Raw genomic sequence first — 56,155 nt, forward strand, 5'->3', positions numbered from 1 at the left:
TGTACAATCACCATATCCCGCAGAAAGCGCTGCATCATCAATCGCCGATCACGGCGATGAAGGAATGGCAGGCCAAGCGGCCTGAGTTATTTACCAAACGGGTGGTTAATCACACGGGACCCGACAAGTGACTGATAAACTTCGCCATAGGCCATTGGCGTGGCATTGCCCCCCATTTCGTCGATCATCTGGACATAAAGGTCGTTGTTCATGACACGTACCTTGAGGCCCTCGACGTCGTCGGGCGTCTCCACCGGGTGGTCAGTGTTGTAGAGGCTGCGTGCCCCGGAACCGAACCAGGACAGAACGATCAGGTTTTTCTCGGCGAGCGCATCGGCGAAGCGCTCGCCGATCTCGCCATCCATGACGCGGTACATGTCGTCCGGACTTCTGAAAATGAAAGGCAGTGACAGGACGTTGGCGGCGGGTACGATTGGCCCCATCGGCCCCATGTTGAAATTGGCGAAATCGAGGGCGCCGCTGCGGGTCTGCTCGATCGCGTCAGGCTGATCGCCCAGCACCGCGTTATGGTATACCTTGGGCTCAACACGCCCCTCTGTCTTTTCAGCGACTTCCTTGGCAAAACTTTCCAGGGCCTTGCCATTTGGATAACTCGGCGGGTGGATGTTCCATCCCCGCCAGCTTTCCGCTTGCGCTGTCGTCGAAATGGAAACACTCAGCAACATACCGAGCATCGCTGCCGCTTTTACACAGCTTGCCATCTTGAGTCTTTTATTGGTCTGCATGACGTGGCTCCTTATGGTTCTATTTCATTTTGTTAAACTGACCATACTCAGTAATTGACGCCCTCCTGGCTTCTCGACACGTAAAAGATCAAAAACCAATGCCTTCTCATAGCGGGCATTACGTAAGCATTATGGTTATAAATCCAGACGTGCCGTTTACGATAATTCGCCGTCTTCAAACTCTCTTCCACATCGAATGCGGTTCAACGCATTTATGTCCTTCATCAAGGATGCACGAGCGTCTGTGTGTTAAACCGGCCACTTGCCCGTTGGGCTAAATAGCCGGCTGTCTCATGACAGCATCAGCTTAGACCCTAGCCTGAATGTTGTCATACATCATACCTGTTATGACGTATAGACATTAGGCTAAGATAACGAAACGCAACGTGAGGGCCGGGTTGCACGGCCGGCCGGCAGCCACAACGCACCGGCGCGTGCTGCAAGCAGCACGCGCCGGTCGGTAACTAGTTTTTAGACGTATCGTGTCCGCCGGTGGTGAGAATGAAGATCGTCGCGTTTAGTCGTAGATACTCTGACTGCGGAGATAATCGTCATAACTGCCGCTGAAATCGACGATATCGTCATCCTTCAGCTCGATGATACGGGTCGCCAAGGAACCGACGAACTCACGGTCATGGCTGACGAAGATCAAGGTGCCGGGATAGTTTTCCAACGCCAGGTTGAGCGCTTCAATCGACTCCATGTCAAGGTGGTTGGTGGGCTCATCCATCACCAGCACGTTAGGCTTCTGCAGCGCCAGCTTACCGAACAGCATCCTCCCCTGTTCGCCTCCGGAGATCACCTTGACCGACTTGCCGATGTCATCGTTGGAGAACAGCATGCGGCCCAGCGCACCGCGTACGGTCTGCTCACCTTCCGTGGTCCACTGCCGCATCCATTCGAAAAGCGTCTCACCGCCTTCGAAATCATCAGCGTGATCCTGGGCGAAGTACCCCACTTCCGCCGCATCGGTCCATTTCACCTCGCCCGCATCCGGCGCCATCGTGCCGACCAGGCAGTTGAGCAATGTCGTCTTGCCAATTCCGTTGGGCCCGATGATAGCGACTCTCTCGCCAGCTTCGACCTGCAAGTCGAAACGTTCGAACAGCACGTTGTCACCCCAGGCCTTGGAGAGCTTCTCCGCGTTCAATGCATGCCGGTGTATCTTTTTGGTCTGCTCGAAGCGAATGAATGGGCTGACTCGCGATGACGGCTTGACCTCATCGAGCTGGATCTTGTCGATCTTGCGCTGGCGTGACGTGGCCTGCTTGGCCTTGGAGGCGTTGGCCGAGAAGCGGCTGACGAACTGCTGCAACTCAGCGATCTCCGCCTTCTTCTTGGCGTTATCGGCATGCAAGCGCTCTCGCGCTTGGGTGGCAGCAGTCATGTACTCATCATAGTTGCCCGGGAAAAGCGTCAGCTCGCCGTAGTCGAGGTCCGCCATATGCGTGCAGACACGATTCAGAAAGTGACGATCATGAGAGATGATGAGCATGGTCGAGCTGCGTGAACGCAGAATCTCCTCCAGCCACCGGATGGTGTTGATATCCAGGTGGTTGGTCGGCTCATCGAGCAGCAACACGTCGGGATCACTGAACAGCGCCTGAGCCAGCAATACGCGCAGCTTCCACCCCGGTGCCACCACGCTCATCGGCTGGGTGTGCTGCACCAGAGGGATGCCGAGGCCGAGCAGCAACTCTCCCGCGCGGGCCTCTGCTGTATAACCATCGAGCTCAGCGTAACGCACCTCAAGGTCGGCGACCTTCATGCCATCTTCCTCGGACATTTCAGTCTGCGAATAGATACGCTCGCGCTCGGCGGCAACCTCCCACAGCTCCGTGTTCCCCATGATCACGGTGTCGATTACACGCTCGCTCTCGAACGCGAACTGATCCTGACTCAGCTTGCCGAGCCGCGTGGTGGCGTCCTTCATTACCTGGCCACTGGTAGGCTCCAGGTCGCCCCCCAGGATCTTCATGAAGGTAGACTTGCCGCAACCATTGGCGCCGATCAGGCCATAGCGGTTGCCCTCTCCGAACTTGACGGAGACATTTTCGAATAGCGGCTTGGCGCCGAATTGCATGGTGATGTTGGCGGTAGAGAGCAAAATCGAGGTTCTCGCGGGAAACGGCGTGAATGAGGCGACGGCGGACCTGGCAGTGCGAGCCCGGCCTGCGTCGAAGCGGCATTGTACGCGCTGGCAACGACCAGCGTCAGCGCCATCCTCCAAGAACACACTCAATCCCCGCGCAAGCGCGCGTACGAGCCCTGCTCCTTGTTCGTGCAAAGATCAGCACAATTCAAGTCAGGCGTATCGGGAAACATCAGCGCACTAGAGCGGGACGCTTGGGATCGAACTCCCATCCCGGGATCAGGTATTGCATCGCCATGGCGTCATTGCGCTGCGTCACGTCGAGACGCTTGTATGTCTCGTGCGCCTCCATGAGCTTATCGTCGTCCAGCTCGATGCCTAGACCCGGGGTCTTCGGCACGGTCAGCTTGCCGTCCCGAATCTGGAACGGCTCCCTGGTGATGCGCTGACCGTCCTGCCAGATCCAGTGGGTGTCGATGGCGGTGATCTCGCCCGGGCAGGCCGCGGCCACGTGGGTCATCATCGCCAGCGAAATGTCGAAGTGGTTGTTGCTGTGCGAGCCCCAGGTCATGCCCCACTCGTGGCACAGCTCACCCACCGCCACGGCGCCCTGCATGGTCCAGAAGTGGCAGTCCGCCAGGGGAATGTCCACCGAGTTGAGCTGCACGGCGTACTGCAGCTGCTTGTAATCGGTGGCGATCATGTTGGTGGCGGTAGGCAGCCCGGTGCGCTTCTTGAATTCCGCCATGGTCTCGCGACCGGAGAAACCGCCCTCCTGACCGCAAGGGTCCTCGGCATAGCTCAGCAGGTGCTTGATCGGCTCCAGCACACGCACGGCCTCGTCCAGCTTCCATGCGCCGTTGGGGTCCAGGGTCAGGCGCGCCTCGGGGAAGGCCTCGTGCAGCGCACGGATGCAATCGGCCTCTTCCTCGCCACGCAGCACGCCGCCCTTGAGCTTGAAGTCCTTGAAGCCATAGCGATCATAGGCGGCCCGGGCCAGGTTGGCGACGGCCTCGGGCGTCATGGCCTCGCGGTAGCGCACCTCGTCCCAGGCATCGACCGGGTCGGCCACGCGAGGATACGGCAGGTCGGTCTTGTCCGGGTCGCCGAGCAGGAACAGGTAGCCCAGGGCCTCGACCTCGTCGCGCTGGCGGCCGTACTGGCCCAGCAGGTCGGCCACCGGCATGCCCAGCGCCTGACCGAAGAGATCGAACAGCGCCGACTCGATGGCGGTGATGACGTGCACGGCCACGCGCAGATCGAAGGTCTGGCGCCCCCGCTCCTCCGGGCCGCCCTGAGCCAGCAGCCCTCGGGCCCGACTGAGCACCTGCTTGACCTCGTTGACCCGCGCGCCTTCCACCAGGCTGCGGCACTTCTCCAGGCCGTTCAGGATGCCTTCGCTGGAGGGAATCTCGCCGACGCCGCGGTTGCCGGACTCATCCTCCAGCACCAGTACGCAGCGGATGAACCAGGGCGCATGACCGCCGCTCAGGTTGAGCAGGAAACCGTCTTCGCCGGCGACCGGCACGACGTTCATCTTGGTGATCTTGGGAAACATGGCATTGCCTCTTGTAACGGTCGAAAGAACGAAGAAGGGTCAGGTCACCGGCGCCGGGTTGAAGAGCACCAGGTCGTTGTAAAGGCCGAGCCGGTCGGCGGCGACCCGCTGGCGGCCACTGGCCACCTCGAGGATCAGCTGGAAGAGCTCCCAGCCCATCTCCTTGATGGACGCCTCGCCGGTGGCGATGCGTCCCGCGTCGAGGTCGATCAGATCATGCCAGCGCTTTCCCAGGGTGGAGTTGCTGGAGACCTTGATGACCGGCGTCATCGGCAGGTTGTAGGGCGTGCCGCGGCCGGTGGTGAAGACCTGCAGGTTCATGCCGGCGGCGGCCTGCAGGGTGCCGCAGATGAAGTCGCTGGCCGGAGTGGCGGCGAAGGTCAGGCCACGCTTGCGCAGTCGCTCACCCGGGCCGATGACATCAACGATCGGCGAGTTGCCGGACTTGATCACCGAGCCCAGCGCTTTTTCGACGATGTTGGAGAGACCGCCCTTCTTGTTGCCGGGGGAGGTATTGGCGCTGCGATCCGCCTGGCCCTGAGAGAGATAGTCGTCGTACCAGGCCATCTGGTCGATCAGCGCCTGGCCGACCGAGCGATCTACAGCCCGCGGCGTCAGCAGGTGGATGGCATCGCGCACCTCGGTGACCTCGGAGAACATCACGCTGCCGCCGGCGCGCACGATCAGGTCGGTGGCAAAGCCCACCGCCGGATTGGCGGTGAGCCCGGAGAAAGCATCACTGCCGCCGCATTGCATGCCCACCACCAGATCGGCCACCGGACAGGTCTCGCGGCGTCGGCGGTCGAGACGCTCGAGGTGGCGCTCGGCCATGGCCATGATGCCGTCGATCATCTCGCCGAAGCCCTCGAAGGACTCATCCTGCAGGCTCAGCACGTTGGCCTCGGGATCGGCCGCCTTGGTGTTCTCGAAGATCCTCACCGGGCGATCCTCGACCAGGGTCGAGGGCTGCAACTTCTCGCAACCCAGCCCGATGATCATCACCTCGTCACCGAAGTTGGGATTCCGGGCCAGGTTCCTGAGCGTGCGAATGGGCACCACCGCGGCCGGCGCATTGATCGCCACGCCGCAACCATAGCTGTGGTTGAGCCCTACCACATCGTCGACGTTAGGGAAGCGCGGCAGCAGCTCGCGCTTGATGCGCTGGACCACGTGATCGACGGTACCCGCCACGCACTGCACGCTGGTGGTGATGCCGAGCACGTTCTTGGTGCCGACGCTGCCATCGGCGTTGCGGAAGCCCTCGAAGGTATAGCCCTCCAGCGATTCGGCCGGTGGCGCCGGGCGAGTCGCCAGCGGGAGATCCTCCAGCGCAGGCGGCATAGGCATGTGCAGGTTGGTCTCGTTGACGTGACCGCCCTGTGGGATGGCCGTGACGGCCGTGCCGATGACTTCGCCGTAGCGGATCACCTGGTCGCCCTCGGCCAGCGCCACCAATGCCACCTTGTGCCCCTGAGGAATCCTCGCCTGCAGCTCGATGCCATCATCGAGGCGCTCGCCGGCGGCCAGGCCGCCCTGGCCGACGACCACGGCGACGTTGTCACGCGGGTGGATGCGAATCACCCGAGGAGCCGATGTCGAGTGCGTCATGACCAAGCCTCGCGGTTGTGCGAATGACGGGAGTTCATGAGGAAGCCTCCAGGCGACGCTTGGCCCGGCTCTTCAGGCTCATCGTCACCGAGAAGGCTACCGAGGCGGCGATCAGCCCCCAGAGCACCACGGCGATGGGGCTCTTGGTGAAGAAGATCGAGTAGGTGCCGAAGGACTCCAGGCTCTTCACGAAGTAGACCTCCGCCTGTCCGCCGAGGATGAAGCCGATGATCAGCGGCGCGACCTCGAGCCCCACCTTCTGGATCAGGTAGCCCAGCACGCCGAAGATCAGCAGCGTCCAGACGTCGAACATGATGCCGTAATTGATCGCGTAGGCGCCGACCACGCACATCATCACGATGATCGGATAGAGGATGTATTTGGGTACCAGCACCACCTTGGCGATGTGCTTGATGGCGTAGAACATCAGGAAGAACATCACGACGTTCGCGAACACCAGGGCGATCATCATCAAGTACCAGGTATCGGCATTTTCTGGAATGAACAGCGGGCCGACCTGGATGCCCTGCAGGGTGAAGGCACCGATCAGGATCGCGGTGGTGGAATCGCCGGGGATGCCGAGCGACAGCAGCGGGATCAACGCGCCGCCGGTCAGGGCGTTGTTGGCAGACTCCGAGGCCATCAGCCCCTGGGGCGCGCCCTTGCCCATCTCGCTGGAATCACGGGACAGGTTCTTCTCCTGGGTGTAGGCCAATACCGAGGCAGCGCTCCCACCGACGCCCGGCAACATGCCGACGAAGGTGCCGATGAAGGACGAGCGCACCAGGTTGGTCAGCCGGCCCTTGAAGATGCCGAAGGAGAAGCCGCCGCCCTTGCCGAACTCGATGTTCTTGCCGGCCAGGCCGCTCTTCACGCCTTCTTCGGCCTCGAGCAGTATGGTAGCGATGCCGAAGATACCGATCAGTACAGGCAGCAGGGAGAACCCCTCGAACAGGTAGGGCTCGAGGAAATCGAACATCAGACGAGTGTGGCCGTTGCCGCCGTCCGAGATACTGTAGGTGCCGATCAGGCTCAGCCAGATACCCAGCACGCCGCTGAAGATGCCCACCAGCATGTTGCGGGACATGGAGGCGATGACGGTCAACGCCAGCAGGATGATCAGGAACTTCTCTACATAGGAAAACTTGATCGAGAATTCGGCCAGAACCGGCGCGAACAGGAACAGCACGATGGCGCTGATGAGGCCACCGATCAGCGACGCCACCACGCAGACCCTCAAGGCGCGTTCGCCCTCGCCCTTCTGAGCCATGGGGAAGCCGTCGAAGGTGGTGGTGATCGAGGATGGCGTACCGGGAATGTTGAGCAACACCGCCGGCACCATGCCGCCGGAGATGCCTCCCACGTAGAGGCCCAGCAGCAGCGCCAGGCCATGATTGAGGCCGAGCGCGTAGGTCAGCGGCAGACACACCGCCACGGCCATGGTAGCGGTCATCCCGGGGATGGCCCCGAAGATGATCCCGACCAGGGCCCCCAGGGCCGCCAGCAGGAAGAAGGTGATATCGAGTAACGACAGGATATCGAGCATGGAAACGTCTCCGCTACGGCAAGGTGATCTGGAACAGCTTGGCGAGAATGAACCACGCCAGGCTCGGCGCCACGAGCGCGTTGATGGCGGCCGTGATGACCTTGCGCTTGGTCCTGGTGTGCATGTACATCAGCGACATCAGGAAAAGGAAGGCCATCGACACGAACAGGAAGCCGTAGCCCGTGTAAGGAAAGAAGTTGCCGACCACCGACATCAGGTAGAAGTAGGCGACGATCAGTGCCAGGGTTCCGAAGAAACGGAACTTGTCCATGGACTCGCCCAGAATCGGCAACGTCCGCTCCCCTCGCCTGACAGCGACGAGAAAGGGCGCCACGTTGAACACCAGAATCAGGGCGAAGAGGCCGCCCATCAGCCAGTGAATGATATGGGGAAAGAACAGATGGGAGGTCTCGAAATCGATCGAGACGCTCAACAGGGATGACAGTCCTGATTCCATGGCGGCTCCGGTGAAGGCTCTCGCAAGGAGCCCTTTCGATCATTATGGGGACAAGCAATAGCCGCGAGCGCCGGCGGGTCTCCCCGCCAGCGATACCGCCTTACTGGATGTTGGTAATGATGTCCTCGTAGACGGACATCTTGCTTTCCAGGTAGTCGGCGGCTTCATCGGACGGCTTGAAGTTGGGAATGAAGAAAGCGTTCTTCTGAGTCTCCTGGATCTCGCCCTCGGCATAGATCTCGGCGAGCGCCTGGTCGATCTGGTTGACGATGGCCTGGTCCATGTCCTTGTTGTAGAGGAAGAAGAACTCTTTATCGAAGGTGAAGTTGTCATCGCCCATGGTGACATTCACGTTAGGCTCGACGTACTGCAGCAACTGCTCGCGAGTGGTCTGCCCCAGCCCGTCTTCCGGCGCCTGCTCGATGGTGCTGTTGCGTGCCGTGAGCCACAGGAAGCGCATGGCCTTCTGATCGTCTTCCGGCAGGCGGGTGTATTGCTCGTTGGCCTGCACGGTGCCGTTGATCAGGTCGGCCTGGTCGTCGAAGAGTTGCTGATTCTTGTCGGCCTGGGAACCCGTGTTGACGGCCACCAGGTTCTCCTCCATCCCCGGATGCTCGATGGCGATGGCATTCTTCAGGGCACTGAAGCCGATCTCCGACACGCCGCCCGGCTGGATGGCCACGCGTACCTCCTCGCCGTTGCCGACCGCCTCGATCACGTCGTCCAGGGTCTGATAGGGCGAGTCCTTGGGCACCAGATAGGCGTTACCGGGGTTGATGGCGACGGTCGGCCCGATGGTGTACTTCTCGAAGATGTTCTCATACCCCTCCACGCCATACAGGTACCCGAGGTAGGACTGATCGTGGAAGATCATCAGGGTGTTGCCGCGCGGATCGCGATCCAGGAAGCGGAAGGCCGAGCTCGCCCCCACGGCGTCCACCTTCATGTTGATATCGAGGTGCTCGGCCAGGGCATCGGCGACGATGCTGGAGTTCTGATAGGTATCGCCCCCGGTGGACGTCGAACCGATCACCACGCGGACGTTGCCACGCAGCGGGCCGTCGGCGGCCAGGGCCGCCGCACTGCCGAAGGCCATGCCGGCCATCAGCGCGGAGGTTCCGAGTGTCTTGTAGATGCTGGGCATGCTCATGAAAATTCACCTCTTCGCTGTCGTTGTTGAGAGTGGGTGAAGGTGGGCTGTCAGTAGCCCTTGGCGATCTCGATCAGACGTTCCAGACGAGCCCGCTCATCCGCATTCGGCATCTCCAGCGGTACGCGAACGCTGCCGGCGGGACGCCCAATGATCTCGGTGCCGGCCTTGATGAGGCTGACGGCGTAGCCCTTTTTACGATCACGCAGATCGACGAAGGGAATGAAAAACTCGTTGGTGATTTTCTTGACCGTGGCGCTGTCTCCCGCGCGCAGTGCGCGGTAGAACGTGAGTGCCATGTCCGGCACGAAGTTGAAGACAGCGGAAGAGTAGGTGTTGACGCCAATGGAGAGGTAGGCCTCGGCGAAAATCTCGGCGGTCGGCACGCCACCGACGTAAACCAGTCGATCGCCGACGGTCTTGACGATCTTGTTGAGCAATTGCATATCGCCCTTGCCATCTTTCAATCCGATCAAGTTCGGGCACTGATCGGCGAGCTGCTGGACCGCCGGCGCCTCGAGAACACCATTGCCACGGTTGTAATAGATCACGTTAATCGTGGTGCTGTCGCAGATCTGGCGGGCGTACTCGACCAGCCCCTCCTGCGGGCACTCGGTCAGATAGGGTGGCATCAGCAGAACGCCATCCGCGCCGGCCTCTTCCGCCGCGCGCGCGAATGCCTTGCCGCTCTCCACGCTCAACCCGGCGCTGGCAATGATGGGCACACGCCCGCCGATCACATCGACCGCCGTGCGCACGACGTCGCCGAACTCCTCGAGCGAGAGGTTGAAGAACTCCCCCGTGCCGCCCGCAACGAAGACCGCGGAGACATCATGACTCACGAACCACTCGAGTCGCTTGCGATAGCTCGCGGCATCGAATCGTCCAGCGGCATCGAAATCGGTCACCGGGAAGGAAAGCAGGCCATCGCCAATCGCCGCGACCGTTTGTTCTTTGGAAAAATGCACCGTCATGTCCCTCGCAGCTGTCTTGTTGAGCGTGATGACATGAAGTCATCATGTCATACATCATACAACTGCAAGATAAGCACAGCCGCGTTGTCACACAACCTCGACATTGGTCGATCCCACCAAGGTCTTAATGACGGGAGTGATGCCCGCCATGACACATGCATGGCGGTATCAGGGGCGTTATGCCTGGGTCCCCTCGACGACCTCGAATTGCTCGAGCCCGCCGCCTTCGCCGAATGCCTCCGAGGGCATGGGGTCGGCATGTGCCTGCTTGAAATCGTCGCTGCCCACCCAGGCGCGGAAGGCCTCCTGGCTGTCCCACTCGGTTTCGACGAGATAGGGCGCCTGGTTGCCTTGTGGGCGCAAAACGCGCATGGCGCGGAATCCCGGCTGACGGTCGACCTGACTCGCCCGGCGCTGAAAGCGGCGTTCGAATTCCGCCTCGTAGCCGGGATTGACGTAAACGCGATTGATGACGACGAACGGCATGTGGGTCTCCTTGGGTGGGTATCGCCTATGAGGACAGGTCACGGGGCGACTGCCACTGGCGCAGCGTGGCACAGCCCGCCGCCCACACCTCGGCCTCCAGTGCCGCCACGCTCGCCGTCGGCATCGGCTGAGAAGCGCGCACGTCGCCTTCGACCAGACGACCGACCAGGGCGCCGACCAGCGGCATGTGACTCACCAGCAGGCACGGCGTCTGCGGGACTTGCTGCTGGAGCCAGTCGATCACCGGCTCGAGCGGCTCATCGGGCGTGATGATCGGCAGAGTATCGACGCTCAGGCCCAACGGCGCCGCGACCAATCGTGCGGTCTGCTGCGCACGCCGGTACGGGCTGGCGACGATACGCAGCGCATGCCGTACGTCATCGGTCAGCACCTCGCTCAGCCAGGCGCCCATCGCGCGCGCTTCCTGCTCGCCATGCTCGGTAAGTGACCGCTCGCTGTCGGGCGTGCCCGGCGCTGCCTCGCCATGCCGCATGATATACAGAATCGACATGTTCAAGTCTCCTCGGCGCCGGGTTCCAGCCTGCGCGCTTCGAATACGTCCTGACGGGAAAGAATGAACTCCACGTCGCTGCTTTGTTCCTGCTGCATCAGCATCTGTGCCATCTGGCGCGCCGGCACGCCGTTGAACAGCACCTGATAAAGCCCTTCGGCCAGCGGCATGTAGATATGCTCGCGACGCGCCTTCTCGCGGACCAGGCTCACGGTGTTGACGCCCTCCGCCACCTGGCCCAGGGCCGTGACGGCTTCTTCCAGGGTCTTGTCCTCGCCCAGCGCGAAACCGACGCGATAATTGCGCGAGAGCTTCGATGAGCAGGTCACGATGAGGTCGCCCACGCCGGCCAGACCGATGAACGTCAGCGGGTTGGCGCCGAGCGCCACCGCGAATCGACTCATCTCCGCCAGCGCCCGCGTCATCAGCATGCTGCGCGTGTTCTCGCCCATGCCGAGCGCTGCCGCCATGCCCGCGGCGATGGCATAGATGTTCTTCAACGCCCCGCCGAGTTCGACACCGTAGCGGTCATTACTGGCGTATACCCGGAAATAATCGCAACCGAGCGCCGACTGCACCCGGGCGCGGGTCAAGGGGTCGTCGCTGGCGATGACCGTGGCCGTCAGATGCTTCTGGGCGATCTCCGAGGCCAGGTTGGGCCCCGAGAGCACCCCGATGTGCGGAAAGCCGGTTTCTTCCTCGAGGATCTGGCTCATCAGCTTGAAGCCGTCTTCCTGAATCCCCTTGGTGGTGCTGACCAGGATTTGCGTCGGCTTTAGCCAGGGCAATGCCTGACGCACGACCGTCAGAAAGGCACTCGACGGAATCGCGATGAACACCAGTTCGGCGTCGCGGAGCACCTCTCGCATATCGTCGGACGCGACGACCGCAGGATTGATCGCGTAGTCCGGCAAGTAGCGGGCGTTGCGATGCTCGCGATTGATCTGCTCGATCAACGCCGGATCACGCAACCACTGGTTCACGCGGGCCCCATTGTCGGCGGCAATGCTGGCAATCGCGGTGCCGAAGCTCCCCCCGCCGAGCACGGCGACTTTAGGTCGTTCGTCGGTCATCAAGATTTCCTAGTGGCCTGCGAAATGACGCCATTGTAGCGAACCTGACGTGTCACGCACGCCCGATCATCGATGACATTGACGTGCCGCCGGCGCATGACGGAAACATGCCCCGCCCTTCGGCTCCCCTCAAACGACGACACCGCCCGAAGGCGGTGTCGTCGTGTCGCAGTACGGCCTTTCTGCGGGCCGCTCAGTCGACCATCGGCAGCAAGGCATCGATGCTCGACTTGGCGTCGCCGTACAGCATGCGCGTGTTCTCCTTGAAGAACAGCGGGTTCTCGATGCCCGAGTAGCCCGTGCCCTGGCCACGCTTGCAGACGAAGACGTTCTTGGCTTCCCAGACCTTGAGCACCGGCATGCCGGCGATGGGGCTGTTGGGATCCTCCTCGGCGGCCGGATTGACGATATCGTTGGAGCCGATGACGATCACCACGTCGGTTTCCGCGAAGTCGTCGTTGATCTCGTCCATTTCCAGCACGATATCGTAAGGCACCTTGGCCTCGGCCAGCAGAACGTTCATGTGACCGGGCAGACGACCCGCCACGGGATGAATCCCGAAGCGCACCGTCTTGCCGGCGGCGCGCAACTTGCGCGTCAACTCGCTGACCGCATTCTGGGCCTGTGCCACCGCCATGCCGTAACCGGGCACGATGATCACGCTATCAGCCTCGTTGAGCGCACTGGCCACGCCGCCGGTATCGATGGCGACCTGTTCGCCCTCGATCTCCGCGGCCGGCCCTTTGCTGCCGCCGAAGCCACCCAGGATCACGTTGACGAAGTTGCGGTTCATCGCCTTGCACATGATGTAGGAGAGGATGGCACCGGAAGAGCCCACCAGGGCCCCGGTGACGATCAGCAGGTCATTGGACAGCGTGAAGCCGATGGCCGCCGCCGCCCAGCCGGAGTAGCTGTTGAGCATCGAGACCACTACCGGCATGTCGGCGCCGCCGATGCCCATGATCAGGTGATAGCCGATGAAGAAGGCCAGCAGCGCCAATAGCAGCAGCGTCCAGAAGCCCGCACCGTTGAGGTAGGCGATCGCCAGCAACAGCGACACGATGGCCGCCGCGGCATTCAGCAGATGACCGCCAGGCAACTGACGCGGCTTGCCATCCACCTTGCCCGCCAGCTTGCCGAAGGCAATCACCGAGCCGGTGAAGGTCACCGCACCGATGAAGACCCCCAGCACCACCTCGACCTGCAGGAAGGTCAGCTCGGCCGGCGTCTTCTCGGCCACCAGCGCGGCGAAGGCCGAAAACCGCTCGCTGACGTCCCCGGCGAGTTGCGCGGCCATCACCCGGCGACGTTCCAGGTCGGCATTGAAGCCGATGAACACCGCTGCGAGACCGACGAAGCTGTGCAATGCCGCCACGAGCTGGGGCATCTCGGTCATGTCGACCTTCTTGGCCAGGTAGACGCCGATCCCGGCGCCGATCACCATCATCGGGATCATCCACCAGTAACCGCCGACATTGGGGCCGAACATGGTGAAGACCACCGCCAGCCCCATCCCCACGATGCCGTACCAGACGGCACGCTTGGCTTTTTCCTGATTGCTCAACCCCCCCAGCGAAAGGATGAACAACACACTTGCCGCCACCGCTGCGGCGGACACCAATCCTTGACTCAACATCGTCTTTTCTCCGCCGCGTTAGGATTTCTGGAACATGGCGAGCATTCGGCGCGTGACCAAGAAGCCCCCCACGATATTGATGGTGGCAATCAGCACCGAAATGCCTGCCAACAGCCCCACCAGGAAGCTTCCCGAACCGACCTGCAGCACCGCCCCCAGCACGATGATGCCCGAGATGGCGTTGGTCACCGCCATCAGCGGCGTGTGAAGCGAATGGCTGACATTCCAGATCACCTGGAAACCGACGAAGCAGGCCAGCACGAAGACGATGAAGTGCTGCATGAACGAAGCCGGCGCGACCAGCCCCAACAGCCCCATCACCGCCCCGCCGGCGACGAGCATCCCCACCTGACGCTTGGTCTGGGCGAGAAAAGCGGCATGCTCGGCGGCCTTCTTCTCCTCGGGCGTCGGCTCCTTGGGTTTCTCCTTCGGCGCCGACTGGCCGATCGCCTTGACCTTGGGCGGCGGTGGCGGAAAGGTGATCTCGCCTTGATGCGTCACCGTGGCACCGCGAATCACATCGTCTTCCATGTCGTGAACGATCACGCCATCCTTTTCCGGCGTCAGATCGGTCAACATGTGACGAATGTTGGTGGCATAGAGCAGCGAGGCCTGCGTCGCCATGCGCGAGGGGAAATCGGTATACCCGACCACGATCACGCCGTTGTCGGTCACGATGCGCTGATCGGGCACGGTGAGATCGCAGTTGCCGCCCTTCTCCGCCGCCAGGTCGACGATCACCGAGCCCGGCTTCATGGCATGGACCATGTCCTCGAGCCACAGCTTGGGCGCCGGCTTGCCGGGAATCAGCGCCGTGGTGATGACGATATCCACCTCGGGCGCCTGCTCGCGGAACAGTGCCAGCTGCTTCTCGCGGAACTCGGGGCTGGAAGGCGCCGCATAGCCACCGGTGCCGGAGCCATCCTGACTATCCTCGAAATCGAGAAACAGGAACTCGGCCCCCATCGATTCGATCTGCTCGGCGACCTCCGGCCGCACGTCGAAGGCGCGTACCACCGCGCCCAGGCTGGTCGCCGTGCCGATCGCGGCCAGCCCCGCGACGCCCGCGCCCACGACCAGCACCTTGGCCGGCGGCACCTTGCCGGCCGCCGTGACCTGACCGGTGAAGAAGCGTCCGAACTGGTTGCCTGCCTCGATCACCGCGCGATAGCCGGCGATGTTGGCGGTGCTCGACAGCGCATCCATCTTCTGGGCCCGCGAGATACGCGGCACCATGTCCATGGCAATGACCGTGGCGCCGGTCGCCTTGCAGCGCTCGAGCAGCGCCTCGTTCTGCGCCGGCCAGAAAAACGCGGTCAGGGTCTGTCCCTCGCGCAGGTAGCCGACTTCCTCTTCGCTGGGCTCGCGAACCTTGATGACCACCTCGGCGGTGGACCATAACGCATCGGCCCCCTCGACGATCTCGACGCCCGCGTCACGATAGGCGGCATCATCGAAGCCCGCGGCAAGGCCGGCTCCGGATTCGATGACACACGTATGCCCGAGTTTTTGAATGTGCTGGGCACTCTCCGGCGTCAGGGCGACGCGAGCCTCGCCCTGGGCGCGCTCTTTCGGCGCTCCGATCTTCATGACGCATCTCCCGTTTCACGATGGGATGGATACCTGGTGACTTTCATCCTTGACTCCTTGCTCGTTGCACGGGGGGTCCCATGAACGCTTGGCTAATATCGCGGGTCACTTTTCACCCGGCGAACTCTCGCGAACACGCCCGGTCATAAGTGACTCATTTCAAAAGCAGGGTCCCATGTGTTTAAGGAAAAACATCTTGAAAATCAACAATACAGTCAAAAAACTCCATCATAATCATTGTGTTATGGATGGCATAACGCAACTCTTATGCTACGAAAAAGATCATAACCCTCTGTTTTTGAATAAAAATAGACACCACTACCCAACCTCGCCATTTTCTTATGGCAATCATAAACGATGCATTATTTTCGCGCTTTCTTAGTTAAGAGCGTCGCGTGCTCGGCGACGCTCTTCGGTCTCTTTTCTGTCATCGTCAGCAGGTCCGATGCACGTCACGCACACTCGAAATCTCGGCGCCTTGCCGTTCGAGCAACGCGAGTCCCAGCCCATGCATCGTCGACGCTTCCCATCGGGTACCGTCAAGCGCGAGCAACGCCTGGTCGGCGCAGGCATCGGCAACGACAGTGACATCGAACCCCAGTGTCAGCGCGTGACGCGTCAGGGTCATGATCGCGCCCGTCGTGGTGACACCGGCCACCACCAAGTGCGCGACCCCGTGACGACGCAGCCAGGTGTCCAGATCGGTATCCACGAAAGGATCGTCGACATGCGTGGTGACCACTCGCTCACCCGGCAGCGGTGTGGCGCAGGGCAGGAAATCGGCCTCGGGACGGCCGGCACGGCAGGAGGCATCGGCCTTGCGGGAGAAATGCCGGACATGCACGATGCAGCCCTCGCCGCCTCGCCACTCCTTCAGCAGCAGCGTCAGCGACTCGGTCGGCCCGGCCGTGCCCAGGGGCGTCAGGAGGCCCGCATGGACCTGTTGCATGGCCACCACGAGCAGTGCGCTCGGCGCGGAGCGCCCCTCGTGCGGATGAAGCGACAGTACCTGACAGCGTGGTGGCGCCATGATGATCCCCCCGGGCGAGTGACTCGCCTTGAGTATGGTTCAACATGGCGCCTGAGGCGGAGGAAAGCGTGACGGAACGCGCCGATGCGTCCGGGCCCCGCCTAGGACGAGCAGGAAAGACAGATCACCGAGGCCTGAGGGGGCGGCGCGGCTGCCCAGCGCTCCATGCCGGGGCGCGCGGTGAAAGGGTCGGCGAGCAAGCGGCGAAATTCCACCAGCGGTGCCTCATCTCCCGCTTCCGCCGCCTCGATGACCTGCTGCGCCAGATGCGTGCGCAGCACGTAGAGCGGGTTGACCGCCTGCATGGCGTCACGGCGCGACGCGGCATCGCGCTCCTCTTCCTGAAGGCGCTCGTGATAGCGCGACAGCCAGGCCGACAAGCCTTCGACCGGCACCTCCTGGCGTAGCCACTCGCCGTCATCGACGGCCCATTCGCCCAGCGCACGAAAGGCACGGTGATAATCCGCCCCGGCCTCGGCCAACAGCGTCAGCCAGTCCTGCACCAATTGCGCGTCCCCCTCGACGACGCTTTCGAGCCCCAGGCGCGCACGCATCAAGCGCGCGTATTCTTGCTGCAGCGCCGGCTCGTACTCCGTCAGCCGGTCACGCAGGGCATCCGGCTCGGCCAACGGAGTCAAGGATTGGCCCAGCACCGAGAGGTTCCACAGCCCGACGCCGGGCTGCTGATCGAAGGCATAGCGACCATTGGCATCGGTATGATTGGGGACCAGCCTAGGGTCGTAGGCATCCATGAACGCATAGGGACCATAATCAAGCGTCAGCCCCAGTATCGACATGTTGTCGGTATTCATCACCGCGTGCACGAACCCGTAGGCCTGCCAGGCCGCGATCAGGCGGGCAGTGCGTGCCACGACATCGCCGAACAGGGCCTCCGCCGGCGACTCGCTCGCTGCCAGGGCCGGCCGGTGGCGCTCGATGACATGATCGACGAGACGCCGCATGTCATCGTGACGACGCGACTGATAGAGCCACTCGAAGTGTCCGAAACGCACGTGACTGGGGGCCAGACGCAGCAAGGTCGCGCCGGGCTCGACGCGTTCCCGCTGGACCTTCTCGTCGTTGGTCGCCAGCGCCAGCGCCAGCGTCGTGGGAACGCCCAGCCCCGCCATGGCTTCGCCGGCCAGGTACTCGCGTACCGATGAGCGCAGCACGGCGCGGCCGTCGCCGAAGCGCGAGTACGGCGTTTGCCCTGCTCCCTTGAGGTGCAGGTCCCAGTATCCGTCGGCGGTCTGCGCCTCGCCCATCAGCAGGCCACGTCCGTCCCCCAGTGCCGGATTGTAGACGCCGAACTGATGCCCGGTGTACTTCTGGGCCAGCGGCGCCATGCCCGGCAGGACGGTTTCGCCCCCCATGAGCTGGCGCAGCGTCTCGCGCGCCGGAGCATCGTCATCGAAACAGGCGGGATCGAGGCCCAGCGCACGACAGCCCCGTGGGCTGATATCCAGCAGTCGCGTGTTTTTCCAGGTCGCAGGACTGACCCGAGTGAAGAAATCCTCGGGCAGGCGCGCCCAGGCGTTATCGAAACGCAGCGAATCGAGCGTCATGGTGACCTCGCGAAGGGGCATATGGACTCACTTTACACGCCTGGCAGCGATGGATAAAAGCATGGAGTCCCGACGAAAAACGCCGCCCGAAGGCGGCGCGTGACAGGGCGAAGGCAAGGGCTCAGGCCGGGCTGCCATCGTCGCTGCTGTGCTGACGGATCAAGTCGCCGTTGGTGCGCAACAACGCCAGCAGGACATCGAAGTAGTCGTCGCTGACGGAGTAGTTGTCCAGCGTATGGATCAACGACTCGGCCGCGACCGGCTCCCCGTTGGCAGTCAGCGCGGCACGCTTCTGGCGTAGCGACAGATAGGCGCGATGGGTGTTCAGGTTGTGCAGGTAGTGCGCCACGCTTTCCTGAACGCTGTCGAAGCGTTGATAGCGACGACTGCTTCCTTTCTGCGCCAGGCCGCACCCTTCGCTGAAGCAGCGCAGACCGAACAGGTTGTTGCCCTGGCGGGCAAAGCGCGATGTCCCCCAGCCCGACTCCTCCACGGCCTGAATGACGACCATTTCCAGTGGCAGGGTGTCGACGCGCGACAACAGGTATTCGAAGGTGTTGGGCGTGCCGCATTCGATGCCGTAATCCGCGCACAGCCGTTGAAGGTGCTCGCGGTCGGCCGCGCTGAGCGAGGCCTGACGCTCTCGCGCCTCGAGCAGCCAGTCGCGCTGGGCCTGAATCTTGGCGTTCTCAGCTTCGACCAGAGGCACCAGCAGTTCCAGGAACGCCGCCTTGCGCTCAGGCCCCGCGGGGTGCTGGCGCAGATCCGGTAGTTGCTCGACGGGATCGAGCGCCGGGGTATCGACGCTGCTTTCCAGGGTTCGCACCTCGCCCGATGCCGGCTCGGCATGAGCCTGCATCGGCGATGGCGCCACACTCGTTCCCAGCACGCCGAGTAGCGCGAGCGCCAAGAGTGAGCGTCGTTGTCGAGCGGAACAGGAACGCGGGGCCGGCGAGCGTGACGATGAAAGACGCGGAAAGAACAAGTTGTGTCGAATCGGCATGAGACGACTCCTTGAACGCAAAAATGCCAGTCTACCAACAACGCAGGACGATGTTGAGTCAATATTGCCGGCAGTAAAACACAAAGGGCCGGCTCATGCGGCCGGCCCAGTGAGCGAGTGCCAACGCCCTCAGTGACTCAAGAGCTTGTTGAGGCGCTGCACATAGGTGGCGGGGTCTTCGAGATGGCCCCCCTCGGCGATGATCGCCTGGTCCAGCAGGATACGCGCCAGATCGTTGAAGACGCTGTCGTCGGCACCTTCGAGCCGTGCGACCAGGCTATGCTCGGGGTTGAGCTCGAGGATCGGCTTGACCTCGGGCAACGGCTGCCCGGCCGCCTCCATCAAGCGACGCATCTGATAGCCCATGTCGTGTTCCGAGAGCACGACGCAAGCCGGCGAGTCGGTCAGGCGGTGAGTGATGCGGACTTCCTGCACCTCGTCCCCCAGCGCGGTCTTGACGCGCTCGATCAGCGGCGCCTTGGCCTTGGCGGTTTCTTCCTGGGCTTTCTTTTCTTCCTCGTCGGCCATGTCGTCGAGATCGAGATCGCCCTTGGCGACATCGGCGAAGGCCTTGCCGTCGTATTCGGTGAGGTGGCTCATCAGCCATTCATCGATACGATCATGCAGCAGCAGCACTTCGATGCCCTTCTTGCGGAAGATCTCCAGGTGCGGGCTATGGCTGGCCGCATTGAAGCCATCGGCCACCAGGTAATAGATCTTCTGCTGACCTTCCTTCATGCGGCTGACATAGCCGGCAAGCGACTGATCCTGCGTGGCGCTGTCGGTCTGCGTGGAGGAGAAACGCAACAGGTCGGCGATCTTGTCGCGGTTGGCGAAGTCTTCCGCCGGACCTTCCTTGAGCACGTTGCCGAAGGCGTTCCAGAACGTCTGATACGCCTCTTCGTCCTTGGCCAGCTTCTTGAGCATGTCCAGCGAGCGCTTGGTCAACGCGGACTTGAGCTTGTCGACCTGCGGATCCTTCTGCAGCAATTCACGCGAGACGTTGAGCGAGAGGTCCTTGGAGTCGACCACGCCCTTGATGAAGCGCAGATAGAGCGGCAGGAACTGCTCGGCGTCGTCCATGATGAACACGCGCTGCACGTAGAGCTTGAGGCCGCGCACGCCCTCGCGCTGATACAGGTCGAACGGCGCGCGCCCCGGAACATACAACAGGCTGGTGTATTCGAGCTTGCCTTCGACCTTGTTGTGGCTCCAGGTCAGCGGATCGCTGAAGTCGTGCGCCACATGCTTGTAGAACGCCTTGTACTCGTCGTCGCTGATCTCTTCCTTGGGGCGTACCCACAGCGCGGTCGCTTCGTTGACGGTTTCCCAGGTGACGGTCTCGCTGCCCTCGATCTCGTTGCCCTCTTCATCGTGGGCCTTCTCGACCTTGGGCATGCGCACCGGCACTTCGATGTGGTCGGAATAGGTGCGCACCAGATGCTTGAGGCGCTCGGCGTCGGCGAATTCCTTGGCGTCCTCCTTGAGGTGGAGAACGATTTCGGTGCCGCGCTCGGGTTTGTCGATATCGGCGATATCGAACTCGCCTTCGCCGCGTGAATGCCACTGCACGCCCTGCTCCTGATCGACCCGACGCGTGCGCACGGTGATCTCGTCGGAGACGATGAAGCCGGAATAGAAGCCGACACCGAATTGACCGATCAACTTGGCATCTTTCTGCTTTTCGCCGGAGAGCTGCTGCAGGAATTCCGCCGTGCCGCTGCGCGCGATGGTGCCCAGGTTCTGGATCACCTCGTCGCGGCTCATGCCGATGCCGTTGTCACGCACGGTGACGGTTCCCGCCTCGGCATCGTGCTCGATCTCGATGCGCAGTTCGCTGTCGTCGCCGTACAGCGTGTCGTTTTCCAGCGCCTCGTAGCGCAACTTGTCACAAGCATCCGCAGCGTTGGAAATCAGCTCGCGCAGGAAGATCTCCCGGTTGGAATACAGGGAGTGAATCATCAGCTGCAATAGCTGTTTGACTTCGGTCTGGAAGCCTAGCGTCTCGGCGTGAGCGGCGGTAGTCATGGTCGAAATTCCCCTGTGGCCATAACGAATGCGTGTTGAACAATGCGTCTTGAAGGACGCGTATTGCATGATGAGAGTGTGACGAGGCATGTCGTCGTACGCGTCGATATGGGGGCCTGACGAGACTTTTCAAGCGTTTGCGGGGCGCATTGAAGACACGGTGAGGAACCGGGCATGCGTGCCGCCCGGCCGGGCGGCATCGTCGACGTCACATCGTGTCGTCGGGGACTTCCCACCCTTTCCAGCGGCGATAGGGGGCCAGCGAGCGGTCGACGCGCGTCAACAGCCACCCCACGATGAACACGTCGTCGATCAATCCCAGTATCATCAAGAAATCGGGAATGAAGTCGAAGGGCAAAATCAGGTAGCCCAAGGCCGCCGCCATCCAGCCGCAGGCCGCCCAGGGCACGGGGCGATAGCGTCCGGCCACCACATCACCGAGCATGGGCACGAACACGCGCAGCGCCCGGCCGATGCGCATCAACGCGCCGCCACGCTGCTTCAACCGTGACCACAGGGCCAATCCTCGCATGAACTTCATGGCTTGCCTCCTTGGCGTGACGGTTCATGATGGGGCTTTCGCGCAGGGCGTCGCCGCCTGGCAACACTACCCAAGACACCGTCCCTGAGCGAGGATGATCACATCATCATAACGCCGGGCAAGCAAGGAGACATGGAAGATGCTCGCATCGCGACTTCGTCATCGCTGGATGGCGCTGTTCTCGGCGGCCACGCTGAGTCTGGCGCTGCACGCCTTCGACGCGCAGGCACAAGCCGACACGGACACGCTAGCGCCCGAAGACCGGGCCATGAAACGCGCCCTCGATGCCGCACGCGACCATCAATGGTCGCGCATCGAGAGCGTTGCCGTCGACGACCACGTGCTCGCCGGCTATGTGGAATATCATCGCCTCAAATCGCGCCTCCCGGACGTCACGGCCGAAGAGGTGCAGAGCTATATTTCGCGGCACGCCGACTCGCCCCTTTCCGGCTGGATGCGAGGGCAGGCGCAGATGGCCTTCGGTCGTGACGGACGCTTCGCCGACCTGCTGGCCATCAGCGACGGCGAGCCCCGGGGGACCATACGCCAGTGCTATTACTACACGGCCCTGCTCGACCGCGCCCCCGACGAAGCCGCAGAGGGCGGACGCGCCCTGTGGCGGGTCGGCCGCTCCCAGCCCAGCGCCTGTGACCGGCTGTTCGACACCCTGCGCGAACGCGGCGCCATCGACGACAGCGACATCTGGACGCGCCTGACACTCGCCTGGCAGAACGGCGAAAGTCGCCTGGTCGATTATCTCGACGGCCTGCTGGGGCCCCAGTGGCAAGCCGGCGTCGAGGCACTCGATCGCCTGCGCGGCAACTACGCCGCCATCACCGACGTGCCCACTCGCATCGGCCCGTCGGGGGACGGCGCCGGCGCCCTTTACGCCGCGGCCATGCACAACTTCACGCGTGCCGATACCGAAGCCGCGCTCGAGGCCTGGCGCAAGATCGGCCCGCACCTCACGCTCAGCGAGGCCCGACGCCACGCGATAGAGCATGACCTGGCGTTTTACTCGATGGTCCGCGAGATCGACAACAATGCCGGCTGGGTGGATGCCGCACTGCCCCGCCTGGCGGATGCCGACCTGTTCGAGTTGCGTGTTCGCAATGCGTTGGCCTCGCAACGCTGGGGCGAAGTCATCGAGTGGATCGATGCCATGCCGCAGGACACGCGGCAAGAGGCACACTGGCAATACTGGCTGGGGCGTGCGCTCGCGCAGCGCGGCGATCGCCAGGCGGCGGAAGACGCCTGGCGACTCGCCGCCCAGGAACGCAGCTTTTTCGGTTTCGCCGCCGCCGACAGGCTCGGCCAGCCCTACGCCCTGAACATGGACATGCCCGAGGTGTCGCCGCTGAAGAGCGAGCTGGCCGCCATGCAGCCCGTCGTGCAGCGCAGCGAAGCCTTGCGTCGCATCGGCGAGCCCGGCCTGGCACGCAGCGAGTGGTTCCATGCCCTCGGCGAGGCGAACGACGCCGATGCCGCAGCGCTCAATGCCTACGCGCTCGAGCGCGGGTGGTATGACCTGGCCGTGCACGGCACGATCATGGCCAAGCAGTGGGATGCGCTCGCCTGGCGCTTTCCGCCAGCCTACCGGGACGCCTTCACCGCCTGGGGGCAACGCAATGGGGTCGATCCTTACCTGCTGATGGCGATCTCCCGTCGCGAGAGCGCGTTCAACCGCGAGGCGGTATCCCCCGTCGGCGCACGTGGGCTCATGCAGCTGATGCCGGGCACCGCGGACCATGTCAGCCGCGACCTGAACATCGACGCACCCACGCTGGGCGAACTGTTCGAGCCCACCACCAATATCCGGCTGGGCAGCGCCTACATCCGCGACATGATGGAACGCTACCGTGGCAACCGCATCGCGGCGGCGGCGGCCTACAACGCCGGCCCCGGCCGGGTCGACCGCTGGTTGCGCGACTCGCCCGATGCGTTCGACCTCTTCGTCGAGAGCATCCCCTTCCGCGAGACCCGCGCTTACGTGCAGGCCGTGCTGACCTATCGGGTCATTTTCGAAAGTCTTGCCAAGCAAGGCGATACGCATGGGGTCGCGCTCTTGACCCAGTCGGAGCGCGAAGGCGCCTACGACACCACACTGCTGGCACGCAACCCATGACGAAAGCGCCGACGCGTCATGCGACGCGTCGGCGCTGATGACCAGGCCCTGCCGGCGTCAGGGTCGCTGCGCCAACGCCAGCTTCACCCCGAACAGCACCAGCACCGCGCCGGTGGTGCCCTCCATCATGCGCGATACCCAGCCCTTGGCGAGCCAGCGGGCGGCGCCGCCCACCATCAGCACGATGCCGACCTGCCATAGATTGGCGATCACGAAATGCACGCCCGCCAGCCACAGCGACTTGAGCAACGCCGGATCGCCCGGCGCGATGAACTGCGGCAGGAATGCCATGTAGAACACGACCGTCTTGGGGTTGAGCACATTGGAGAGAAAGCCCTCCCGCAGCGAGAGCCAGGCCGGCACGCGCTGGCGCTCGACACCCACCTCGGCCACCGGTAAACCGCCGCCACGCCGGGCGCTGGCCAGACTCTTGAGCCCCAGCCACACCAGATAACCGGCCCCCACCAGCTTGAGAGCGCTGAACGCCCATGCCGATTGCAGAAGGATCAAGGAAATGCCCAATGCCGATACCGTGGCATGCACGAACAGGCCGGAGCATATGGCCACGCTGGTCAGCACGCCATCGCGCACGCCCCCTCGCGAGGTGTTGCGTATGACGAGCAGCGTATCCACGCCCGGCGTCAGCGTGAGGAGCGTGATGGCAACGAGAAACGGCCAGAACTGAGCATCGAAGAACATGGGGCTTTCCTGCAAAGTGCAACGTGAGCCGCCCGCGACGGGCGGCGTCACACGTCATGGCATGGTGGTCACAATAGCCAGTAGGCGCTCACGGCCAGACCGGCGGCAAGCAATACGCCGATCAGTAACAAAAGACCGTCGTCGGCCGTCATGCCCAGGCCGATCACGGTAATCGCCAACGCCGGCATCGCGGCGGCAAAGGGCAACAGCTCCAGCGGAATCATCGCCAAGGCCAGGGCGATGACCAGCACCGCGATGAAGCGACGCGCCACGGGCTGCAACAGGATGTCCAGGCGTTGCGCCAGCAACCTGTCGATGCGACGTGTCCACGGCCGTACGCGTTCGACGCTGCGATGCAGCTTATCGTGGCTGATGCCGCGTTCACGCAGCTTCCTTGGCAACCAGGGCGACTGGCGGCCGAACAGCTGCTGGACGGCGATCAGGGCGATGAAGATGGCACACAAGGAAGGCACGCCCGGCACCCCCCCGGTGGGCAACAGCGCCAGCAAGGCCGGCAGCGTCACCAGCGGCCCGAATCCCCGCGACTGGAAGGTATCGACGACATCCTGAAGATGGATCGTCCTGCCATCATTGGCGTCGTCGAGCTTTTCCAGCAGCTGGGTCAAACTAATGCGCGATTCCATGCGCGATATCTCCTTCACGGGGCCGCGAAGCCCCTTGAATCCAGTGATAAGGAAACACGCTCAGCCAAACAGTCCGCGTCTGGCGTGTTTCATCGAGACTTGCTCGTTCAGCGTCCAGAAGTCATACAGAACTCCCAGCAAGAACAGACCGCCGGTCAGCAAGTACAAAAAGCCCGTGAGCCATTTTCCCATGTACATGCGATGGATGCCGAAGACGCCCAGGAACGTCAGCAGTACCCAGGCCACCGTATAGCTGGTGGGACCGGCCCTGAAGCGCAGGTCGGCCTGCCGATCCATCAGCGGAATCAAGAACAGGTCGATCAACCAGCCGATACCCAGCAAGCCGAACGTGAAGAACCATATCGTGCCGGTGATCGGCTTGCCGTAATAGAAGCGGTGCGCTCCGGTAAAGCCGAAGATCCACAACAGGTAACCCACGACCTTGCTATGCGTGTCGTTCGCCGTGACAGGGGTATGGGACACGAGACAACTCCTCCAATATGAAACAGGCGCGGCACCCGCACCGCGCACCATGTGACACTGCGCTTGCAGACACCCACGAAAACCGAACGTTTCATGAACGATCGGTGCCACCCCGGGCCTCGCGCACCGTCATTCTGGACGTACCCGGGTTTTCGATCTATGGTGCATGTGCGGTGCATGATACCGGGAAATGGCACTGGGCATTAAGCTTGACGCACTACCAGGCATCATGCATTCTCCGTTGCGTAGGTTTGCAAGTTGAATGTCGTCAGTTGTTAATCGAATCCTCGATGTCCCTCACGCATTCCCACCTTGTCTTACCCACGTATCACGGTCGCCCATGGGTCGGCCCGCAACACTACTTTGCAAGTTAAGGAATTCGAAATGGCAACTGGCACTGTCAAATGGTTCAACGACACCAAAGGCTACGGCTTCATCTCTCCGGATGATGGTGGCGATGACCTCTTCGCACACTTCTCCGAGATCCAGGCCGAAGGCTTCAAATCTCTGCAGGATGGCCAGAAAGTGAGCTTCGAGGTCACTCAAGGCAAGAAAGGCCTTCAGGCATCCAACATCAAGGTCGTCGACTGAGTCCCGGACCCAGTCGATGCACCTGCGGTCGTGAGGCCGATAACGGACTCCGAACGCATGAGCCCACCTGACGGTGGGCTCTTTTGTTTCCGGACACCCGATACTCAGATTCGTACGACAGGCGCGCACTCGCCCCTCGGGGTTACTGTGCCTCGCCGTTCTTCGCCTCGGACGGCTGTGTATCGTGCGCCTCATAGGTACGTTCGGTAAAGGCGTCACGATGCGCTTCAACATCCGCCTCGTCACCTGCCTCGTCACCTGCCTCGGCAGACGCGTCGGCCGTCTTGCCATCTTCCGTGCCTGGCTGACTGCCCGCCTCGTGCGTGTCTTCCTGCGCCTCGGCGGGCGGCTCCCCGCCGGTACCGCCGCCACGCGTATCGTCATCCTGTGCAGTGGCCATCAGCGGCCACGCCAGGCCTAACGCCAATGCGACACAAGCGAGCCCTCGCGACATCTGTTGCATGGTGCACTCTCCTTGACAAGCGATGCCCCATGCCGCGCTCCGCGTCATGGGGCGCCTGCCTCCCCCGTCACCGACAGAGGGAGGCGCCGGCAATCAGGACTGAGTCGATTCCTCGGTTTCCTGCTCCAGCTCATCGGCTTGCTGCTCGGCTTCGTCGGCGGCTTCGTTCATCTCATCGGCTGCCGCGTCAGTCGCCTCGTCGGCTTCCTGCTGGGTTTCATCGGCGGCATTGTCCATGGCGTCACCGGTCTCGTCCGCCGCTTCGCTCATCTCATCGCCGGCTTCGTCGAGTGCCTCGGCCGTTTCGTCCTGGGCTTCGTCGACCGCCTCACCCGTCTCGTTCACGGCTTCGGACGTTTCCTGGGCGGCTTCGTCACCCATCTGCTCCATGTCGTCGCTGGCCTCGTCGCTCATCTCGGCCATCTCATCGCCGGCTTCGTCCGCTGCCTGCTGCGATTCCTCAACGGCCTGCTCGCTGTTGTCGGTCGCGTCCTGAGCAGCATCGTCACCGCTGTCGCATGCCGCCAGTCCCAGCGACATCACCAATGCCAGGGCACTCATCGTCCATTGCTTATACGTCATCATGTCACTCCTTGAGTCGATCGTTTCCGCCGGTGGGACCGGCCTTGCAAAATGCCCACGACGCCATCCAGGCGTCGTGGCACAGGGTTGGCGAGTCCTAGCTCGCGCTGGACTCGCCAATGTCTTCGTACCAAACATCGGGGCGCTCGGCGATGAATCGCGCCATCAACGACTTGCACTGCGAATCGTCGTGTATGGTGAGCGTCACGCCCCGCTCACGCAACAGCGCCTCGTCGCCCTTGAAGGTCGTATTCTCGCCGATCACGACCTCGGGAATACCATAGAGCACGATGGCACCGCTGCACATGGGACACGGTGACAGTGTGGTATAAAGTACCGTTTCACGATACACATGAGCCGGCAAGCGGCCCGCGTTTTCCAGCGCGTCCATCTCGCCATGCAGGATGGCACTGCCGCGCTGCTGACGCTGATTGTGACCGCGCCCGATGATCTCGCCGCGGTGCACGAGCACCGAGCCGATGGGCACGCCACCCGCCTCGTATCCCTTGCGGGCTTCCTCGATCGCCGCCTGCATGAATGGATCCATGGTCTGTCCTCCCCCTGTCATTGAATCGCGCGAGCGCACCCCGATCAGCGTGCCCTGCGCCGGTACTCGTTCATTGGTGCGACAATAGCGCCGAGCCCTCGGGTGCCGCCAGGCACAACGCGCCGGGCATCAAGGCGGCGCGGAAATTTTCGTGGAAACAGGGCTCGCCGTCGAGATTCAGGGGCAGCGCATGCTCGCTTTCGAACTCCACCCAGGGCACCTGCAGATACTCGACGAAATCACCGCTTTCGGGCAGGTTCTCGAGCTCGTCGATCAACTGTTTCATTTCCCGCAGGGAGGTGAAATGACGCACGATGAGCAATTCCAGCAAGCCATCGTCGATCTTGGCCAGGGGTGCCAGCTGCTGCCCGCCGCCCGCCTGGCATCCATTGCCAAGCGCCAGCAGGAACAAGGGGACGTTACGTTCGCCGTCCGGGAACCGCAAACGCCCTTGGTAGGGCTGGTAATTCCACGCCTTGAGCATGCCCATCAACGAATAGGCACCGCCGCCCAGCAAGCGCTTGAGCGGCGCCGGCGTGGAGTTGGTGATCTGTGCGCCAAAGCCGCCGGAGGCCAGGTTGATGAAATAATCGTCGCCCAGGGTACCGACATCCACCCGGCGCGGTGGCGTCTCAAGCGCCACGCGCAAGGCCTCGTAGGGCTCTTCGGGAAGCCCCAGGCCGCCGGCGAAGTCGTTGGCGCTGCCCAGGGGCAGGATGCCCAGTGCAGGGCGCGTCTCCGACGCCAGCTGCATCAGGCCACCGACGATCTCGTTGACCGTGCCATCCCCCCCGCCGGCGATCACGCGCGCGATGCCCGCTTCGCTCGCCTCACGCGCCAGGCGCACGCCGTCGCCGCCTTCCCAGGTCACCCGCACCGCCAGATGGTGGCCGGCCTCGCGCACGCGCCCCACGGCCTCACGAACCTCAGGTAGCTGGGCGGACTTGCCATTCAGAATCAGCCAAGTATCGCCATCATGCTCGCAAGGCTGGATCGTTTCGTTCATTGCTGTCTCATCCTCGTTCCTTGAGGCAGTGCCAGCCTGCCCTCTGCTCTCGCCATTGCCGTGTTCGCCGCGGGTATCATATCCCCTTGAGCACCTCGAAGCCGCCGCTTACCGTGGTCGGCAGAAATTCCTCGACACGGTACTGGGCCACGCCCGCGACGATGAAGGGATCTTCATCCAGCCAGGCCACCAGGCGCTCGCGCGAGGTCGCCTTGGCCAGAATGATGCCGCCACTGGGCGGCGATTTACGCCCCGAGGCAATGAACACGCCTCGCTCGAACCCTTCTCGCACCCACGCCATGTGGGCCATCCTGTACGGCTCGACCGTTTCCGGGTCGACCATGTAATCCAGCGATACGATGAACATGCCCGCTCCTTGATCTCCTTCCGTCGAGCCGCCCGACTCCGTTCGTATCCTTACAAACTCATGCCTCGGGCGCCACTCGATACGAAAGCCACAACAGGGGTGAGACTATCAAAACCGCGATCAGTGCCAGTGCCCATTGAGGCGGTAGCGCCGTGGCCAGCAGGCACGTGGCCAGCAAGGCACCGCCCCCGAGCTGTAGTGCCCCCAGCAAGGCCGCGGCCGTGCCGGCGCGCTCGCGAAACGGCTCCAGCGCCAGGCTCGAGGCGGCGCCGAGCGCCAGCGAGAAGCCTACGGAGAGCACGCCCACCGGCACCATGAACCCCAGGGCCGTCAGCGGCAAATACATGACGCTCAGCGCCTGCAGAATGCCCGAGGCGATGATCAGGCATAGCCCCAGGCGCACGGTCCCCACACGTCCAAGACGGTGAATGATGCGCGGCGCGAAGAAGAACGCCACGATATTGACCAGCGCGTTGGCGCCGAACCAGCCGCTGAACGCCAGCTCCGACAGCCCCAGACGATCCACCAGAACGACCGGCGCGGAAGAGACGTACACGAGAATCGCCGACATGATCACGCCTGCCAAGCCCGCGAAATACACGAAGCGTGCGCTGGCCAGTACCGGCCGGTAACGTGCCCAATGGTACAGGCGCCGCTCGACGACCGTATTCGACGGGCGCGTCTCCGCGAAGCGCCACACCGCGCCGATGCCCAGTATGGCAGCGAACGCGAACATGAACGCGAAATTGCTGCGCCAGCCGAAGGTCACCGCCAGGCTCCCGCCCACCACCGGCGCCAGGGCCGGAATGATGCACAAGGCGCCGTTGAGATAGCTGTACAGTTTAGCGCCCTGTGCGGCAGTAAAGCAGTCACGGACCGCCGCGAAGGCAACCGTCATGGTCGCGCAAGCGCCCAGCCCCTGCAGCACGCGCGAGACATAGAGCGGGCCGAGTGACGTCGCCGTCATTCCCACCAGCGCACCCAGCATATAGACCACCACGCCGCAGAGCAGCACCGGACGGCGCCCGAAGCGGTCCGTCAGCGGCCCCACCAGGATCTGGCCCAGCCCGACACTCAGTAACAGCAGGGTCACGGTGAATTGCAGTCGGCTGAACGGGGCGTCGAACGTCTCGGCCATGACCGTCAGCGACGGCAGGTAAATATCGATCGCCAGCGGCGACAGCATGACACAGCCCACCAGCAGGGGGAGCAATCGCGCACTCGACATGAGACCTCCGCGACGAAAAAAGAACGCCACCTTACCCCGTACACGCCTGGATGCAACACATCCCCCGCCGCCAGACGCCCGGGGGGCTAAAGATGGCGTCCTCGTCGCCGATATTCCCTTTCAGGGCAATGCGTCAACCAGTGTCTCGTGTCCGCCGATCATTCACCGAACAGGAAACGCCATGTCAGTCAGGACTTGGGGCGTGGTACTCGGCGCCGTCCTCTTGGGCGGTTGCTTCGAGGTCAATACCTCACAAGCCCCCATCGCCACGACCTACCCGATCAGCGAGCAGCAGCGCATGCAGGCCGCGCACCACTGGGAAGTGCTCGCCGAACACGAGGCACGCGACATCCTCGCCAAGCGCGACTTGTGGGGCAAGCCGCTCTACGTCGAGGCCGCAGAGAAGGAAACGGCTTTCAGCCGCGGATTCCGCTCCTTGCTGACCAGCGAGCTCGTCCAGCAAGGCGCCATCGTCCATACCCGACCCGACGCCAGCGCGCATGTCAGCTTCGATGTCCAGGTCGTTCGGCATGAAGACCGCGGTTACGTTCGTCCGCCCCAGGGTGCCCTGACCGCCCTGGCCGCCGGCATCGCGGTGGCGACGATTCCCTTCAATCACTGGACCGAACCCGCCCTGGGCTTGATTCCCGCCGCCGCCCTGGCGGATACCTTCAGTGGCAGTTGGACACCCACCGGCCCGCAGGAAGTCATCATCACGACCCAGGTCAGTCAGTACGATACGCTGCGCTACTCGTCCTCGAACCTGTATTACATCAATGCAGGCGATAGCGAGCATTACGGCGCCGCCGGCGAGGGTGAGCGCACCAACCTTCCGCTGTCGTCCGAATGGTAAGGAGATTTCCCGCTATGCCTTTCCCTCTGCTGCATGCCCGGCGCCTTCGGTCACCTCTGATGGCCCTCATGGTGCTTTTGTTGATGCTTTCCGGCTGCAGTCTCCTCGAGAATCGCCATGCCACGCCCCCCGAACCGGATTTGCTGTCGCAAGTCGACGAGGCCGCCGAGAAGTTGCTGTCCACCGCCAGCGAGCGGCTCGGCGAGCAGGCTCCGATCATCGCCACGACCTTCGTCGATGTCGATCAACTCGACCGCTCGTCGACACTGGGCCGCACGCTGTCGGAGGCCTTCACCTCTCGTCTCGTGCAGGGCGGCCTGAACGTCATCGAGGTCAAGATGCGCAACAGCCTGTACATCGAACAAAATACCGGCGAGCTGATCCTGTCACGCAACGTGCAACGTCTCAGCGCCAACCACGATGCGCAGGCCGTGTTGCTGGGCACCTACGCCAAGGGCCAGAACGCGCTCTTCATCAATGCCCGTCTGGTGCGCATCTCGGACCGGCACGTGCTCGGCGCCTCGAGCTTCGAGGTCCCTCTGGACAACGACTTGCGGGCCATGCTGCCTTCCTCCTGGTAACCGATCGCGCCCGGCCACCGCTACCCGCTCCGTCACGGGTCCCGCCGGCTTCCGATGCACGGATGCCGGCCGAGTCGCTTCCTCAGTCGCCACTCGGCGACAATTGGAAATCCATCAGGAACGGATGATTGCGCAGGGCGGTGGCCAGCCGCGGCAGACAATGCCGATCATGCGTGCGCAGCATCATGCGGTATTCGAATTGCCGCCCTTCGTCACGCGTTCGGTAACTGAGACTCTCGATGCGAAAGCGATGCTCCGTCATCAACGCCCGGAGCTCCGCTTCGGTGGGGATGCGCTGACTGTCGAAGCGCAGGATGCAGCTCGCGAAGGCGCGGCTCGGCATCCGTGCCTCGACCAGCCGGAAGAGCGACAAGGTCAGCAGGGTCATCAGCGTCGCCACCACACCCGGCAGCCAGAAGCCGACGCCGAAGAGGATGCCCAGTGCCGAGGTCACCCAGATCGACGCCGCCGTGGTCAGGCCATGGACCGTCAGTCCCTCCTTGAAAATCACGCCGGCGCCCAGAAAGCCGATACCGGTCATGATGCCCTGTGCCATGCGCGTGGGATCGGTTCTCACCGTCGACTCCGGCACCTCGCTGCCCAGCCATTGCCACTGGTAGACCGTCACCAGCATCAACAGCGCCGAGGCCACGCATACCAGCGCATGCGTGCGAAACCCTGCCGGGCGGCCATGAAAGGTACGCTCCAGCCCGATCAAGCTGCCCGCCAGCCAGGCCGCCCCCAGGTGCATCACGATGGTCCATGCACTCACCGACATTCGCCTCTTCCTTCTCCCGCATTATCGTCTATCGTGTCAGCATAGCGTCAGCCGTCGTATCTCACCGAATTCACGACGGTTTCTCCCATGTCGACACAAGGATCTCCTGCGTGAGCCAGCCTTCCAATCTCACACCGCCCAGCCGGGTGGAAGACGACGAGCACGACCTGCACCTCGAGGACGGCCCGCTGCCCTCGCGAGCTGCCGCCGTTCACGAGTCGATCCGCGAGGAAGGCGAAACGGAACTGAAACGCGCCGCCTCGGCGCTGCTGTGGTCGGCGATCGCCGCCGGCCTGTCGATGAGCTTCTCGATGCTCGCCAAGGGGTTGCTGCATGCACGACTGCCGGATAGCGACATCGGCTACCTGGTCGAGTCGCTGGGCTACACCATCGGGTTTCTCGTCGTGATCCTCGCCCGTCAGCAGCTGTTCACCGAGAACACCGTCACGGCGGTGCTGCCGGTCATGAGCACGCCTCGCATCATGCAGTTCCTCAAGCTGTTGAAGCTGTGGGGCGTGGTATTGGTCGGCAACCTGGTGGGGGTGGCCATCTCCGCATATGCCATTCTCTACATGCCCCTGTTCGACGCCGAGACACACAAGGCCTTTCTCAGCCTGGGCCACCACATCATGGAGAACACCGGCGGTCAGATGTTTGCCAAGGGCATCGTGGCGGGCTGGATGATCGCCACCATGGTATGGCTGCTCCCCGCCGCCGGCGGCGCCAAGATCTGGGTGATCCTGATCGTCACCTACCTCGTCGCGCTGGGCGGCTTCACGCACATCATCGTCGGCTCCACGGAGGTGATGTATCTGATGTTCGCCGGCCAGGCCAACCTGGGCGAATACCTCTTTGACTTCGCCCTGCCGACACTGGCCGGCAACGTCATCGGCGGCACCTTCATCTTCGCCCTCATCAGCCATGCCCAGATTCGCAGCGATAGCTGACCCTGCCGGCCGGCGCTTGTCTGCGCCGGCCTTGTCCATTGGTCTATGCCCACACCTGCCACCGCTACCGGCAAGTCCCGGTAGCGGCGACGTCACGCTCGCTCCTGCATATTGATAACCGATAGTTATCGACTTTCCTGGTTTCGGAATTAGCGAAGCGTCTGCCCGCCTGTTACAGGTTAAAAGGCTTATCTCACCCATCCGCGCGGCTTCTCGGCTGGCGCGACGACGAGGGGCAACAACAATGCGACACATCACGTCACGCTCATCTCATTGGCTTGCCGCGTTAGTGGCCATGGGCCTTGCCACTCCCGCCCTGGCGGCATATCCCGAAAAACCCATCACGCTGATCGTTCCCTGGGCCGCCGGCGGCGGGACCGACGCCACCGCGCGCATCATCGCCAAGGCGCTCGAGGAAGAGCTCGGGGAAACCATCAATGTCGTCAACCGCACGGGCGGCAGCGGTGTCGTCGGGCATACCGCCATCGCGCGCGCCAAGCCGGATGGCTATACGCTCGGCCTCGGCACGGTCGAGATCAACATGATGCACTGGCAAGGGTTGACCGACCTCACCTACGAAGACTTCACGCCCATCGGCCAGATCAACTTCGATGCCGCCAGTCTCAGCGTGGCCGAGGACGCCGACTACCAGGATCTCGACGACTTGATGAGTGCGGTGCGCGAAGCGCCGGCGGGCACCTTCAACGCCTCCGGCACCGGCCTGGGCGGTATTTGGCATGTCGCCCTGGGCGGGCTGCTGATGGATCTCGACATGCCCGCCGACAAGGTCAACTGGGTACCGAGCCAGGGTGCCGCGCCGGCCATGACCGAACTCGCCGCCGGCGGCGTGGACATGGCTGCCACCTCGCTGCCCGAAGCGCGCTCGATGATCGATGCCGGACGCGTGCGCAGCCTGGGCGTCATGGCCGAGGAGCCCCTGGAGAGCTTCCCCGACGTGCCTACCGTGGCCTCACAGGTGGATAGCGACTTCACCACCGGTGCCTGGCGCGGCGTGATCGGCCCCCAGGGCATGGATGACGCCATCGTCGAGACACTGGAAAGCGCCCTGCACGACGCCTACCAGAGCGAGACCTATCAATCGTTCATGGAAAAACAGGGCTATGGCGTGCAATGGCGGGACGCCCAGGCGTTCGGGACCTACATGGAAGAAAGCGATGCGGCCTTCGGGGATATCATGAAGGCCATCGGCCTCGCCAAGTGAATGTCCCTGCGCCGTGCCCGCCTGGATGCGGGCGCGGCGCAGCTCGGGGCGTCATGTCAGCGCGCTTGCTTCACTGGCCAGCCCCGTCGTGACAGCCTCATGGCCCGCACGGTTGAGGGCGCTCAGCACGGCCTTGAGAGACGCGCCCACGGTATCACCGTCCTCGGCCATGCCGCTGACACGCTGACCATCGACATTGAGCTGCACGAAGGCAATGGCCACCGCGTCGCTGCCCTCGCCCAGGGCATGTTCGCTGTAATCGACCACGCTGACCGAGCGCCCCGTATGCTGCTGCCAGGCTGCCATGAATGCGGAAATGACCCCGTTGCCCTGGCCGCTCAGGCGCAGCGCCTGGCCGTTGTCGTCGAGCGACACCGTCAGGTGCTCGCTGGCCTCGCGATCCAGGCGATATCCGCTGAGCGTCAGCGGCGCACACTGCGTGAACGTCTCGACCAGCACGTCGCGAATCCGTGCACTGGAGAGTTCGCCGTTCACCGTCTCGCTCACCGCCTGTACCGCGGGCGCCAGTTCGAGCGCCATCCAGCGCGGCAGGCTGATTCCGTAGTCGCGCTCGAGCAGGAATGCCATGCCGCCCTTGCCGGACTGGCTGTTGACGCGAATCACCGCCTGGTAGTCGCGCCCGATGTCGCGCGGATCGATCGGCAGATACGCCACCTGCCAAGGTTCGTCGTCTTGCTGTTTCTTGAGTGACTTGCGAATGGCGTCCTGATGGCTGCCGGAAAACGCGGTATAGACCATTTCACCGACCCAGGGATGACGCGGATGCATGGGAATGCCCGTGCACTCCTGCACCACCTGAATGATCTCGTCCGGACGGGAGAGATCGAGTTCGGGATCGATGCCCTGGCTGTAGAGGTTCATCGCCAGGGTCACGATGTCCATGTTGCCGGTACGTTCGCCGTTGCCCAGCAACGTGCCCTCGACACGCTCGGCACCCGCCAGCATGGCAAGTTCCGCGGCGGCCACCGCGCCGCCGCGATCGTTATGCGTGTGCACCGAAATGATCACACTGTCGCGCCGGGAAATGTGCTGACAGAAATAGTCGATCTGATCCGCGTGGTGATGCGGCCCGGCCACCTCGACCGTGGTCGGCAGGTTGAGAATGCACTTGTTGTCCGGCGTCGGCTGCCATACATCCATCACCGCCTCGCAGATGTCCAGCGAGAAATCGATCTCGGTGCTGGAGAAGCTCTCGGGCGTGTATTCGAAACGCCAGTCGACGTCGGGATAACGCGCGGCGCGTTCCTTGACCCAGCTCGCACCCTGCACGGCGATGTCCACGATGCCGGCGCGATCCATCTCGAACACGCGTTCGCGCTGCACGGTCGACGTGGAATTGTACAAGTGCACGATGGCCCGCTTGGCACCGACCAGCGACTCGAAGGTACGTTCGATCAAGTGCTCGCGGCATTGCACCAGCACGGCGATGGTCACGTCGTCGGGTATCTGATCTTCCTCGATCAGCCAGCGCACGAAGTCGTAATCCGGCTGACTGGCCGACGGGAAGCCGACCATGACCTCCTTGATCCCCACCTTGATGATCTGATGCCAGAAACGCTGCTTCTGCTCGACGCTCATCGGCTCGAGCAGCGCCTGATTGCCATCGCGCAGGTCCTCGCTCACCCACGTCGGTGCCGCCACCAGATCACGATCGGGCCATTGACGGTCGAAGGCGGGCACTCGGGGAGCGGGGCGATACTTGCGATGGTCGAAGCGGCTCATGACAGGCGTCCTGCGAAAATGAAGTGACGGAGCGCTACGATTCGACCGCTCGACCGGCAGGCGGTGACACGACCGAATCGTAGAAGGCGGAGCGTTTCCGGTAAGAAACGGGCACCGGGCCGGGTCGGCATGAAGGTGCTGATAGCGTCGGCACTTGTGATGCCGACGGTCTCGCGGGCCAGCCATGCGGCGAGCCCATCGCTTGTGGCAATGCACACAGTTTACGTCGTCACTCCCCGCAGGGGATTGCAAACTCGACCTTCATTCGCGTCACTTTTGGCATATAATTTCAACAAAACATCTGTAAGAGACATTTCATGCCAAACAGCAACGCCCAGGCCGCCAACGTGACGCTCGATCGCTACGACCGTCAAATTCTCGACATCCTGCAACGCCACGGACGCATCAATAATCAGGAGCTGGCCGAACGCATCGGCCTGTCGCCCTCTCCCTGCCTGCGGCGCGTGCGGGCCCTGGAAGACAACGGCCTGATCACCGGCTATCGTGCCCTGGTGGATGCCAAGCGGCTGGGCCATAGCCTCACCGCGCTATTGCATATCTCCATGGACCGCCATACCCCGGAGCGTTTCGCCAACTTCGAGGCCAAGGTCGCGGCACTGCCCCAGGTTCAGGAATGCCTGCTGATCACCGGCCAGGAGGCCGACTACCAACTCAAGGTCGTGGTACACGACATGGACGACTACCAGAACCTGCTGCTCAACCAGATCACCCGCATCGAAGGCGTCACTGGCGCGCACTCGAGCTTCGTCCTGCGTCGAGTGCTCGAGCATCGCCCGGTGCCCTCGTATCCCGCCGCCTCCCCGTGAGGAGGGCCATTAGACACTGGTGCAATGGTCGGGTGACAGGAAGCCTGTTACGTTCTTTGTATGCAATAGTCATCTATCGACCAGGACACATGCCATGCAACTGCCCCGCAACCCCTTCAAGGCCGCGCTCGACGGCGATACCCGCTACGGCTGCTGGGCCGGCTTCGCCACCGGCTACGCCGCGGAGATTCTGGCCACCACCGGCTTCGACTGGCTGTTGATCGATGGCGAGCATGCACCCAACATCGTACCGACCACCCTGGCGCAACTGCAGGCGCTTGCCGCCTATCCTTGCGCACCGGTCGTGCGCACCGTGAATCACGACCCGGCGTTGATAAAGCAGCTGCTCGACATCGGCACCCAGACGCTGATGATTCCCATGGTCGATACCGCCGAGCAGGCCGCGCAGCTGGTCGCCGCCACGCGCTACCCGCCGCATGGCTTTCGTGGCGTGGGCGGCGGGCTGACCCGCGCCACGCGCTGGGGCGCCGTCGAGGACTACATGGCCCAGGCGCATGAGGAGTTATGCCTGATCGTGCAGGTGGAGTCGCGCAGCGGGGTCGACAACGCCGAGGCCATCGCCGCCACGCCAGGGGTCGACGCCATCTTCGTGGGCCCGTTCGATCTCTCGACGGAGACCGGGCACATCGGCGACCCCACTCACCCCGAGGTCCAGGCGATGATTCGGCATACCCTGGACGCGACCCATGCCGCCGGCAAGGCGGCCGGCATTCTGGCGCCAGCCGAAGCGGACGCCCGACGCTATGCGCAATGGGGATTCGACTTCATTGCCGTGGGTATCGATATCAGCCTGTTGCGACAGGCTGCCATGGAGACCGTGTCACGCTACAAGGGCTAGGCAGGACGGCGCGCAGAAAAATGCCGTGGCGCGAGGCCACGGCATCGTTTCGCGCTGCATTTTCGACGTTCAGGCGTAGGTGTTGATCTGCGTGCCTACGGTGCCGGTCGTCGCAAGCGACTGCTGCGGTGACACGGATTCCATCAGCTGCGACACGTGGGACGCCTGATTATTCAACGACTCCTTGATCAGGCTCATCTGCGACTGCTGATCGGCGTTGTGCTGTTGCAGCGCCATCGCAGTGCCCACGGCAGCGTTCACGGCAGTATCCATGAAACTTCCCCTTCAAGTGAATGAATGCGCGTTGCGCCCTATTGTTATCGGCTAGGGCGCAGAAAACTTGCATCGCCCACCACCAACAGCCAACGCACGGCACTTTCAGCATGCAAGAGGAAAAGCATAAAGGCCACCTTGCCTTCATTTTCCACCTTGCGATCGATGGCACTGGCCGCGACCGTCTCAGGACAGTCGCGGCCAAGGCTACGTCAGCGCTTCTCCGCAATGGGGACAGTAATCCGCTTGCGAGCGACGCGCCCCTGGCGCAGGCATTCCCGTCATCGGCGCACCATTACCCTTTTCGAGTTGAAAGGCCAGTGGCTCGAGCGGACGCACCACACCACCCTCACGAGACAACCCCATGTCGCGCAGCAGACGCGCATCCAAGTGTGCCAAGTCATCGAAGGTCTGCCGATTACGGCGGTGCTGAATCGCAGCTTTTTTCATTCCCCGAAGGATTTCCCACAAAGTCATCACACGGTCTCCTGATCGAGGCCGGGATCCTGGCGGGAAACACAATCGAGAGGGTGATCGAGTCTAGCCGCGGTAGGATCCGCGGCCAGTGAAGAGCTCAGTCGATGGCACACGGACAGGCAGGGGCTCGCAGGTCATGATTCATGACTGCGTAGTCGTTGCCTGCCCACATGGCCTGTATCGGTGACATATCGAGCTGTCTCTCGTTGAGTGAAAGAAGACTGAATAAGCCTTCACTTATTATTTTTAGACGCCACGAGACTCGTCGTCAAATCTCCGGGTAAACAGGTCGCTCCGCTGCACCGAGTGCCCCCTGCCATCTCGTGCCGTTGCCGCATAGAATGGCACGACCCGCGCCGGATGGCGCATGAGGCGCCTCGCGCACGCAAGCACGCTCACAAAAAGGATGTGACATGCAGATCGATAGATTCTTCCACTGGCTCGGCGAGTTCCTGGGCGATGCCTTGCGCATCGTCGTCGACGCATTCTCCACCCTGTTCGCGGGGCTGTGGGTCGCCATCGACCGCTTCTTCGACGGCCTCGCCCGCTCGCTGGGCGTCAACCCCTCGCTCATCAACCTGGTCGTGCTCGTCATCGGCATCTGGATGCTCTATCGAGGCATCCGAGCGCTGGTGAGGCGTGCGTTCGTCGGCGGCATCATCTGGCTGTTTCTCGGGCTGCTGGTGCTCGGCTGGCTGATGCGCTGAAGCGAGCGCCTTGCGTGCCAGACGAAGACGCCGCTGCCGGGGCAGCGGCGTCTTGCCGTCATCGTCTCGCGTGCACGCGCCTCAGGCGTCGGCCAGCGCGCGCTCGACCATTTCGAAGACGTTGGGCGAGAGCTCCTCGGCGCGAATGCGCTCGAGCTCGGCCTTCATCAGGGCCTGGCGCTGCTCGTCGAAACGCTGCCAGCGCGTCAACGGCGTGATGATCCGCGCCGCGATCTCGGGATTGAGCCGGTTGAGCTCGATCACCACATCGGCCAGCAGGCGATAGCCCTCGCCGTCGAGACGATGGAAATTGACGCGGTTCTGCGCCGCGAACGCCCCGATCAACGCCCGCACCTTGTTGGGGTTCTTGAGCGAGAACAACGGATGCGCCATGAGGAACTTGACCCGCTCGAGGACGTCCGCCTGGGGCCGCGTGACCTGGATGGTGAACCATTGGTTCATGACCAGCGGATCGTGTGCCCATTTCTCGCCGAAGGCCTTGAGCGCCGGTTCGGCGAGATCGGTCCGCGAGCTGTGCACCAGCATCGTCAACGCGGCCCGGACATCGGTCATGTTGTCCTCGGCTTCGACCTGCGCATTGGCCAGCGCAATGCCCTGCTCGTCCTCGATGCTCATCAAGTATTCGAGCGCCACGTTCTTCACGCGACGCTGCGCGATCTGTTCGGGCTCGGGGGCGTAGGGCGCGTCGCTACGATGCGCCTCGTAGAGCGCCAGGAACTCATCGCGCAATGCCGTGGCCAATGACTGCTTCACGAAGTCCCGCGCGGCGTGGATGGCGTCCACGTCGACCATCGGCTGCTGCTCGGCGATATAGGCCTCCGAGGGCAACGTCAGCATTTCGGCCAGCACCGCCTTGTCATCGGTCTCGGTGGTCAACAGGCGACGGTACGCGTCGATGACGCGACCATCCATGACTTTCTCCACGCCGTTGCGGTGCGCGGCGATGAGATCGTCGAGCGCCAGCATGGTGAGTCGTTGTCCGGCGTCCCAGCGGTTGAAGTCGTCCGCGTCGTGGGTCAGCAGGAAGGACAGATCCTCGCGCGAATACGGATAGCGCAGGTAGACCGGCGCCGAGAAACCGCGCAGCAGCGACGGCGTCGGGGCTTCGTCGATGCCGGTGAAGACATAGGTTTGCTCGCTGTCACGCAGGTGCAGCACCGTTTCGGTGCCCAGCGCCTCGCCATCCAGCGTCAGGCTCAGGTCACGTCCGGACTTGGTACCCACCAGCCCCATGCGCACCGGGATATGCAAAGGCGCCTTCTCCGCCTGGCCGGGCGTGGGCGGCGTGCGTTGCGACAACCGCAAGTGGTACTCGCACTTGGCGTAGTCGTACTCGCCATGGGCGTCGATCTCCGGCGTGCCCGCCTGGGAATACCAGCGCATGAACTGATCGAGATCGAGCCCCGAAACCTCCGCCATGCAATCGACGAAGTCCTCGATGGTCACGGCCTGGCCGTCGAAACGCGCGAAATAGAGATCCGACCCCTGACGGAACGTCTCCCAGCCGAGAAGGTTGCGCAGCATGCGCACGATCTCGGCGCCCTTCTCGTAGATCGTCAGGGTATAGAAGTTGGAGATCTCGATGTAATGGTCCGGACGCACGGGGTGGGCGGTCGGCCCCGCGTCCTCGGCGAACTGGGCCGTGCGGAAGAAGGACACGTCCTCGATGCGCTTGACCGGTGCGGAGTTGGTGTCGGCGCTGAAGGTCTGGTCGCGGAAGACCGTGAAGCCTTCCTTCAGGGAGAGCTGGAACCAATCACGGCAGGTCACGCGATTGCCCGACCAGTTATGGAAGTACTCGTGCGCGACGATGCCCTCCACCCGCTGGAAGGCCGCATCGGTGGCGGTCTGCGGATGCGTGAGGACCGCCGCCGAGTTGAAGATGTTGAGCCCCTTGTTCTCCATGGCGCCCATGTTGAAGTCGTTGACGGCCACGATCATGAACAGATCGAGGTCGTATTCACGCCCGTAGGTCTCTTCATCCCACTGCATGGCGCGCTTGAGCGAGGCCATGGCATGGTCGGTCTTGTCCAGGTTCTCCGGCTCGACCCAGATCTGCAACGTGACGTCGCGGCCACTCATGGTCGTGAAGTGGTCCTCGACCTTCTCGAGCTTGCCCGCCACCAGCGCGAACAGATAACTGGGCTTGGGGTGCGGATCCTCCCAGGTGACGAAGTGACGCTCGCCCGGCAATTCGCCGCGCTCGACCGGATTGCCGTTGGAGAGCAACACCGGCAGCGTCTCCTTGTCGCCCACCACCGTGGTGGAAAAGGTCGCCATGACGTCCGGGCGGTCGGGATAGAAGGTGATCCGCCGAAAGCCTTCCGGCTCGCACTGGGTGCAGAACATGCCGTTGGAGAGATACAGCCCCTCGAGCGCGGTATTGGCCGCGGGGTCGATCGACACCTGAGTGTCCAGCAGGAAACGCTCCGGCACGGTGGGGATGGTCAGGCCCTCGTCGTCGACCTGGTACTCATCCGCCTGCAATGTCTGACCGTCCACGGCGATACGTTCCAGCGACAGCTTGTCGCCGGCGAACCGCAGCGGCAATCCCGCCTCGCGCTCGGGGTGACGCTCGACATGCAGCCGCGCCGTCACGGTCGTCGCCGAGGGGGCCAGGTCGAAAGTCAGTTCGGTATGGGTCACCCGGTAGGCGGGCGGCAGGTAGTCCTTGAGATGAGTCGCTTGCGGTTCGGACATCGATCGACGCTCCTTGAAGTCGGGGCATGACAGCGCCCCCAAGACATCGCATCGCGCCTCGGGCGCCATGCACATGCCCCGCATTGTACGGCGTTCGATGGAGTCGGCTCAAAAGCGCACCGAAGAAATGCCGGCCGGCGTGCGCTCAACGCGACTCCTGACGGGGGCGGGAAGAGGAATCCTCGAGGGAGGACAAGACCGGGCAGCGCCCCAACGACGGGGTCGGCCGGGTCAGAATCCAGGCGGCAATCCCGGTCAGACCGAGGATCAGCGACCCACTGAGCCACAGCGGTTCTACCGTGAAGGCGATCACCGCCATCGAGACGAGCAGCATGATGCAGGCCATCCACTTGGCATGCTTGGGGATCGCGCGTTCGCGCTCCCAGGCCAGAATGGACGGACCGAAACGAGGATGACGGCGAATCCAGTTGGCGAAACGCGGCGAGCTCTTCGAGGCCGCCCATACCGCCACCAGCATGAAGCACGTGGTCGGCATGACGGGAAGGAACAGGCCGATCACGCCCAGCGAGAAGCTGACGCCAGCCAAGCAAATGAACAGTAGCCTGCGTATATCGCGCATGCGCCGCGTCACCTTACATTGCGAGGGGGAAACGCCGGGCTTCGCGCAAGATCGCTGGCATGACGACGCCCGACGCCACCTCGGTCATTGAAGCCCGAATACGCGCCCAGGAGAAATCGTCCTTCACTATCGAGGCCATTGGCACACGACAGCGCTCGACGCGCGACATTCATTCTAGCGCATGGTAAGGGGCGTGAACCACTCGCCCCGTCCGACGAGACCCGAGAGCGGTCCGCCGGCGGGGCGTCTGATGTCAGGCAACGCGCAGGCTCACCCCAACGAGGCCCTGGCATGTCGCGCTACCGCGTCCGGGGTGTCCCGCAGGGGCGCGACGGCAGGCACGCGCAACAGGCGGCGCAGGATCTTGCCGACCGGCGACTTGGGCAGCTCGTCGACGAAACGATAGCCACGCGGACACTTGTAGCGGGTCAGCCCGGCCTCGAGACAGTGGTGGTGGAGCTCCTGCTCGCCCACGGGCTGACGGAGCTTGATGAAAGCCGTCACCGCCTGTCCCCACTTGTCGTCGGGCAGGCCCACCACGGCGACTTCCGCCACCTGCGGATGCAACGACAGCACGTTCTCGATTTCCAGCGGACTGATGTTTTCGCCTCCGGAGTTGATCAGGTCGTCGACGCGCCCGGTGACGAACAGGTCGCCCTGAGCGTCGAAATAGCCCGTATCGCCGGTGAAATACCAGCCCTCCTTGAATGCCTTGGCCGTCGCTTCGGCATTGTTCCAATAGCCATCGAAGGCCTCGTCGCCGGCCAGGTCGGCCACGATTTCCCCTTCCGTGCCCTGGGGCACCACGCTGTCGGGGGAAGTCGCTCCCACCGTGACGATCCGCAACCGCTGGTTGAGCGCCGCCCGCCCGGAAGAGCCTGGCTTGTGGTTGGCATGCTGATCGACGGTCAGGGCATACAGTTCCGAGCAGCCGTACTGGTTGACGAACAGGCTGGGCGTGAACGCGGCCTCGACGCGCGCGATCAACCCGGCGCTCATCGGCGCCCCGGCGAACCCGATCTTGTCGATGCTGGCCACGCGCTGCGGCCGGAACCCTGGCGCTTCCAGCAGCATGTGATAAAGCGTGGGCACCAGGTTCAGGCTGGTCACCCGCTCGCGCTCGATCGCCGCGAGCGTGACCTCCGGCTCGAACTTGGGAATGCACACGAAACGCCCGTCGACCATCGCCATCGCCTGGAGCGCACGCACGCCCGTCGCATGATAGAGCGGCATCACGCCCAACATGGTTTCGTCGTGGCCGTAGAGGTTCTGCGCCACGTACGCGGTGGTCGCGGCCCGTTCGACACGATGCCGCCGCGGCACGCCCTTGGGACGCCCCGTGGTGCCCGAGGTGTAGAGCATCAAGGCATAGTCGTCGGGACGCGCCAGCAGCAACGTCTCGCCCGAGCCGCCCAGCAACGAGTCGAACGCCACCGTCTCCGCGTCCCGCACGTCGCCGACCGCGATGCGCACCAGGGCATGCGCCTCGGCACATGCCTGCACGGCCTCGCTGACCGCGCCATCATAGGCAATGGCCTTGGCGCCGGCGTCCTGCAGGTAATAACGGATATCCAGCGCCGTCGAGCGCCAGTTGACCGGCGTGAAGACGATGCCCGCGCACTGGCAGGCCCAATGCAGGGTGGCCATCTGCCAGCGGTTCTGCATCGCCACCACCAGCCGATCCCCCTTGCCCAGCCCGAGATGCCGGAGGTGGCGAGCCACGCTCTGGATGTCGGCGAACCATTGCGCGTACGTCTTTTGAACCGGCCCGTCGCTGATGGCCATGGCATGCGGCCGCCGCTCGACCGTGGCAAGAAAGCCGCGTCCCAGGTCAAACATGTGCATTCCCCCCGTCGCTCGTTATGTTCTGTCGCGGTTGTTATGGCGATAGAATCGAGCGATGAGGGACGGGCCGCAACGTCAGTCAAACGTTAGGTTGATGGCCATCAAGCCTGGGTGACAAAAGCGCTCAATCGCGAAAGTTCGTGTACTGGAGGGCCAGTTCGGGGCCGGCGTCGCTCTTGAGCAGCGCGATCGCCTGCTGCAATTCGTCACGCTTCTTGCCGGTGACGCGGACCTTGTCGCCCTGGATCTGCGCTTGCACCTTGAGCTTGGCCTCCTTCAAGCGCTTGACGATGTCCTTGCACTCCGGCTGCTCGAGCCCCTGCTTGAGCACGACCTCCTGATGCGCCCGCACGCCGCTCGTCACCGGCTCCTTGATGTCCATGCAGCGCGCGTCGATCCCGCGTGCGATCAGCTTGTTGCGCAGCACGTCGAGCATCTGCTTGAGCTGGAAGTCCACCTCGGCCTCGAGCGTCACCGTCTCGCCCTCCAGGGTGAAGCTCGCAGTCACGCCCCGGAAGTCGAAACGGGTCTGGATTTCGCGGTTGGCTTGGTCGACGGCATTGCTGGCTTCATGCTTGTCGAACTCGGAGACGATATCGAAAGACGGCATGTTCACTTCCTCGCTGGGCTAAGATCGGGCGCGATTCTAGCATGCTCCCGGCAGTCTCCGTCCTGGCTTTGCCCTTCTGCCGGCGTGTCCGGTGTCGTCGCATCTCGCTCCGTCGCGGGCAATGCCTTGTCCATCTGCCAGGCCGCGCAGCCGTCGACGTAGTACTCTTCCAGCCAGCGCAGCGGCGAGAAGCCCATGCGTCGATACAACCCCAGTGCCACGCGGTTGTCCGCGCGCACCTCCAGTTGCATGCGGGTCAGGCCGCGCCGGCTGGCCTCGCGCTCGAGCGCTTCGAGGAGCGCACGCCCCACCCCGCCGCCGCGCGCTTCCTGGCTCACGCAGAAAGAGTACAGGCGTGCGGTCTGGCTGTTGCGCCGGAATAACAGTGTCGCGTACCCCACGGCACGCTCGTTTTCGGTGGACACGGCAACGAGCGTATGGGCATTGGCACGGGCGAGAAGGTAACCCAATTGGCGGCGTGTGAAGCGATCGCCGTCGAAGCACGTCGCCTCGAGATGACACAGGGCATCGAGGTCGGCGACGACGGCGGGCCGCAGCGAGAAAAGCATGCTGAAGTCTCCCTGTTTGCGCGGATTGTGAGTAGCGCCACGACGTCTGTCACGTGCCCTCGGCATGAAATTATTTCAAGATGAGGCTATTGTTTTGCGGGCAGGCCACTGCGCATTCTAGGCGGGTTTTCGACAGGGCGATCGACGCCCGTCGCCGTTCCTTTTCCCCTTGCGAGGAAGGTTCATGTCCCGTCTGCGCATCGTCGTCGACCGCCTCGACGACTGGTCCCCCTATTATCCCACCGAAGACCTGATCAGCGCCGCCGACTTCCTGGCCCAGGCGTCGGCGACACCGGACAAGACGCGCGACGCGACGCACGTCATCAACCTGTGCCGCGGTCTCGATTATCTGGAGACCGGCTACTACGTGTCGCTGCTTGCCCAGGCCCGCGGCCAACGCGTCCTGCCATCGGTGGAGACGCTCAACCAGCTGTCGCGCAAGGCGCTGATCGACCTGCAGCTCGAATCGCTCGAGCCGATGATGCGCGACCTCGAAAGACGCGGTGCGCTGGTGGGTGAAACGCTGCACCTGACGTTGCTGTTCGGCGAATGCGAGCACGACGGGCTCGGCCGCTTGGCGCGACGCCTCTTCGAGCGTCTGCCGTGTCCCTTGCTGGAAGCCAAGTTCCAGAAGCGTCATGGCACATGGCGGCTGACCCGGCTCAAGCCCCTGGCGCTCACGTCCTTGCAGGGCGGCGAGCAGGATCGTTTCGCGGCCGCCCTGAACCGTCACTCGCGCAAGGTCTGGCGCACGCCCAAGGCGCGGCGTCGCTACCGTTTCGACCTGGCGATTCTGATCGATCCGAAGGAGGCGCTGCCGCCCAGCAACAAGAGTGCGCTCAAGCAGTTCATCCGCGCCGGCCGACAGCGCGGCATCGACGTCAGCCTGATCACCCGCAAGGATGAGGGCCGTCTGGCCGAGTTCGATGCGCTGTTCATCCGCGAGACCACCCGACTCGACCATCACACCTACCGCATGGCCAAGCGCGCCGAGCACGAAGGCCTGGTGGTGATCGACGACCCGCAATCGATACTGCGCTGCACCAACAAGGTCTATCTGCATGCCTTGCTCGCGGCACGCGGCGTTCCCGCCCCGGAGGGACTATTGCTCAGCCGCGACGACCTGGCGAACCTGCCGCGCAAGATCGCCGAACTCGAATTTCCCATGGTGCTCAAGATCCCCGACGGGGCCTTTTCGAAGGGCGTGGTCAAGATCAACTCGCTCGACGAGCTCAGGCAGGAGGCCTCGCGTCTGTTCGCGTCGTCCGCCTTGCTGTTGCTGCAGGAGTGGCTGCCCACCGATTTCGACTGGCGGGTCGGCATCCTGGATGGCGAGGTGCTGTTTGCCAGCCGCTATTACATGGCGCGCGGGCATTGGCAGATCTACGACCACTCCCGGCAAAAGGTCCGCAGTGGCGGCTTCACCACGCATCCTCCCGCGGAGGTGCCCAAGGCGGTGATCAAGGCCGCGCTGAAGGCGACGCGGCTGATCGGCGACGGCCTCTACGGCGTCGACCTCAAGCAGATCGGCGAGCGCGTCGTGGTCATCGAGGTCAACGACAATCCCAATCTGGATGCCGGGGTCGAGGACGCCCACCTGGGCGCCGCGCTCTATGCGCGGGTGATGGACGTCTTTCTGAAACGGATGGAGCGCCACGCGGCATTGCCGCGCTGATTCGCCCCGCTGGCCGCCGGTCAGGCAGGCGCGACTCGCGAGCGGCGCCCTGACCGGCGACGCCTCAGCCTTCGAGCAGCAGCAACAGCGAGAGGGCGAACAACACCCACATGGTGGGCTTGATTTCCTGGGTCTTGCCCACCGCCAGCTTGACGATCACGAAGGCCAGGAAACCGAACGCGATGCCATGCGTGATCGAATAGGTGAAGGGAATCAGCACCATGGCCACGAAGGCCGGGATCGCATCGTCGAACTGATGCCAATGGATATTCCGGATGGGGTCCATCATGAACACGCCCACCAGGATCAAGGCCGGCGCCGTGGCAATCGCCGGCACCAGCGACAGCAGCGGCGACAGGAACAGGAACGGCAGGAACAGCACCGCCACCACTACCGCGACGAGCCCCGTACGACCGCCCTGACTGATCCCCGCGGCGGACTCCACATAGGCGTTGGCCGGGCTGGTACCCAGCGGCCCGGAGATCAACGCGGCGCTGGCATCGACGATCATCGAGCGCCGAATGTTGCGCGGGTTGCCATCGGCATCCTTCAGGTTGCCCGCCTCGGAGACTCCCATGAAGGTGGACAGTGCGTCGAAGAAGGTCGTGAACAGCAGCACGAAGATGAACGGCCAATATGCCACCGACAGCGAGCCCCACAGATCGAGTGCCATCAGACCACTGAGATCCGGCATCGAAAAGACGCCGTTGAAGTTGACCAGCGTCGGCGTCGCCAGCTCCTCGGGAAAATAGCGGCTGCCATCGCCCCACCAGCGTCCGATCGGCACGCTGGCCAAGGTAGTGAAGACGATGCCCAGAATCAGCGCGCCGGGGACGTTACGCACCACCAGCCAGGCGGTGACCGCAAAGCCGATCAGAAAGGTCACCAGCACCGGGTCGAGAGAGGCCATGCCGACCACGGTGACCGGGTTGGGCTCGAGAAACTGCGCATTGACCAGCCCGATGGTGGTGATGAAGAGGCCGATACCGCAGGCGATGGCGTAACGCAGCTGCGCCGGAATCGCATCGATCACCCACTGGCGGGCATTGAAGGCGGCCAGCAACGCGAAGATCACCCCCGCCCAGAACACGCAGCCCAGCGCAGTCTGCCATTCCATGCCCGCTCCCAGCACCATGGTGTAGGCGAACAACGCGTTGATGCCCATGCCGGGGGCCACCAGAATCGGGTTCTTGGCGTAGAGCCCCATCATCACACTGCCGAAGAAGCTGACCAGCACGGTCGCGGTCAAGGCACTGGAAAAGGGCACGCCGGCATCGCTGAGCACCGTCGGATTGACGACGATGATGTACATCGAGGCCAGAAAGGTCGCGATCCCCGCCAGGATCTCGGTACGCGGGGTGCTGCCCTGGGCCCGGATGCCGAAAAGTCGTTCGAGCACGTCGGATTCTCCACACAAGTTGGGTTGGGATGGGACGCCGCGCAGTATAGCCAATCCCGGCCGCCACGCTCACCCCCGGTGGCCGGGATTGGCTGCACAAGCCTCGCTGCTTGTGCCATGCTCTGGTCAGCATTCACGCGCCCAACGTTACCCGTGGGAGAAGACCATGAGTTCCGAAGACAATCTGTTGCCGCTGATCGTCGAGCCCGAACAGCTCGCCGAGCATCTCGACGCCCCCGACCTGCTGATCGTCGATGTGCCGCTCAAGGCGGAGAGCTACACGACGGGGCATGTCCCCGGCGCCATCTTTCTCGATCATCGACGCCTGCTGGCGGGCGATGGCCCGGTACCCAACGACGTGCCCGATGAAGACGCCCTCTCGGCGCTGTTTTCCGAGCTCGGCCTGACCCGCGATACGCACGTCGTGGCCTATGACGATGAAGGCGGCGGCTGGGCCGGTCGGCTGCTGTGGACGCTGGAGCTCATCGGGCATACCCGGTATTCCTACCTCAACGGCGGCATTCACGCCTGGCGCGCGGCCGGCCTGACGCAATCCCGCGAGCCGCATCAGCCGCAGCCCAGCGACTACCGGGCGGAGATTCGCAACCCCGGCGTCATGATCGAGCGCGACGAGCTGCTCCAACGCCTCGACGAGGTCCAGTTGGCGGTATGGGACGCCCGCTCACCGGCCGAATACCGGGGCGAAAAGGGCCAGAACCGGCATCTCGGCCATATCCCGCGGGCCGTCAACATGGAATGGACCGACGCGATGGACCGCCAGCGCGACCTGCGCATCCGCGACTATGCCGAACTGATCACCGAACTCGACGCGCTGGGCCTGACCCCGGACATGGAGATCGTCACCCACTGCCAGAGCCACCACCGCAGCGGCTTCACCTGGCTGGTCGGCAAGGCCCTGGGCTTCGAGAAGATGCGTGCCTATCCCGGCTCCTGGCAGGAATGGGGCAACCGCGACGATACGCCCATCGAGCGCTGAGCCTCGGTGACTGGACGAGGGACGCGCGTTCGATCCTCTCGTCGCCGTCAACGAAGTATTGCGACGCCCCGCCGCTGCGACTAAGGTGGCGGGTCCTCTTCCGTTGCCGTGGATACGCCCGTGGATCGCGACGAACTCTTCGCCAGAATGCAGTACCCCCTTCCCCACCACCTGATCTCGCGTGGGGTGGGCAAGCTCGCCGAGAGCCGCACGCCATGGCTCAAGGACTGGGCGATTCGGCGTTTCATTCGTACCTTCGATGTCGACATGAGCCAGGCGCTCGAAAGCGACCCCGAGGCTTACGCCTGTTTCAACGACTTCTTCACCCGGGCGTTGCGCGCGGATGCCCGGCCCATCGGCGAGGGCGTGGTCTCGCCGGCCGACGGCACGCTCTCGCAGTTCGGCGCCATACGCCAGGACACCCTGGTCCAGGCCAAGGGGCATACCTACTCGCTGAACGCCCTGCTCGGCGGTGACGCCGCCCGCGCCGCGCCGTTCCGGGAGGGCAGCTTCGCCACCGTCTACCTGTCCCCGCGCGACTATCACCGCGTGCACATGCCCGTCACCGGCACCCTGCGCGAAATGGTCTATGTGCCGGGGCGGTTGTTCTCGGTCAATCAAGCCACCGCCAACCACGTGCCGGGGCTCTTCGCCCGCAACGAGCGTCTGGTCTGCCTGTTCGACACCGAACACGGTCCGCTGGCGATGGTGCTGGTCGGCGCGATGATCGTCGCCGCCATCGAAACGGTCTGGGCGGGTCAGGTCACCCCGCTCAGCGGCCGTGTCCAGACGACGCGTTTCGACGAGCCCATCGTGATCGAGAAGGGTCAGGAAATGGGTCGCTTCAAGCTCGGCTCCACCGTGGTGATGTGCTTCGGCCACGACGTCGCATTTCGCGATGTCTGCACCGACGGCCTGGTGGTCAACATGGGGCAGTCCCTCGCTTCCTGAGCGCCTCGGCCAGGATAGAGTCGCCGGGCAAGGCAAGGCGAAGCGAGGGGCTTTTAGCCGGGGATGGAAAAGTAGCGCCCAAGGAAGGGTTACAGCGCCCCCCGCTGGGGCTGGCTCCGCCAAGCTGGGCTCGGCGCTAGCAACGCGGCGTGGCAAACGCCATCACCTCCGCCACGCTTTCCTTGCCCAGCGCCAGCTGGATCAAGCGATCCATGCCCAGCGCCACCCCGCTGCCGGAAGGCATGCCGGCCGTGAGCGCCGCGAGCAGATGTCGGTCGATATCGACATGGGGCTTGCCCAGCGCCTGACGCTGGCGGTTGTCGGCCTCGAAGCGGGCGGCCTGCTCGGCGGCATCGGTGAGTTCGTCGTAGCCGTTGGCGAGCTCGAGCCCGGCGAGATAGATCTCGAAGCGCGCCGCGACCTCCACCCCATCCTCGGGATCGCGATGCTTGCGGGCCAGCGCGACCTGCGAGGCGGGATAATCGACCACGACATCGATACCGCCCTGCCCCAGCTGCGGCTCGATCGCCAGGCTCATCAGCAGGTCCAGACACCCATCGCGGTCGGTATCGTGCATGGATAGCCCCCCGATCGTTTCGGCACGCGCACGCAATGCCTCGAGCGGTGCCGTGAACGGATCGAGATCCAGCGCCTCGCGGAACAGCTCGCGATAGCGACGACGGCGCAAGGGGCCCGGGTCGCCCGACAAGACATGACGGATCAGCGCATCGCCTTCGGCGATCAACTCATCCAGCGTGACGCCCGGCCGATACCATTCGAGCATGGTGAACTCGAGATTGTGGCGACGCCCCACCTCACCGTCGCGGAAACTGCGCGCCAGTTGAAAGACCGGCCCGCTCCCCGCCGCCAGCAGCCGCTTCATGTGGAATTCCGGCGAGGTCTGCAGCCAGAGCCGCTCGCGGCCCTGCGGCGTCGTCGCCGTCAGCGCGAGCGAGTCGAGGTGCGCATCGGTACTGCCGCCGTGCCCCAGCACCGGCGTTTCCACCTCCAGCACATCGCGCTCGGCGAAGAACGCTCGCACCCGCGCCAAGAGCCGCGCCCGCTCGCGCAGTGTCTCGATACTCGCCGTGGGCTGCCATTCGGTGGTCATCAAACGCTCCTTTGGAAACGACAAAGCCACGCCGAAGCGTGGCCTGTCATCACGAAACTTTCACAGGACGGACGTTGCCCGGAGCGCGCCGGCTCCGGCAGCATGCCGTCAGGCCCGCGAAACGTATTCGCCCGTCCGGGTGTCGACCTTGAGCACTTCGCCTTCGTTGATGAACAACGGGACACGCACCACCGCGCCGGAGGACAGTGTGGCCGGCTTGGAGCCGCCCTGTGCCGTGTCGCCCTTGAGGCCGGGGTCGGTCTCGACCACTTCCAGCTCGATGAAGTTGGGTGCCGACACGGCGATGGCGTTGTCGTTCCACAGCGTCACGGTGTAGACGACCTGCTCCTTGAGCCATTTCTCGACGTCGCCCATGGCCTTCTTGTCGACGGCGTACTGTTCGAAGGAACCGTCGGTGCGCATGAAGTGCCACATGTCGCCGTCGCTGTAGAGGTACTCCATGTCCAGCTCCAGCACATCGGCACCTTCCAGCGACTCGCCGGACTTGAAGGTGCGCTCCCAGACACGCCCCGTGATCAGGTTGCGTAGCTTGACGCGGCTGAATGCCTGGCCCTTGCCCGGCTTGACGAACTCGTTCTCGAGGATGCTGCACGGATCCCCGTCGAGCATGACTTTCAGACCGCCCTTGAATTCATTGGTAGAATACGTCGCCATGATGCCTCGCTAGTTGCATGCGCCGTAGCGTGCGCTACGGAGATTGCTCGATGCGCCTCGTCATGGGGTGACGCCACCGCCATCACGAGGCCCATAGGAAATAGCCGCCCATGATAACCCGAACATCCGCTGCTTTGCAGAGCGACAGCACCTCGCCAGACGATCCCGCCTCGGAGGCCGTCCCGTTGACGCCGCGTCAGCATCGTCAGGATTGGCAGGCCCAGCTGCGCGACGCGGTGCGCGACCCGCATGAGCTATGCCGACGCCTCGACCTCGACACGGCCTGGCTCGGAGGCGCCGAGACGGGCCATGCCCTGTTTCCCGTACGCGTCCCGCACGCCTATCTGGCGCGCATCCGTCGGGGCGATCCCGACGACCCCCTGCTGCGCCAGGTGCTGCCTCTCGACCGGGAGAGCGAGCCTGTCGCCGGGTTCGTCGGCGATCCCCTGGAGGAAGCCGAGCACCGTCCCCGGCCGGGGCTGATCCACAAGTATCGCAACCGGGTGCTGTTGATCGCCAGCCCGGCGTGCGCCATCAACTGCCGCTACTGCTTTCGCCGCCACTTTCCCTACGCCGAGAACTCGCCCTCGCGCGGGCAGTGGGAGACCACGCTCGACTATCTGCGTCAGGACACCTCGATCAACGAGGCCATCTTCTCCGGCGGCGACCCCCTGGCCTCGCCCGACCGTCGCCTGGCCTGGCTGGCCGAGCGCCTGGCGGACATACCGCACCTCAAGCGCCTGCGCCTGCACACGCGCCTGCCGGTGGTGATTCCCGACCGCGTCGACAGTGCCCTGCTCGACTGGCTGGCCGCCACCCGGCTGCAGACGGTGATGGTGGTACACATCAACCATCCCAACGAAATCGACGCCGGGGTCGCCGACGCCATGCAGCGCTTGCGCGGCGCCGGCGTCACGCTGCTCAACCAGAGCGTACTGCTGCGAGGCGTCAACGACGATGTCGAGACGCTCGCCCGGCTCTCAGAGCGGCTCTTCGAGGTCGGCATCCTGCCGTATTACCTGCACGTGCTCGACCCGGTCGAGGGCGCCGCGCATTTCGACGTCCCCGATGCCGAGGCGGTGTCGCTGGTCGAAACCCTGCGCACCCGGCTCGCCGGCTTTTTGATGCCGCGTCTGGTGCGCGAGGTTCCCGGGGAGGCCAGCAAGACGCCACTGGCCTAGGTTCTCGATGGCCTCACGCCGACAGGGCGCGCGCCACGAGCTCGCGTTCCCGCTCGGGCAGCGTCAGCGCTGATGCCAGCTCGTGTCCGCGCGGCGACATCTTGCGCCAGGTCTTGGCGACGATGCGCACCAGCTTGTCGTCATCGTGCTCGCGGGCGAAATCGCTGAAGTAATGGGCCATGAAGACCAGACAGGCGGTATCCTCCAGCGCCTGGGTGTCCGCATCGCGCTTGAGGTTCTCCTTGCGGATCAAGGCGCCCACGTGCTGTACCGCTGCCGCGTCGTATCCCGCCTCGCGCACGATCGTCTCGGCCAACGCCGCCTGGCGGCGCCCCAGATCGCGGCGCCAGGCCAGATAGCCGGGACGATCCTGCGGGTAGTCGCCGCGCGGCACTTCCCAGCGCCGCAGATGCTGGGCGCGTACCGCCAGTTGCAGCGGTTCCGACGCATGCGGGGCGACACGCGCCAGCCACTCGCTCATGCGCTGGGCGTACAGCAGCTCGGCGGCCACCTCGCCGGTATCGGTCACCTCGCGTCGCGGGTCCTCGGCATGCGCGGCGTCCAGGGCCTCGAGAGCGTGCTGGAAGCGGGAATGCTCGGGCATATTCGTCTCCTTGCGGTTCATGCATCGCCCCAGCCTACGCCACTGCCTGGCAGGCGGGAAATCGCGACGTCAGTGATAGCGCCGTCCCTGGTACTCGAGCCACCCGCCGGGATGGTCGCCGCCGGGGTCGTGATGCGTCCAGTGCACGACGCCGCCCTCGGGGTTCCATTCGTACTCGCCGAAGAAGGCGACCGTCTCCCCGGGGCGCAATCCCTCCAGCCGGGGCGCCAGGTCGATGTTGTGGGCGATGAGCACCGTCTGGCCGCTCGACAGGCGCAGGATGAAGCGCTGATGGCGGCTGCCATCGTCGTCGTCCGGCAAGAGGCGAATCACCTCGCCGCGCGCCTCGACCTGCAGCCCGCTGCGGTGCTCCCGATAGGCCTCGCGCAGCGTCACGACGCCCGAGCGCGCCCCCTCGCCGGCCGAGGGGGCCGCCCCCGAGGGCGCCAGGACCGCCAGCGCCCCGGCCAGCACGAGCACCGCCACCGCGAACGTCAGGCTGAGCAGGAGTGCACGGCGACGCATGCCCATGCCGACCTCAGGCCTCGCCGAGCGTCTCGGCGGTGACGTTGGGCGCCGGCGCCTGCTGAGTACGCCAGTGGCGATTCAGCGCGCCGAGTACCGCCTTCATGGAGGCGCTGGTGATGCTCTCGTCGACACCGACCCCGAACACCGGCGTCTGCTCGACACGCACCTCGACATAGGCCACCGCCTCGGCATCCGCCCCCTGGCCGCGCGAGTGCTCGTGATAATCGATGATCTCGACGTCCAGTCCATGTGCCGCCAGCGCCTTGATGAAGGCGGCCAGCGGACCGTTGCCCTCGCCGGTGACATGGCGGCGCTCGCCCTGCTCGTCGATCTGGGCGTCGAGGCGTACGCGCGGGCTATCGTCGTCCGAGCTCAGGCGATGATTGATCAGCGCATAGGGGTCGCGGCTGGTGAGATATTCATCCTCGAAGGTGCGATAGATCATCTGGGAGGTGATCTCGCGCCCGGTACGCTCGGCCACCGTCTGCACCACCTGGCTGAACTCGATGGACAGACGACGCGGCAACTCGATGCCGTGCTCCTGCTCCAGCAGGTAGGACACCCCGCCCTTGCCCGACTGGCTGTTGACGCGGATCACCGCCTCGTAGGAACGCCCCACGTCGAGCGGGTCGATGGGCAGATACGGCACGCCCCAAAGGCTGTCGGGATTGTCGCGGCGCTCGGCCATGCCCTTCTTGATGGCATCCTGATGCGAGCCCGAGAACGCCGTGAACACCAGGTCACCGACATACGGGTGGCGAGGATGCACCGGCAACTGGTTGCAGTGCTCCACCTCGCGCATCAGCGGCGTGATGTTGGAAAAGTCGAGCTGCGGATGCACGCCCTGGGTATACATGTTCATCGCCAGGGTGACGATATCCACGTTGCCGGTACGTTCGCCGTTGCCGAACAGCGTGCCTTCCACACGGTCGGCGCCGGCCATCAACGCCAGCTCCGCCGCCGCCACCCCGGTGCCGCGGTCGTTGTGGGGATGGACGCTCACCACCAGGCTGTCGCGCCGCGCCACATGACGGCAGAACCACTCGATCTGGTCGGCATAATGGTTGGGCGTGGCGATCTCCACCGTCGCCGGCAGGTTGACGATCATCGGCT

General features: G+C 63.7%; 55 protein-coding genes and 1 pseudogene (1 of these 56 cut by a window edge). 14 read left to right on the forward strand and 42 right to left on the reverse strand.

All coding sequences use genetic code 11. From position 1 onward, the window contains the following. A pseudogene (locus ABGX75_RS09415) lies at nucleotides 1-131 on the forward strand (IS481 family transposase); the annotation flags it as partial. Here the strand turns inward: ABGX75_RS09415 and dctP are convergent. From dctP to ABGX75_RS09505, 18 genes are all read right to left on the reverse strand, one after another. Then, nucleotides 87-746, reverse strand: coding sequence for a TRAP transporter substrate-binding protein DctP (gene dctP / locus ABGX75_RS09420; RefSeq protein ID WP_347410997.1), 660 nt, complete (start codon nucleotides 744-746; stop codon nucleotides 87-89). The pseudogene ABGX75_RS09415 and the gene dctP overlap by 45 nt on opposite strands. A gap of 517 nt (nucleotides 747-1,263) precedes the next feature. Further along, on the reverse strand, nucleotides 1,264-2,853 hold the full coding sequence (locus tag ABGX75_RS09425; RefSeq protein WP_035415162.1) for an ABC-F family ATPase: 1,590 nt from the start codon (nucleotides 2,851-2,853) through the stop codon (nucleotides 1,264-1,266). A 217-nt stretch (nucleotides 2,854-3,070) separates the two neighbouring features. Beyond that, a complete protein-coding gene (locus ABGX75_RS09430) occupies nucleotides 3,071-4,396 on the reverse strand; it encodes an enolase C-terminal domain-like protein (RefSeq protein ID WP_035415161.1) in 1,326 nt (441 codons plus the stop codon). Nucleotides 4,397-4,435: 39 nt separating this feature from the next. Continuing rightward, nucleotides 4,436-6,004 carry a galactarate dehydratase gene (gene garD, locus ABGX75_RS09435; protein ID WP_035415160.1) on the reverse strand — a complete coding sequence of 523 codons (1,569 nt, stop codon included), beginning with the start codon at nucleotides 6,002-6,004 and terminating at the stop codon, nucleotides 4,436-4,438. Between the two features lie 34 nt (nucleotides 6,005-6,038). Beyond that, nucleotides 6,039-7,550, reverse strand: coding sequence for a tripartite tricarboxylate transporter permease (locus ABGX75_RS09440; RefSeq protein ID WP_035415157.1), 1,512 nt, complete (start codon nucleotides 7,548-7,550; stop codon nucleotides 6,039-6,041). A gap of 13 nt (nucleotides 7,551-7,563) precedes the next feature. After that, complete coding sequence (locus ABGX75_RS09445; RefSeq protein WP_035415154.1) at nucleotides 7,564-8,007, reverse strand: tripartite tricarboxylate transporter TctB family protein; 444 nt, start codon at nucleotides 8,005-8,007, stop codon at nucleotides 7,564-7,566. Between the two features lie 100 nt (nucleotides 8,008-8,107). Then, nucleotides 8,108-9,157, reverse strand: a complete 1,050-nt coding sequence (locus tag ABGX75_RS09450) for an ABC transporter substrate-binding protein (protein ID WP_347410996.1) — start codon at nucleotides 9,155-9,157, stop codon at nucleotides 8,108-8,110. 50 nt (nucleotides 9,158-9,207) lie between these two features. Further along, nucleotides 9,208-10,125: a 5-dehydro-4-deoxyglucarate dehydratase gene (gene kdgD / locus ABGX75_RS09455; protein ID WP_347410995.1), complete on the reverse strand. Its 918-nt coding sequence runs from the start codon at nucleotides 10,123-10,125 to the stop codon at nucleotides 9,208-9,210. Between the two features lie 183 nt (nucleotides 10,126-10,308). Beyond that, entirely contained in the window at nucleotides 10,309-10,617 is a 309-nt protein-coding gene (locus ABGX75_RS09460) for an antibiotic biosynthesis monooxygenase (RefSeq protein WP_011507781.1), read from the reverse strand. Between the two features lie 25 nt (nucleotides 10,618-10,642). Further along, a complete protein-coding gene (gene sixA, locus ABGX75_RS09465; RefSeq protein WP_347410994.1) occupies nucleotides 10,643-11,128 on the reverse strand; it encodes a phosphohistidine phosphatase SixA in 486 nt (161 codons plus the stop codon). Between the two features lie 2 nt (nucleotides 11,129-11,130). Further along, entirely contained in the window at nucleotides 11,131-12,201 is a 1,071-nt protein-coding gene (locus ABGX75_RS09470; RefSeq protein WP_035415148.1) for an NAD(P)H-dependent glycerol-3-phosphate dehydrogenase, read from the reverse strand. Nucleotides 12,202-12,394: 193 nt separating this feature from the next. After that, nucleotides 12,395-13,837, reverse strand: coding sequence for an NAD(P)(+) transhydrogenase (Re/Si-specific) subunit beta (locus ABGX75_RS09475; RefSeq protein WP_110061712.1), 1,443 nt, complete (start codon nucleotides 13,835-13,837; stop codon nucleotides 12,395-12,397). An 18-nt stretch (nucleotides 13,838-13,855) separates the two neighbouring features. Next, nucleotides 13,856-15,427, reverse strand: a complete 1,572-nt coding sequence (locus tag ABGX75_RS09480; RefSeq protein ID WP_347410993.1) for a Re/Si-specific NAD(P)(+) transhydrogenase subunit alpha — start codon at nucleotides 15,425-15,427, stop codon at nucleotides 13,856-13,858. Between the two features lie 433 nt (nucleotides 15,428-15,860). Continuing rightward, complete coding sequence (locus ABGX75_RS09485; protein ID WP_110061711.1) at nucleotides 15,861-16,457, reverse strand: isochorismatase family protein; 597 nt, start codon at nucleotides 16,455-16,457, stop codon at nucleotides 15,861-15,863. A 101-nt stretch (nucleotides 16,458-16,558) separates the two neighbouring features. After that, entirely contained in the window at nucleotides 16,559-18,022 is a 1,464-nt protein-coding gene (locus tag ABGX75_RS09490) for a protein adenylyltransferase SelO (protein ID WP_043559549.1), read from the reverse strand. 121 nt (nucleotides 18,023-18,143) lie between these two features. Next, complete coding sequence (locus tag ABGX75_RS09495) at nucleotides 18,144-18,932, reverse strand: protein bax (RefSeq protein WP_240673375.1); 789 nt, start codon at nucleotides 18,930-18,932, stop codon at nucleotides 18,144-18,146. A gap of 222 nt (nucleotides 18,933-19,154) precedes the next feature. Continuing rightward, nucleotides 19,155-21,053 carry a molecular chaperone HtpG gene (gene htpG / locus ABGX75_RS09500; RefSeq protein WP_011507790.1) on the reverse strand — a complete coding sequence of 633 codons (1,899 nt, stop codon included), beginning with the start codon at nucleotides 21,051-21,053 and terminating at the stop codon, nucleotides 19,155-19,157. Between the two features lie 208 nt (nucleotides 21,054-21,261). After that, nucleotides 21,262-21,594, reverse strand: a complete 333-nt coding sequence (locus ABGX75_RS09505) for a YkvA family protein (protein WP_035415142.1) — start codon at nucleotides 21,592-21,594, stop codon at nucleotides 21,262-21,264. Between the two features lie 139 nt (nucleotides 21,595-21,733). Here ABGX75_RS09505 and ABGX75_RS09510 point away from each other — a divergent pair, with 139 nt between their 5' ends. Continuing rightward, complete coding sequence (locus tag ABGX75_RS09510) at nucleotides 21,734-23,719, forward strand: transglycosylase SLT domain-containing protein (protein WP_347410992.1); 1,986 nt, start codon at nucleotides 21,734-21,736, stop codon at nucleotides 23,717-23,719. Between the two features lie 57 nt (nucleotides 23,720-23,776). On the opposite strand, the gene ABGX75_RS09515 is transcribed toward ABGX75_RS09510, so the two are convergent. The 3 genes from ABGX75_RS09515 to ABGX75_RS09525 all read right to left on the reverse strand — a co-directional run bounded on the left by ABGX75_RS09515 (nucleotide 23,777) and on the right by ABGX75_RS09525 (nucleotide 25,545). Further along, entirely contained in the window at nucleotides 23,777-24,418 is a 642-nt protein-coding gene (locus ABGX75_RS09515; RefSeq protein WP_035415138.1) for a LysE family translocator, read from the reverse strand. Nucleotides 24,419-24,486: 68 nt separating this feature from the next. Then, nucleotides 24,487-25,062, reverse strand: a complete 576-nt coding sequence (locus ABGX75_RS09520; RefSeq protein ID WP_035415136.1) for an exopolysaccharide biosynthesis protein — start codon at nucleotides 25,060-25,062, stop codon at nucleotides 24,487-24,489. Nucleotides 25,063-25,122: 60 nt separating this feature from the next. Further along, nucleotides 25,123-25,545, reverse strand: a complete 423-nt coding sequence (locus ABGX75_RS09525) for a TM2 domain-containing protein (RefSeq protein WP_011507795.1) — start codon at nucleotides 25,543-25,545, stop codon at nucleotides 25,123-25,125. 384 nt (nucleotides 25,546-25,929) lie between these two features. Between ABGX75_RS09525 and ABGX75_RS09530 the strand changes: the two genes are divergently transcribed. Then, a complete protein-coding gene (locus tag ABGX75_RS09530) occupies nucleotides 25,930-26,136 on the forward strand; it encodes a cold-shock protein (protein ID WP_011507796.1) in 207 nt (68 codons plus the stop codon). 142 nt (nucleotides 26,137-26,278) lie between these two features. Here the strand turns inward: ABGX75_RS09530 and ABGX75_RS09535 are convergent, their stop codons facing one another. The 6 genes from ABGX75_RS09535 to ABGX75_RS09560 form a co-directional block, all read right to left on the reverse strand. Beyond that, nucleotides 26,279-26,599, reverse strand: a complete 321-nt coding sequence (locus ABGX75_RS09535) for a hypothetical protein (protein WP_347410991.1) — start codon at nucleotides 26,597-26,599, stop codon at nucleotides 26,279-26,281. Between the two features lie 93 nt (nucleotides 26,600-26,692). Then, a complete protein-coding gene (locus ABGX75_RS09540; protein WP_050934535.1) occupies nucleotides 26,693-27,181 on the reverse strand; it encodes a hypothetical protein in 489 nt (162 codons plus the stop codon). A gap of 97 nt (nucleotides 27,182-27,278) precedes the next feature. After that, nucleotides 27,279-27,728: a nucleoside deaminase gene (locus tag ABGX75_RS09545; protein ID WP_110061707.1), complete on the reverse strand. Its 450-nt coding sequence runs from the start codon at nucleotides 27,726-27,728 to the stop codon at nucleotides 27,279-27,281. A 70-nt stretch (nucleotides 27,729-27,798) separates the two neighbouring features. Next, a complete protein-coding gene (gene yegS / locus ABGX75_RS09550) occupies nucleotides 27,799-28,734 on the reverse strand; it encodes a lipid kinase YegS (protein WP_011507800.1) in 936 nt (311 codons plus the stop codon). Between the two features lie 76 nt (nucleotides 28,735-28,810). Next, nucleotides 28,811-29,101, reverse strand: coding sequence for a YciI family protein (locus ABGX75_RS09555; RefSeq protein WP_011507801.1), 291 nt, complete (start codon nucleotides 29,099-29,101; stop codon nucleotides 28,811-28,813). 58 nt (nucleotides 29,102-29,159) lie between these two features. Then, a complete protein-coding gene (locus tag ABGX75_RS09560; RefSeq protein WP_011507802.1) occupies nucleotides 29,160-30,329 on the reverse strand; it encodes a multidrug effflux MFS transporter in 1,170 nt (389 codons plus the stop codon). A 181-nt stretch (nucleotides 30,330-30,510) separates the two neighbouring features. On the opposite strand from ABGX75_RS09560, the gene ABGX75_RS09565 reads away from it, so the two are divergent. Together ABGX75_RS09565 and ABGX75_RS09570 are read left to right on the forward strand one after the other, a co-directional pair. Further along, a complete protein-coding gene (locus tag ABGX75_RS09565; RefSeq protein WP_011507803.1) occupies nucleotides 30,511-31,182 on the forward strand; it encodes a hypothetical protein in 672 nt (223 codons plus the stop codon). 59 nt (nucleotides 31,183-31,241) lie between these two features. Continuing rightward, on the forward strand, nucleotides 31,242-31,763 hold the full coding sequence (locus ABGX75_RS09570) for a FlgO family outer membrane protein (protein ID WP_224114487.1): 522 nt from the start codon (nucleotides 31,242-31,244) through the stop codon (nucleotides 31,761-31,763). A gap of 82 nt (nucleotides 31,764-31,845) precedes the next feature. Here the strand turns inward: ABGX75_RS09570 and ABGX75_RS09575 are convergent, their stop codons facing one another. Beyond that, complete coding sequence (locus tag ABGX75_RS09575; RefSeq protein ID WP_244846383.1) at nucleotides 31,846-32,535, reverse strand: MgtC/SapB family protein; 690 nt, start codon at nucleotides 32,533-32,535, stop codon at nucleotides 31,846-31,848. 116 nt (nucleotides 32,536-32,651) lie between these two features. On the opposite strand from ABGX75_RS09575, the gene ABGX75_RS09580 reads away from it, so the two are divergent. Together ABGX75_RS09580 and ABGX75_RS09585 are read left to right on the forward strand one after the other, a co-directional pair. After that, the gene (locus ABGX75_RS09580) at nucleotides 32,652-33,488 is read left to right on the forward strand and encodes a formate/nitrite transporter family protein (protein ID WP_011507806.1); all 837 of its coding nucleotides are present in this window, start codon (nucleotides 32,652-32,654) and stop codon (nucleotides 33,486-33,488) included. 295 nt (nucleotides 33,489-33,783) lie between these two features. After that, the gene (locus tag ABGX75_RS09585; RefSeq protein WP_244846386.1) at nucleotides 33,784-34,710 is read left to right on the forward strand and encodes a tripartite tricarboxylate transporter substrate binding protein; all 927 of its coding nucleotides are present in this window, start codon (nucleotides 33,784-33,786) and stop codon (nucleotides 34,708-34,710) included. A gap of 51 nt (nucleotides 34,711-34,761) precedes the next feature. Here the strand turns inward: ABGX75_RS09585 and ABGX75_RS09590 are convergent, their stop codons facing one another. Beyond that, nucleotides 34,762-36,453, reverse strand: coding sequence for a 2-isopropylmalate synthase (locus ABGX75_RS09590; RefSeq protein ID WP_347410990.1), 1,692 nt, complete (start codon nucleotides 36,451-36,453; stop codon nucleotides 34,762-34,764). Nucleotides 36,454-36,770: 317 nt separating this feature from the next. Here ABGX75_RS09590 and ABGX75_RS09595 point away from each other — a divergent pair, with 317 nt between their 5' ends. Together ABGX75_RS09595 and ABGX75_RS09600 are read left to right on the forward strand one after the other, a co-directional pair. After that, nucleotides 36,771-37,280, forward strand: a complete 510-nt coding sequence (locus tag ABGX75_RS09595) for an Lrp/AsnC family transcriptional regulator (RefSeq protein ID WP_011507809.1) — start codon at nucleotides 36,771-36,773, stop codon at nucleotides 37,278-37,280. Nucleotides 37,281-37,374: 94 nt separating this feature from the next. Further along, on the forward strand, nucleotides 37,375-38,139 hold the full coding sequence (locus tag ABGX75_RS09600; protein WP_011507810.1) for an HpcH/HpaI aldolase/citrate lyase family protein: 765 nt from the start codon (nucleotides 37,375-37,377) through the stop codon (nucleotides 38,137-38,139). Between the two features lie 69 nt (nucleotides 38,140-38,208). Here the strand turns inward: ABGX75_RS09600 and ABGX75_RS09605 are convergent, their stop codons facing one another. Both ABGX75_RS09605 and ABGX75_RS09610 read right to left on the reverse strand, forming a co-directional pair. Continuing rightward, nucleotides 38,209-38,412: a putative motility protein gene (locus ABGX75_RS09605; RefSeq protein ID WP_011507811.1), complete on the reverse strand. Its 204-nt coding sequence runs from the start codon at nucleotides 38,410-38,412 to the stop codon at nucleotides 38,209-38,211. A gap of 207 nt (nucleotides 38,413-38,619) precedes the next feature. Next, nucleotides 38,620-38,889, reverse strand: coding sequence for a DUF1127 domain-containing protein (locus ABGX75_RS09610; protein WP_043558545.1), 270 nt, complete (start codon nucleotides 38,887-38,889; stop codon nucleotides 38,620-38,622). 413 nt (nucleotides 38,890-39,302) lie between these two features. On the opposite strand from ABGX75_RS09610, the gene ABGX75_RS09615 reads away from it, so the two are divergent. Continuing rightward, on the forward strand, nucleotides 39,303-39,596 hold the full coding sequence (locus tag ABGX75_RS09615; protein WP_347410989.1) for a hypothetical protein: 294 nt from the start codon (nucleotides 39,303-39,305) through the stop codon (nucleotides 39,594-39,596). An 81-nt stretch (nucleotides 39,597-39,677) separates the two neighbouring features. Here the strand turns inward: ABGX75_RS09615 and pepN are convergent, their stop codons facing one another. From pepN to ABGX75_RS09640, 5 genes are all read right to left on the reverse strand, one after another. Next, entirely contained in the window at nucleotides 39,678-42,317 is a 2,640-nt protein-coding gene (gene pepN, locus ABGX75_RS09620; RefSeq protein WP_011507814.1) for an aminopeptidase N, read from the reverse strand. Nucleotides 42,318-42,462: 145 nt separating this feature from the next. Continuing rightward, nucleotides 42,463-42,897, reverse strand: a complete 435-nt coding sequence (locus ABGX75_RS09625; RefSeq protein ID WP_011507815.1) for a YbaN family protein — start codon at nucleotides 42,895-42,897, stop codon at nucleotides 42,463-42,465. A 270-nt stretch (nucleotides 42,898-43,167) separates the two neighbouring features. After that, nucleotides 43,168-44,742 carry an AMP-binding protein gene (locus ABGX75_RS09630; protein WP_287124793.1) on the reverse strand — a complete coding sequence of 525 codons (1,575 nt, stop codon included), beginning with the start codon at nucleotides 44,740-44,742 and terminating at the stop codon, nucleotides 43,168-43,170. A 124-nt stretch (nucleotides 44,743-44,866) separates the two neighbouring features. After that, nucleotides 44,867-45,352 carry a YajQ family cyclic di-GMP-binding protein gene (locus ABGX75_RS09635; RefSeq protein WP_011507817.1) on the reverse strand — a complete coding sequence of 162 codons (486 nt, stop codon included), beginning with the start codon at nucleotides 45,350-45,352 and terminating at the stop codon, nucleotides 44,867-44,869. A 2-nt stretch (nucleotides 45,353-45,354) separates the two neighbouring features. Beyond that, the gene (locus ABGX75_RS09640; RefSeq protein WP_179153521.1) at nucleotides 45,355-45,921 is read right to left on the reverse strand and encodes a GNAT family N-acetyltransferase; all 567 of its coding nucleotides are present in this window, start codon (nucleotides 45,919-45,921) and stop codon (nucleotides 45,355-45,357) included. Nucleotides 45,922-46,105: 184 nt separating this feature from the next. Between ABGX75_RS09640 and ABGX75_RS09645 the strand changes: the two genes are divergently transcribed. Beyond that, nucleotides 46,106-47,596 (forward strand): RimK family alpha-L-glutamate ligase, encoded by a 1,491-nt coding sequence (locus tag ABGX75_RS09645; RefSeq protein ID WP_011507819.1) that lies wholly within the window; start codon nucleotides 46,106-46,108, stop codon nucleotides 47,594-47,596. Nucleotides 47,597-47,660: 64 nt separating this feature from the next. On the opposite strand, the gene ABGX75_RS09650 is transcribed toward ABGX75_RS09645, so the two are convergent. Beyond that, a complete protein-coding gene (locus ABGX75_RS09650; RefSeq protein WP_011507820.1) occupies nucleotides 47,661-48,995 on the reverse strand; it encodes an NCS2 family permease in 1,335 nt (444 codons plus the stop codon). Nucleotides 48,996-49,161: 166 nt separating this feature from the next. Here ABGX75_RS09650 and ABGX75_RS09655 point away from each other — a divergent pair, with 166 nt between their 5' ends. Continuing rightward, entirely contained in the window at nucleotides 49,162-49,992 is an 831-nt protein-coding gene (locus ABGX75_RS09655) for a sulfurtransferase (RefSeq protein WP_224114495.1), read from the forward strand. A gap of 147 nt (nucleotides 49,993-50,139) precedes the next feature. Beyond that, complete coding sequence (gene asd, locus ABGX75_RS09660) at nucleotides 50,140-50,943, forward strand: archaetidylserine decarboxylase (RefSeq protein ID WP_043559561.1); 804 nt, start codon at nucleotides 50,140-50,142, stop codon at nucleotides 50,941-50,943. 136 nt (nucleotides 50,944-51,079) lie between these two features. Here the strand turns inward: asd and epmA are convergent, their stop codons facing one another. Both epmA and efp read right to left on the reverse strand, forming a co-directional pair. After that, entirely contained in the window at nucleotides 51,080-52,054 is a 975-nt protein-coding gene (gene epmA / locus ABGX75_RS09665) for an EF-P lysine aminoacylase EpmA (RefSeq protein WP_347410988.1), read from the reverse strand. A 108-nt stretch (nucleotides 52,055-52,162) separates the two neighbouring features. Then, nucleotides 52,163-52,729, reverse strand: coding sequence for an elongation factor P (gene efp, locus ABGX75_RS09670; protein WP_011507824.1), 567 nt, complete (start codon nucleotides 52,727-52,729; stop codon nucleotides 52,163-52,165). 110 nt (nucleotides 52,730-52,839) lie between these two features. On the opposite strand from efp, the gene epmB reads away from it, so the two are divergent. Next, nucleotides 52,840-53,910, forward strand: coding sequence for an EF-P beta-lysylation protein EpmB (epmB, locus tag ABGX75_RS09675; RefSeq protein WP_128691113.1), 1,071 nt, complete (start codon nucleotides 52,840-52,842; stop codon nucleotides 53,908-53,910). A gap of 13 nt (nucleotides 53,911-53,923) precedes the next feature. Here the strand turns inward: epmB and ABGX75_RS09680 are convergent, their stop codons facing one another. From ABGX75_RS09680 to leuA, 3 genes are all read right to left on the reverse strand, one after another. Beyond that, nucleotides 53,924-54,514 carry a DUF4202 domain-containing protein gene (locus tag ABGX75_RS09680; protein WP_128691114.1) on the reverse strand — a complete coding sequence of 197 codons (591 nt, stop codon included), beginning with the start codon at nucleotides 54,512-54,514 and terminating at the stop codon, nucleotides 53,924-53,926. 69 nt (nucleotides 54,515-54,583) lie between these two features. Further along, nucleotides 54,584-55,045, reverse strand: a complete 462-nt coding sequence (locus ABGX75_RS09685) for a DUF3465 domain-containing protein (protein ID WP_035415099.1) — start codon at nucleotides 55,043-55,045, stop codon at nucleotides 54,584-54,586. A gap of 7 nt (nucleotides 55,046-55,052) precedes the next feature. Beyond that, nucleotides 55,053-56,155 carry the 3' portion of a 2-isopropylmalate synthase gene (leuA, locus tag ABGX75_RS09690; RefSeq protein WP_347410987.1) on the reverse strand. 613 nt of this gene lie beyond the right edge of the window, so the window shows 1,103 of its 1,716 coding nt (coding positions 614-1,716); its start codon lies off the right edge, out of view; the stop codon is at nucleotides 55,053-55,055.

The organism is Chromohalobacter sp., from assembly GCF_039830575.1.
GTDB classification, from domain to species: Bacteria; Pseudomonadota; Gammaproteobacteria; order Pseudomonadales; family Halomonadaceae; genus Chromohalobacter; species Chromohalobacter israelensis.

Coding starts and splice junctions, on each gene's coding strand:
- dctP (WP_347410997.1), bottom strand. CDS start 746: ATGCAGACCAATAAAAGACTCAAGATGGCAAGCTGTGTAAAAGCGGCA.
- ABGX75_RS09430 (WP_035415161.1), bottom strand. CDS start 4,396: ATGTTTCCCAAGATCACCAAGATGAACGTCGTGCCGGTCGCCGGCGAA.
- garD (WP_035415160.1), bottom strand. CDS start 6,004: ATGACGCACTCGACATCGGCTCCTCGGGTGATTCGCATCCACCCGCGT.
- ABGX75_RS09440 (WP_035415157.1), bottom strand. CDS start 7,550: ATGCTCGATATCCTGTCGTTACTCGATATCACCTTCTTCCTGCTGGCG.
- ABGX75_RS09445 (WP_035415154.1), bottom strand. CDS start 8,007: ATGGAATCAGGACTGTCATCCCTGTTGAGCGTCTCGATCGATTTCGAG.
- ABGX75_RS09450 (WP_347410996.1), bottom strand. CDS start 9,157: ATGAGCATGCCCAGCATCTACAAGACACTCGGAACCTCCGCGCTGATG.
- ABGX75_RS09460 (WP_011507781.1), bottom strand. CDS start 10,617: ATGCCGTTCGTCGTCATCAATCGCGTTTACGTCAATCCCGGCTACGAG.
- sixA (WP_347410994.1), bottom strand. CDS start 11,128: ATGTCGATTCTGTATATCATGCGGCATGGCGAGGCAGCGCCGGGCACG.
- ABGX75_RS09470 (WP_035415148.1), bottom strand. CDS start 12,201: ATGACCGACGAACGACCTAAAGTCGCCGTGCTCGGCGGGGGGAGCTTC.
- ABGX75_RS09475 (WP_110061712.1), bottom strand. CDS start 13,837: ATGTTGAGTCAAGGATTGGTGTCCGCCGCAGCGGTGGCGGCAAGTGTG.
- ABGX75_RS09480 (WP_347410993.1), bottom strand. CDS start 15,427: ATGAAGATCGGAGCGCCGAAAGAGCGCGCCCAGGGCGAGGCTCGCGTC.
- ABGX75_RS09485 (WP_110061711.1), bottom strand. CDS start 16,457: ATGGCGCCACCACGCTGTCAGGTACTGTCGCTTCATCCGCACGAGGGG.
- ABGX75_RS09490 (WP_043559549.1), bottom strand. CDS start 18,022: ATGACGCTCGATTCGCTGCGTTTCGATAACGCCTGGGCGCGCCTGCCC.
- htpG (WP_011507790.1), bottom strand. CDS start 21,053: ATGACTACCGCCGCTCACGCCGAGACGCTAGGCTTCCAGACCGAAGTC.
- ABGX75_RS09505 (WP_035415142.1), bottom strand. CDS start 21,594: ATGAAGTTCATGCGAGGATTGGCCCTGTGGTCACGGTTGAAGCAGCGT.
- ABGX75_RS09510 (WP_347410992.1), top strand. CDS start 21,734: ATGCTCGCATCGCGACTTCGTCATCGCTGGATGGCGCTGTTCTCGGCG.
- ABGX75_RS09515 (WP_035415138.1), bottom strand. CDS start 24,418: ATGTTCTTCGATGCTCAGTTCTGGCCGTTTCTCGTTGCCATCACGCTC.
- ABGX75_RS09520 (WP_035415136.1), bottom strand. CDS start 25,062: ATGGAATCGCGCATTAGTTTGACCCAGCTGCTGGAAAAGCTCGACGAC.
- ABGX75_RS09530 (WP_011507796.1), top strand. CDS start 25,930: ATGGCAACTGGCACTGTCAAATGGTTCAACGACACCAAAGGCTACGGC.
- ABGX75_RS09535 (WP_347410991.1), bottom strand. CDS start 26,599: ATGCAACAGATGTCGCGAGGGCTCGCTTGTGTCGCATTGGCGTTAGGC.
- ABGX75_RS09540 (WP_050934535.1), bottom strand. CDS start 27,181: ATGACGTATAAGCAATGGACGATGAGTGCCCTGGCATTGGTGATGTCG.
- ABGX75_RS09545 (WP_110061707.1), bottom strand. CDS start 27,728: ATGGATCCATTCATGCAGGCGGCGATCGAGGAAGCCCGCAAGGGATAC.
- yegS (WP_011507800.1), bottom strand. CDS start 28,734: ATGAACGAAACGATCCAGCCTTGCGAGCATGATGGCGATACTTGGCTG.
- ABGX75_RS09555 (WP_011507801.1), bottom strand. CDS start 29,101: ATGTTCATCGTATCGCTGGATTACATGGTCGACCCGGAAACGGTCGAG.
- ABGX75_RS09560 (WP_011507802.1), bottom strand. CDS start 30,329: ATGTCGAGTGCGCGATTGCTCCCCCTGCTGGTGGGCTGTGTCATGCTG.
- ABGX75_RS09565 (WP_011507803.1), top strand. CDS start 30,511: ATGTCAGTCAGGACTTGGGGCGTGGTACTCGGCGCCGTCCTCTTGGGC.
- ABGX75_RS09570 (WP_224114487.1), top strand. CDS start 31,242: ATGGCCCTCATGGTGCTTTTGTTGATGCTTTCCGGCTGCAGTCTCCTC.
- ABGX75_RS09585 (WP_244846386.1), top strand. CDS start 33,784: ATGGGCCTTGCCACTCCCGCCCTGGCGGCATATCCCGAAAAACCCATC.
- ABGX75_RS09590 (WP_347410990.1), bottom strand. CDS start 36,453: ATGAGCCGCTTCGACCATCGCAAGTATCGCCCCGCTCCCCGAGTGCCC.
- ABGX75_RS09595 (WP_011507809.1), top strand. CDS start 36,771: ATGCCAAACAGCAACGCCCAGGCCGCCAACGTGACGCTCGATCGCTAC.
- ABGX75_RS09600 (WP_011507810.1), top strand. CDS start 37,375: ATGCAACTGCCCCGCAACCCCTTCAAGGCCGCGCTCGACGGCGATACC.
- ABGX75_RS09605 (WP_011507811.1), bottom strand. CDS start 38,412: ATGGATACTGCCGTGAACGCTGCCGTGGGCACTGCGATGGCGCTGCAA.
- ABGX75_RS09610 (WP_043558545.1), bottom strand. CDS start 38,889: ATGACTTTGTGGGAAATCCTTCGGGGAATGAAAAAAGCTGCGATTCAG.
- ABGX75_RS09615 (WP_347410989.1), top strand. CDS start 39,303: ATGCAGATCGATAGATTCTTCCACTGGCTCGGCGAGTTCCTGGGCGAT.
- pepN (WP_011507814.1), bottom strand. CDS start 42,317: ATGTCCGAACCGCAAGCGACTCATCTCAAGGACTACCTGCCGCCCGCC.
- ABGX75_RS09625 (WP_011507815.1), bottom strand. CDS start 42,897: ATGCGCGATATACGCAGGCTACTGTTCATTTGCTTGGCTGGCGTCAGC.
- ABGX75_RS09630 (WP_287124793.1), bottom strand. CDS start 44,742: ATGCACATGTTTGACCTGGGACGCGGCTTTCTTGCCACGGTCGAGCGG.
- ABGX75_RS09635 (WP_011507817.1), bottom strand. CDS start 45,352: ATGCCGTCTTTCGATATCGTCTCCGAGTTCGACAAGCATGAAGCCAGC.
- ABGX75_RS09640 (WP_179153521.1), bottom strand. CDS start 45,921: ATGCTTTTCTCGCTGCGGCCCGCCGTCGTCGCCGACCTCGATGCCCTG.
- ABGX75_RS09645 (WP_011507819.1), top strand. CDS start 46,106: ATGTCCCGTCTGCGCATCGTCGTCGACCGCCTCGACGACTGGTCCCCC.
- ABGX75_RS09655 (WP_224114495.1), top strand. CDS start 49,162: ATGAGTTCCGAAGACAATCTGTTGCCGCTGATCGTCGAGCCCGAACAG.
- asd (WP_043559561.1), top strand. CDS start 50,140: ATGCAGTACCCCCTTCCCCACCACCTGATCTCGCGTGGGGTGGGCAAG.
- epmA (WP_347410988.1), bottom strand. CDS start 52,054: ATGACCACCGAATGGCAGCCCACGGCGAGTATCGAGACACTGCGCGAG.
- efp (WP_011507824.1), bottom strand. CDS start 52,729: ATGGCGACGTATTCTACCAATGAATTCAAGGGCGGTCTGAAAGTCATG.
- epmB (WP_128691113.1), top strand. CDS start 52,840: ATGATAACCCGAACATCCGCTGCTTTGCAGAGCGACAGCACCTCGCCA.
- ABGX75_RS09680 (WP_128691114.1), bottom strand. CDS start 54,514: ATGCCCGAGCATTCCCGCTTCCAGCACGCTCTCGAGGCCCTGGACGCC.
- ABGX75_RS09685 (WP_035415099.1), bottom strand. CDS start 55,045: ATGGGCATGCGTCGCCGTGCACTCCTGCTCAGCCTGACGTTCGCGGTG.